The organism is Adhaeribacter aerolatus (assembly GCF_007991635.1).
Taxonomy (GTDB): domain Bacteria; phylum Bacteroidota; class Bacteroidia; order Cytophagales; family Hymenobacteraceae; genus Adhaeribacter; species Adhaeribacter aerolatus.
Genome location: NZ_BJYS01000013.1, coordinates 1 through 57,671 on the forward strand (window position 1 = coordinate 1; position 57,671 = coordinate 57,671).

Genomic DNA, 57,671 nt, shown 5'->3' on the forward strand with positions numbered 1-57,671 from the left:
TTTTTCTTGCCGATTATTTGAAAGGCCATCTAATATTTCATTTACCATCTGCTGCTAAACCCAGGCAATGATTCTAACTTTTTATCGGGTAAGAAAACGAGCAAATTCCTATTACCTAATTCCTTCTTGGAAATAGCACTTCTCATATATTCTTTAACTTTATAGCTTCTTCTTCTAATCTCCTATTTAGTTAATTGAACGTTTTACTTAAATACTGTATCCTTAAGAAATGTCCCTTGCTCTTTCTTATAAATAAATGTATTATTGGAATGAATAATATATTTAAAGGCATTTGCCTGCTTTGCCTCTTTATGTTCTTTAATCATTTAAAGATGAATATAATGGCATTATAAACTAAACAGCTATTTTATTACTATGCTTCAGAAAAACATTTACACTTCCGCTCTACTTACATTAGTGGCAGGCTTTGTGTATTTTAGCTGTTTGCGTCAGCCTGAAAGAACTATTGACTTTAATGCAGAGATTCGGCCAATTCTTAATACCAAGTGCATTTCTTGCCATGGTGGCGTAAAAGAAAAAAACGGTTTTAGCCTATTTTCCCGGTCCGACGCATTGCGTAAAACAAATTCTGGTAAACCTGCTATCATCCCGGGTGATCCGGAAAACAGTGAATTTATCCGGCGCTTGACCCTTAAAGACCCAGAGGAGCGTATGCCTTATCATGCCGAACCGCTATCGCCTGATGAAATTGATAAGCTAAAAAAATGGGTTGCAGAAGGAGCCGAATGGGCAGACCACTGGGCTTATATTCCGCCTAAATACCCTACGGTACCAGCCGATGAATCTGGAAAAGCTGTAAACCCAATAGATAATTTTGTATGGGCCCGGTTGCAGAAAGAAGGATTAAAGCCGTCGCTTAGTGCAGATAAAGCCACTTTATTACGGCGGCTCAGCCTGGATTTAATTGGCATACCTCCTACCGAAAGAGAAGTTCAGGATTTTATACAGGATAACTCCCCTGGAGCATACGAAAAGCAAGTAGATCGCTTGCTGGCTTCGCCGTATTTTGGTGAACGTTGGGCTGCGATGTGGCTGGACCTGGCCCGCTACTCCGATACGAAAGGTTATGAGAAAGACGACTACCGCAATGTATGGCGTTACCGCGATTTTGTAATAAAATCCTTTAACCAGGATAAGCCTTTCAATCAGTTTACCATAGAACAATTAGCCGGCGATTTACTGCCCAAACCCACCGAAGAACAACTTATTGCCACTGCTTACCACCGCAATACAGCTAATAACGACGAGGGTGGTACCGATGACGAAGAGTTCCGGACGGCGGCGCTGCTGGACCGGGTAAGCAATACCTGGGAGGTATGGCAGGGTACTACCATGAGCTGTGTACAATGCCATAGCCATCCCTATGATCCCTTTCGGCACGAAGATTTTTACCAATCGATGGCTTTCTTTAATAATACCCGCGACGAAGACATTCCGAATGAATCGCCTACGCTCGTTCATTTAAAGCCCGAAGATGAATTATTAGTTGGTCAACTAAAAGACTGGATTATTAAAGAACTACCCGCCGCGCAAAGAACAACTGAACTAACCCGCATCCAAAACCTGGTTAGAATTGGGGAACCGAAAATACATCCGCATGCCTTCGATAAATTAACCAATGCAGCCTTGGCCGATGGCAAATACTTAGGTGGTGGTCATAATGGCTATGCCCGTCTAAAAGGGGTAAACTTAACTGGTAAAACCGATTTAATATTGAGTATTGCCAACCGTAAAGGTGGGGGCACGCTTCAGATTCGGCAAGACCGATTGGACGGTGAAATATTAGCTGAATATAAAACGGCACCCGAGCAGGAAGGGCGGGGTTACCGGCGGGAAATAATCAGCCTAAAACCGACCACCGGCAAACACGATTTATTTGTCGTGTTTCTGAACCCGGCTTTAGCCAACCCGCAGGATTATGTTTACCAACTGGAATGGCTGTTGTTTACGGAGCCGCTACCAGGGGCCGACAAACCGGGTTACGCCGAAGCTAAAAGTAAACTGCAGGCGCTCCTGAATGCCGAAGCCGAAAAGACACCGATTATACAGGAAAACCCGCAAGATTTCCGGCGGCATACGTATGTGTTTGAGCGCGGTGATTGGAAACTAAAAGGCAAAGAAGTGCAACCCGGCACACCTAAATTCCTGAACCCTTTTGCCAAATACCCGGCAAACCGCCTGGGTTTGGCACAATGGCTGGTAAGCCCCGACAACGCTTTAACTGCCCGCGTAACGGTAAACCGATTCTGGGAACAGCTTTTTGGCTATGGGTTAGTAGAGAGCCTGGAAGATTTTGGTTCGCAGGGCACCAAGCCTTCGCACCCGGAATTGTTAGACTGGCTGGCGTTAAACTTTCAGCACGAACAAGGCTGGCAGGTTAAAAAGCTATTGAAGCTCCTGGTGCTATCTAATACTTACCGGCAAAGCTCCAAAACGACGCCTGAGCTTATCCAAAAAGACCCGGCCAACCGCTTACTGGCGCGTGGCCCGCGTGTTCGCCTGACGGCCGAACAGATACGCGATCAGGCACTGGCCGTTTCCGGCTTGCTCAGTTCAAAAATGTACGGACGCAGTGTTATGCCGCCGCAGCCCGAAGGGGTCTGGCAGGTAGTTTACAGTGGCCTGAAATGGCAAACCAGTCCTGGGGAAGATGCTTACCGGCGGGCTGTTTATACCTTTTGGCGCCGCTCCGTACCTTACCCTTCGCTGCAGACGTTTGATGCGGCTGGGCGGGAAATATGCGTTTCGAGGCGTATCCGCACCAACACGCCGTTACAAGCCTTGGTAACCCTGAACGATACCGTTTACATGCTGGCTGCGCAGGGTTTAGCCCGCAAAATGCAGGCTGCTGGTAGCGCGTCCGAAACCCAAATAAAAAATGGTTATGCGGCAGCTCTTTTTAAAACCCCAACTGCGCCCAAGTTAAAGGCGCTCACTAAATTACACCAGCAAGCCGAAACTTACTACAATCAGCACCCAAAAGAATTAAGCGCCTTTTTAGGCAAAGAAACCGCTACACAAAATTCGGCTCCGAGCCAATTGGCTGCCTTAACATTGGTTGCTAACGCTATTTTAAATTTAGATGAGTTTGTAATGAAAGAATAACTCTTTTCCGGAGAAGATTATTTATTCGGTTAAGATAAAGATAAAAGAGCATGAATATTTTTGAAGAAGCCCAGTTACGCCAGGCCGAGTACCTAACCCGCCGCCATTTCCTCTGGAAGTGTACTACAGGGTTGGGCGCCGTAGCCTTATCTTCGCTGATAGGCTGTAACTGGCAAAAAACCGGCAGCGACCTGGCTCCGGAAGCCAGCGGTATTGTGCGGGATTTAAGCAAGCCTTTTTTGCCGTTGCCCCCGCACTTTGCCCCAAAAGCCAAGTCGGTAATTTTTCTGCACATGGCAGGTGCACCCTCGCAACTGGAACTATTCGATTATAAACCAGCCTTAAATAAATTAGATGGACAGGACTGCCCGCCTTCGTTGCTGGAAGGTAAAAAGTTCGCGTTCATCAAAGGTGTTCCTAAAATGCTGGGGTCCCAGGCGCAGTTTAAACAATACGGGCAATCGGGCGCCTGGATTTCGCACCACTTACCCGAATTTGCCAAAATGGCCGATGAGGTTTCTTTTCTCAAAGCGATGCACACCGACCAGTTTAACCACGCTCCGGCGCAACTGCTCATGCAAACTGGTAGCCCACGTTTGGGTAAGCCCAGCATGGGCGCTTGGGCTACTTATGGGTTGGGTTCTCTCAACGAAAACTTGCCGGGCTTTATGGTACTGTTATCCGGAGGCAAAGCGCCGGATGCCGGAAAAGCCGGCTATGGCAGTGGCTTCCTGCCCACTGTTTACCAGGGCGTCGAGTGCCGGCAACACGGCGAACCCGTTTTGTACGTCGAAAACCCACCTGGTCTGAGCCGTGATTTGCGGAAGCAATCGATAGAAGCAATTAATGAAGTAAATAAGCTGCATTACGATGAAATGAAAGATCCCGAAACTATTTCCCGGATCTCGCAATACGAAATGGCTTTTAAAATGCAAGTTTCGGTGCCGGAGGTAATGGATATTAACAAAGAGCCGGCTTACATTCACGAACTATACGGCACGGAACCAGGTAAAGCTTCTTTTGCGAATAATTGTTTACTGGCCCGGCGCCTGGTAGAAAAAGGGGTACGGTTTGTACAGCTATTCGATTGGGGCTGGGATTCGCATGGTAATGATCCTACGAATGCACTAGATAAGGGCTTCGGCGATTTATGCAAAAAAATAGACAAACCAGTGGCGGCTCTACTCCAAGATTTAAAGATGCGTGGCTTGCTGGATGAAACCCTGGTAGTCTGGGGGGCCGAATTCGGCCGGACGCCGATGCAGGAAAACCGGGAAGGAAAGCAAATGGCTTTCAAAGGTCGCGATCACCACACCGAAGCTTTTACGGTGTGGCTGGCCGGAGGTGGCATAAAAGGTGGTTACACCCACGGCGAAACCGATGAGATTGGCTATTATGGTATTAAAGGCCGCACCGATGTCTTCGATTTACAGGCTACTATTTTAAACCAGTTGGGCATGGACCACGAGAAGCTGACTTATGCATTCCAGGGCCGCAACCACCGCCTGACTGACGTACACGGAAGGGTAATAAAAGAAATTATTGCCTGATTAGTTGGAAGCGTTGGCAGTGATAAAACTACTAATGGCAATAGATTTCGTTCAAAAACAGCAATAAGAAAAAACTTCTAAGTTAAGTGGCGCCAAATTGATAATTACCATTTGAGCAAGAGCCTTCTCAGAAGGAGTTTGCAGTATCTCTTTTCAGCCTTTGCATTAAATTTGATTGAAGGCTATAACAAATAAAAAGAGGCGCATTAAATAATGCGCCTCTTTTTATTTGTTAAACCAGTGTTAGTAAACTACCGCACCACTACCAGCCTACGGGTTTTCACATAATTACCCGCTTTCAGGGTGTACATATAAACACCACTTGCTAACTCAGCGGCATTCAGGACAATACTGTAATTACCAGCCGCCTTTTTCTCATTAACCAAAACTTTTACCTGCCGGCCTAGCTTATCGTAGAGTGTAAGCTCAACCAATACATCTTCCGGTATGGTATAATCAATAGCCGTAGAAGCCGCGAATGGATTAGGCTTGTTTTGCGCTAAAGAAAAACCACTTTCAAAAAACTGGTCGTTAAAGTTCAGCATATAAGGCTGTTGCATTTCGCCCACAATTTTATCGGTGATAAAAGCAATACCTTTATTTTCCGCCGCCATTTCCTCGCCAGTATTTATATTAAAAATTTTAAACTCGATAAGTTCGCCGGCGTCAGCGGCCTGCCCATAGATAGTCAGGAAGATGCGATTGGTTTTCTTTGCAGAAAGATATTCTGTTTGAACAAACCCACGACAAACGCCATTTATATAAGCCCCAACCGTGTACTGATTATTCGTGACGGGCAAACCATTCTGGTTCAGCATACCGGTTAGGGTCATGGTATATTCGTACTTATGTTCATCTATCTCAAAATTAGATCCATCGGTTGCTTTTTTGTGGTAACCCAAATTAGCCGGAGCCGATAATTTAAGTTTGTAGCTCTGCCCTGGGTCCAGGGTTCTTAAATCGCCCAGCCAGGCGTTTACCGCGCTGGAATAAGTAGCAAACGAGGTAAAGCTTTTTAGGAGATCATCATTTTTAGGGACGAAAGTAGCGCCCAAAGCGGTTTTAATATCAGCATTTTGCAGTTTAGGGTAACCAATCCAGTTCCAGCCACCCGGTAACGCAACCGGTGTAAAGGTAGTTGGCGTGGTACCTACCACACGCAAAGTGTCGGGCCGGTCCGATAAATACACCATATAGCCACTGGTTAAATTAACCGTTTTCAGGGTACCGCTCCAGCCAGACTGCGGCGTAAAGTCGGTAAAATCAGTCTGGCTTTTTACCGTTATTTTATTGCCCGAGGCTAACAAACTGCTGAATACTTTTTCGCGGGTCATGTCGGGTGTTTCTACATTCAGAGATACCCAATTCCAGCCTTTTTTGAGTGGTATAACCTGGAAAGTACCTTCTGAATGGAGCAGGTAAGGCGTAGCGGGAGAGCCGGTAATGCCGTCTATCACAAAAGGAGTTTTTTCCAAAGCACCATATTCTACCCCTGTTAAAGCATTCCACATGCGGAAGGTAATAATTTCTTTACCTGCCCCCGCTTCGTTGCTATAAACGGTCAGGAAAGCGGCATACTTACCCGGCATACCATCTATCTTCCGGATTTTAGCTACGCCGCGTGGTACGCCGTTAACAAAAGCCGCAATAACATCCCGTTCATCGATAGAAGTAGGACTATTGCTGGGCAGGGCACTTAAAGTGTACTGCGCCACAATATTCATAGAGTAGTTATAATCCGAGGCATTTACGCTCCAGGCAACAGGAATGGCCAGTAGTTCTAACTTGATGGGCAGTGCCTCTTTTATGCCATCAATTACAGCTTCTACTACTCCGTTGTATACGCCTGGTTTCAGCTCTTTACTGAGGGCAAATTCCAGTGGAAAGACCCCATAGGGTTGAATAACGCCTTTTTGAGCGGATGGTGTAAGCCACGACGGGTAAATGGCAAGGGTAAACGCTTTGCTGATTTCAGCCGTGTTTTTAAGTTCTGATTTTAACTTAACCCCCGAACCAATCGTAACCGATTGCTCCAGTTTATCCGGATCCCAGAATACCGGTTTTACATTTACTTTGAAAGACCAAACCGTTGGGTATTTCTGAATGTTGCCGGCATTGTCTTCAATTCCACTCACGGTAGCAGTCAACTCTACACCGGCCAGTGAAATATCGTTAATCGCAGATTCCGGGTCGGTTTTAATGATAATGGTATTGCCGGAACATTGTACCTTAATTTTCAGCGTACTACCATTATCCTTGCGGATCAGGGATACTTTGGAACTGAAATCCTGGGTACATTTAATGGTTTTATCGAAGGTTACGCTAATATTTTGTCCGGGCCTTAAGAAGTTATCTGCCGGAGACGGGGTGCCAAATGGTGCCACCGAGCCCCGGTCAATATTTCCTGTCAAAACTTCGGAATAGGTAGTTTGGCCTAAGGTTTCGCACGTTGCAAACGCCCTTATCTCGTACTTGCCATCCGCAAATTTTGCTAAATCCGATACATCCCAGATGTAATCTTTAAACTGATCGATAAGTTGCGCCTTCGGAATGGTGGTTGCTGTTTCCCAGGTTTTACCTTCGGCCCGGTACTGTAACCCAACCGAAGTGAAAGTAGGATTATTTACATCATAACCGGTAAGCGTAACCGTCATTTTATTCGCACTGCCCTGATTAATCAGCCAGTTGTCACCGGGTTTACTAATCTGTACGGTACTGCACTGGCTCTGGAAATTAACGGATATCGAAACCGTGTCGGTATTCACAAAAGAGCCCCCGTTCTGGAAGATAGCATACTCGCATTCGGGGTACATCATTAGTTGAATATCCTGGTAATTAAAAGCGTATGGCCCTCTTTCTACCGTAATGGTAATGGGAATAGATGGACCGGGTTGCAGGAAGAACACAACCGGCGTAGTATTAATAATTTGCCCCCCCATCCGGATAATAGCTCCATCCATATTGGTGGCCGGAATTACCCGTACGGCATATTCCCGGCCTTCCTCACTTTCATTTACGTTGGCAATATTTGCCACAAACACGGCGGGCTCGTTAGCGGGCACATTGCTAACGGTATAGCGGTTAAGGTCTATCTGGGGTTTATCGCGGGTTTGGGTACCAGGCTCGTTGGGGCAACTGCTGGTACCGGCATTTAGCTTAAACAATGGTGTATTGTAGCGCGGGTCATTGTATATATCCACGCTAAAAAAATCACCAATGTCATCATCATCCAGGTGATAACCAATGGTGGTGCTTTTGGCAATGCTGGTATTGGTAGTAGTCTGACTCGACCATTTAAAATTGATCAAGGCACCCAAATCGGCTGATAAGAAGCCGCCTAAGTAGGCAAATCCGCCAATGGCAATATCGCTATTGATAAAGGTAGAGAAATCATAAGTAGTAGTGTTTTCAGTAGATTTTGTAACTACTGAGGTAAAGGGCGCGCCGGCACTGAAGGAACGGTTCTCGATGAAGTGCTGCTGCGAGATTTCTTCCCGCTGCTTATCATTTTTATCGAGCACTTGCTGCCACACGTTAATAGAGCTGTTTAACATCTGTACCGTATCCTTTGCCGACTGCAAACCGGTTCGGGTAGCCCTTTTCTCGCTAATTTCCTTTAAGCGCTTTAATTGGGTAAGAATATTATACCGAATCTGATAATCGGTATAAGTATAAGTGGTAGCAATTGATTCGGGATTCCAGTAAATGGATACATCCGGCACCACCTGGCAGTTTTCTACTTTTACAATATCAATCAGCCCGTAACGGATGTTGTAAGAAGCGCCTACGAATACATCGCCCTGGGAGCCGGTAAAAACATTGGTATTGGCTGTAGAAAGTTGCTGCGTAGCGGTGATGGTAGTAGCTAAGGCATCTCCGTTAATGGCTGTTTCCCCGTTTAATAATTGGGTATCAAATTTAATACCGGCCCCAAATTCCGGAACAAATGGGAGGCCACTAACCCCGCCGCCTATTTTCAGATTTACGAATGCACCGGTTTCTTTTGAATTAGTAACTGCCGTTTGGGTAATAAAAGTATAAGAAGAGTCTTTCTGCAGATAGCTATAACTTTGATCGCCCATGGGGTCGTGCAATATTAAATGGGGCAGCTCGGGCGTACGGGTTACAAAGGTTCCTACCCGCGGTTTGCCACCCGTTACAATGGCACTAAACGAAGCAGTTACGGGCACAGCTGAGCCTATCCTGGCTGTTACTTCAAACCTTTTTCTATATGGCGCTACAATGTTTGGTAATCCGGCTTTAAGCGAATAAGTAACCGTGCCATTGCCTACCGGCAATTTAAAAACGCCTTTATCGCCAACATCATCGGTAATTTGCAGTTCGCCTTCGGCTACAAAACAACTGGTGTTTAAGTAGGTATTAATTTCTTTTACCTCAATTTTTATAGGGTACAAGAAATGCTGCTCCATCACATAATCGTTGTTGCACTTGGTAGTTGGCAAATCTTTAAAGGTTATAGACAGCCCTTCATGAAATACAAAAGGAGCTTTGCGCGTAACAGCTACATTATTTACTTTTTCCTGTTGGGTCAGGTCCAATTCAATGCGACCCAGAGCTGCCATTTGTTTTAAAATATTGCTGCTGTTATGAGAAGTTTCTACAACCTGCAGGGAGTATTTCTGGGCGGGCAATTCAATTTGCTGACTGGCGCCGTTAATTGTAATGGTTTGGTCATAACAATAAATATCGGGCTTGGCCGGATCAGCCACCGAACGGATATTCACTTTAAAAGATGCCGTAACGGCATCGCCACAGCCGGAAAGTAAACTTACCAGTACTTTCTCTGTTTGCGTATCCGTAAAATTGGCGGTGACCAATTCCGTAGTAATCGTTACATTTTCTGATGCTTTGTTAAAAGTATGATGGTAAAAGACTGGCTTCACATTGTAGGTGCCTTCATTCTCCACGTTAATCAGGTACTTACCTTCTATGTTCGTCCGGTTACCAATATCTTTTCCATCCAGCAGCATACTTACGCCTTCCACCGGACATCCGTTGGGGTCGGCTACTGTTCCGGCAATGGTATAAACCGTATTATCTTTAAAATTCACCCCATTTACTACATACAGGTTCTGATCCAAAGTTCTTTTGTGGGTAATTGGGTCGAACTCATGATCGCCTTTGGATGGTGTTAAAGTAAATTCTGCATTATCGAAATAGTAAATATTCTTAATTTCGTAATACCCGGCAGCATCGGTTACAGCCTTAAACTCAATAGTGGTACCATTGTGATTGTAGGAGGAAATAGGCGTTCCGTTTACGATGCCGGTGGCTACTACCGTTACGCCGGCCACATTGGCCCCAAATTTAGATTGTACGGTACCGCTTATTTTACCATTAGGTAAGATATAACCAGTGTTGTCGTAAGAAGGAAAGGTTCGGCCGTCCTTGATCGGGGTAAGGCGGTAAGTATAAACATATCCCGGAATGGCGGTGTTATCGTTGTAAAAGGTGGCGTTTTTGTTTAAAATTTCAACTTCCTCAAAAGCAGTGGCATTTGGTAAACTGCGCTCTATCCGGATATTATCAGCAAAGGAAGAAATATTTAACCATTCCAGCCGAACCCGGTTAGTGAAGGCTCCATCAGAAGCATTAACCGCAATAGATTTGGAATAGCCGGTTACAGGAACGCCGGAGGATTCGTGAACGCCCCACTTGGTTGAATAAGTACGTACGGAGTAGTTATGAGTCGCGCCCGGGTTTACGGAGGCGTCTTTCCAGGACCGCTGATCCCCGTTGGCCGTCTGAATCAGGTTTCCATCCCGATAGATCCGGTAAACTGAATTTGAATCCGGAATATCAGTACCCTTACTCCATTTTAGTTCTATGTAATCAAACCCCGTTTGATTGGAAGCAGTTACGCCGGTTGGGTTTTTGATGGCAGCCGTAGAGGCCGCCCCTTCCACACTGTAACCCGGCGCATTATGTTCTTCTTCATTCATAGCCCTTGGGAAACCGCTCCAAACCCAGGTTAAACAGCCGCCCGAAGGGTAGCCTTCCTGATACCTGATACTCCCGTAACCATTCTGCCCCGGGCCTACGCCCAAGACTTTTGAGCCGTTGTTTGGCAGCTTGGTGTCGGCTCTATCGACAAAATAAATCTCTTTATTTGAACCATTTGGTTTATACCTAATCTCAAGAACCGGCTCCTTTTCACTACCGCAATTTACTACATCCAATCCTTCCCAGGTATAAGTAAGGTAGTAATCCGAGCCGTTACTTTTTATAGTAGTTAACAAGTCAGGATATACCCGCTGGGCGGTAGCTGTGGAGGAAGAAGCCAGCAACAAGGTGACTAAGGAAAAGAAAAAGAACCATGCGAATTTCTTTTCTGCCAGAGAAGAACTTAAGCTGTCAATTCTTTTCTGTTTACTAAGTAAATGTAGATCCATAAGTTTTTGTTTTTATTGGGTTTATTAATTATTGGATAAAGCAAAGTGAGTACAAAGACAGCATAAGAAATAATGCTGAAAGAAGGCTTTTCAGGATTCGGCCTGATTCTGTAGGCTATGTCCAGGATTTGTTTCAGATTGTTGGGCTAAATAAAACCGCCCTTGGTATAACCTATCCGGAGCTAGTTGGCCGTAATAATTATTGCCTTATTCTAAGGTAAAAGTAGATTCTGTAGAGGTAAACCGTTAGCAGAAAATGGCCATTCTTTGCAATTAATTGGCCACAGAAGCAAAATAACAGGCTTTACAGTAAAACATAGCCGGATAAAAACAGCAAAGTGCTTTTACCGCTTTATTCTCCAGGTTAAGATCAAGCATATTGGGAGGGAGAAACAGAAAATTGCTCTTTAAAGCATTTAGAAAAGTAAGAAAGGCCTTCGAAACCGGTCAGCTCGGCAACCTCCGAAACAGAATGCCCTTCCCGCAAAAGCATGGCCGCTTTATTCAGCCGATAAGTCCGGATGAGCGTGTTGGCGTTCATATCGGTGAGGGCTGCTAATTTTCGGTGCAGGGTTCGGGTACTCACGTTCATATTATCAGCCATTTGCTCTACAGCAAAGTCAGCGTTGGCTAATTCGCGGTTTAATATTCTATATAACTCTTGTAAAAAAGGATCTTCGGCTGGTTCTACCGGTAAGTTAAGCGGCGGTTCTCCGGAGTCGGGTTGAGAAAATTGGCGGAACCAGTATTGGCGCGACGTCTGCTGATAACTGAGCCAATTGGCTACCCGCAATTGTAGTTCCTGCAAGTTAAAGGGCTTGGTTAAATAATCATTAGCACCTGCTGTCAGCCCCTGTACCCGGTTGCCGGCAGAGGTACGGGCCGTTAATAAGATAACCGGAATGTGGGTAGTAAGCGGCGTACCCTTTATCAATTGACTCAGCGTAAACCCGTCCATTTGGGGCATGGTTACATCGGCAATTATTAGATCGGGCAATTCCTGCTGCGTTAATCGCCAGCCTTCTGCCCCATCGGCAGCCATTATTACCCGGTATTCTAGGGTTAGGCCCTGGCTAACAAAAGCACGCAATTCGTCGTGGTCTTCTACTACTAATATTAAAGGGGCATCTTCAGCTACCAGAGGTAAGGGTGGGGATAAAATTTCCTCTTCCGGCATAATAACTGGCAACGCCGCCACCAGCTTGCCCGGAACCACATTATCCGCTTTCCGCATTGGCAAGGTTACCCTAAAAATTGTTCCTTTTTCTACCTGACTTTCTGCTTCAACCTGTCCGCCTAATAATTGTGTTAATTCCTTTACCAAAGACAAGCCCAAGCCTGACCCGGCCAAAAATTGTGTGCGCGGGTCATTTACCTGTTGAAACCGGTCGAATATTAAAGGCAGTTGCGCGGCCGGAATACCAATGCCGGTATCCGTAACCTGCAACTGCAACAAGTCTTCTGCTCTCACAACTCTGGTCCAAGTCAGGTCTATCTGCACGGTGCCACCGGCCGGGGTAAATTTAAGGGCATTAGAAAGCAGATTATAAATAATATTTTCCAGCTTTTCCGCGTCAAAAAGGTGTTCAGCCGGTTTTCCTTCGGCATGGAAGTCCAATCGAATGAATTTCTTTTGGGCTTGTAAGCGAAACGTTTCCACGATATTTCCAACAAACTCAACCACATTACCTTGCGACTCATTTAAATTCATGCTGCCAGCTTCCAGTTTAGCAGAATCCAATAATTGAGTTATCAGGCGCAGTAAACGTTGGGCATTCCGGTATATAATTTTATGCTGCTGTCTGATTATTTCGGGGGAAGCCAGCGCCGGCTGGGCGCGTAACTGCTCCAGCGGCCCCATAATAAGGGTTAAAGGGGTGCGGAATTCGTGGGTAATGTTGGTGAAGAACTGAGTTTTTAATTGGTTTAACTCTTGCAGTTTTTCGTTTTGTAAATGTTCTAAAGCAAATTTGTTTTGCAAACGGATACGGCTTAGCTGAACATAGAAAATGGCCCCTATAATAACTAAGGCTACCAAGGTATAAAACAGATAAGCTGCCGTAGATAGGTAAAAAGCCTGCCCCACCAAAACAGGTATGTGGAGTTCTTTACCCCAGGTACCATTGCTGCTCTTTGCTTTGATGCTTAAGGTATATTTGCCGGCAGGCAAACCAGCTAATTGTAAATAATTTACGGCGCCAATGTTTTGCCATTCATCCGAAAGACCTGCCAGCCGGTAAGCAAACTGGAGTTGGTTGTTGTGCGGTCCGAAATAATTTTTTAGCGCAAAATAAACCGAGAAGAACTTGTCCTGGTAATGGAGGTTAATGGTTTTTAAACTGTTAATGTCCAGGGTAGTTTCTTCTATTTTGTTTTTCAGGCCATTGTGCTGCACCAGTTTAGTGAGCCTGACCTGAGATACTTGGGTTGGCAGCATCAATTTATTCGGATTAAAATAAATAATGCCATCCATCGAACCAAAATATAAGTTACCATCGGTTCCGGCTAAAGCCGATCCTTGGTTAAATTCATTTGTGCGCAGGCCATCGCGGGTGTAAAAATTACGAAACAATTTATGCTGCAGGTTTAAACGGGATAAGCCGTTGAAAGTGCTTATCCATAGTTGGTTTTCTGCCCCGGGCAAAATGGCACAAACTTTATTATCTGCTAACCCGTCCTTTTCGGTATAGTGCTCCTCTACCCGGCCATTTTCCGGATTAAACACATTTATACCACCACCTTTTGTGCCCAGCCACAGCCAACCCTTTTTATCTTCGTAAATACAGTTTATAAAATTATGCGTTAATCCTGGCTTGCTAGCGCCTGGCGTGGCCGAACTGTAATGTAAGATTAAACCTTGCTTTTTGTTTATGCGGTATAGCCCGTAATCGGTACCTAACCAAATAGATTTGTCGCGGCCCTGGTGTATAGCCAGGATCTGTAAAAGCGGAAAACTTTTCTTTTCCTTTCCCCAGTTAAACAACTGCGCCTGGCCGTTCTGCGGGTTAAGGGTGTACAAATTATTATAGCCGCCCAACCAAAGTAAGCCTTCGTCATCCTTTAACAAAGAAAAATTATGCGTTGATATAATAGGAGTCTTATCCTTTACTGAAGCCTTGGGTTTATCCAGGTAAGCGGTAAGTGTATGGCTGTTTAGATTAAAATGACCTAACCCAAATGCTTCGGTAGCCATCCAAATAGTTCCGTCGTTACCGCGTACCAAGGCTCGGGCCAGCGGGTTTACCCAGGTATTATCCCTTTTAACTTTATACTCTTTAAATTTATTAAGAGCCAAGTTGTATTTAAAAAAGCCACTATAACTGCCAATAAGCAAATCGCCATCGGCCGACTGCAGCAAGCCCCGCGTGCTAAAATAAGGATAGGCCCCAATACCTTTGGGCAGGGAAATAGTTTTGAAAATACTCTCCCGGTTATTTAGCTTGTAAACGCCAAAATAAGAACCCAGCCAGAGTTGTTCGTTAGCATCCTCGTACAGGCATTCAATCTGAAAATAGCCGGCCCCGCTTTGCATAAACTGCCCGGTGAAATTTTCAATTTGCTTTGATTTCAGGTCGAAGCGAAATAATTCACTTTGGGTAACCAGCCAGAGGAAGCCTTTTTTATCCTGGTAAAAGTGCTTAATTGGATCTTTTAACAAACTAAGCTGTTCCTCATTTACCAGGAGAATAAATTTATTTAAAGCCGGCCTGTAAACATAAATCTTTCGCTGATCGGCGTAGAAGCGAATAGCTTTATTTGTAAATGAAGCCAAACAAAGTCTGTTCGCCGGAAGCGAGAAGTCATGCAGCAACTGGCCCTGCGGGTTTAATTCCCGGAAACCATGCTGCTTATCGGCAACCCATAGCTGCTGTTTATCATCTTCAGAGATTTGAAGTACAATCCGTTGCAGACCTGTATAGTCAGCGGCAAACGAGTTCGGAATACGTGAAAAAGATTCTCTATCAGTAGAACGATATAAGTAACCATCGTCGGAACTACACCAGATAGCTCCATCGTGCGTTTGGGTAATCGCATAGATGGCTTTTTTAGCTTCTGTCACAGCGCCTGCTGTAACCAGGTAAGACTTAATGGATTTCCGGTCAGCACTAAGCCTTTGTAAGCCATTACCCGTGCCAATCCACAGGTTACCTTGGTGGTCTTCATAAAGCGCCAGCACCAAATCGGCCGTTAACCGGATACCAACGGAGGACGTATTAATTAATTCGGCATGGTAGCCATCGTACCGGTATAAGCCGGTTTCGCTACCAAACCACATAAAGCCATAGGTATCTTTTAAAATACACTTAACTTTCAGGCCGTCGAGGTGGGCGATTTTAAGAATTTGCGTTTTACTAATAGCTGCTTCCTGGGCCTTTCCGGAAATATTTAAGGTGCAGCTTACTAATATCAGCATGGGCAGCCATTTTAAACTTAACACAAAATTTAAAGAATGGTGCATACCAAATTGAATTCTCCTGTTAAGTTATTGAAATATATTTATATAAAAAATTCTACTAAACGTTTAAACTTTCACCTGATTACAGACAACAGCCGCTTAATGTAATAAAAGCTTGTATTTACTGGTAGAGAACGCGCTCGTTTTTGAGGAAAGTAAAAGGCGGCAATAGCATTCTGACAATAAAAAATTAATCAAACCGCACTGACTTTGAGCCCGATTAAGTTTTAATCTGATGGAGACTTCATGTAATTGGGTATTGATTTCATTAATATTCCGTTGGCTAAGCATTGCGCAGCGGCACCTACTAAGGCACCAAAGGTACAGGCATTGGTTACAGCGAAAACGGGGATTATTACCGCGGCAGCTAGTGGCCGGCTTAAAGCTGGTTTAAATGGGCTCTACGCTACTATTAACCGGTCAGTGCAGCCCGGCAAGAAGGGTTGGTAAGAGAATTTTTATTATTTCAATTATGAACGGAGTTGCAAATGCTTGTTGAGCTACTTGGTTTTAAGCACCTTTAAAATGGTTTAACCCTAAATCAGTCAGCAACCTGACCTACCTACTGGCAACAGCAAACGAATGGTTTTCACTGGCATAAGCAACTAATTATACCGGCTATATTTATGCTGTTTACCTACTAAAAGTTCGAACCAGGTCGCTCAGAATAACTAATAACCAGACTAGCGGCAACTACTAAATTATTCGCAGATAATAAAAAGAATATTTTAACTATCAAAAAAAGCTTAAAGGTTTAAACCCAGCGGTTTATAAACTTGTTAAAGGCATCTTTGTATTGGTCACTCACCGGAATATTAGCGGCGCCAATCTGAACGCTTTGCCGGGTAACCGATTGTATTTTATCCAGGGCTACAATAAAGGACCGGTGGATGCGCATAAACTTCTTAGCGGGTAATTTTTCTTCGAGGGCTTTCAGGCTGATGAGCGATAGAATAGGTTTAGGAGCGCTTTGCAGGTGTATTTTCACGTAATCTTTTAACCCTTCAATGTAAAGAATATCGTTCAGCGCTACCCGCACCAACTGGTACTCTACTTTCAGAAAAATATATTCATCGTCCGCCGCTGCCGGGGCAGTTACTACCGGGTTGGGCTCCGTTGGTTTCTGCCGGAGTTCGGCGTAAGCCAAAGCTTTATTGGCGGCTCTAATAAATTCGGCGTAGTTAAATGGTTTTAATAAATAATCCAGCGCATCGAGCCGGTAACCTTCCAAGGCATACTGGTTAAAAGCGGTGGTAAAAATAATCCGCGGCCCTTGGCCAGGCTGGCCTTTATCTAGTACGCGCGCCAAATCCGTACCACTTAAATCCGGCATCTGAATATCCAGAAATATTAGATCTACCGGCTGCTGGTGCAGGTGGTTCAGGGCGGCCAGGGCGCTGGTATACCGGCCGGCTAGTTGCAGAAAAGGCGTTTGCTTGATAAAGGTACAAACCAACTCCAGTGCCAGGGGTTCGTCGTCAACGGCAATGCAGGTTAAAGTCATCATAAATCTAAAGCTAAGTGCACCACAAATTCGTTTTCCGGCGTTTTCTCCGTAATATTTAAACTATAATTATGCGGGTAGAGTAAGTCGAGGCGGCGGCGGGTATTTATTAAGCCAATGCCATTGCTCTCGTCTAAGGTTACCCGCTTTTGGGTAAAAAGGGTATTGCGTACCTCAATAGCCAGGTGCTTATGTTGCTGCTTTATCCCAATGTAAATCCGGCTAGGCTCCTCCGTACTCACCCCATATTTAAAGGCATTTTCGATAAACGGCAAGAGCAACATGGGGGCAATAGGTACATCGGCTAACGAAGCGGGTTGCTCAAAAATAACCTGTACCTTGTCGGTTAGCCGCAGTTTCATCAGGTCAATATAATCCTGCACAAAAGCTAGTTCTTTGCTCAACAGCGTTCTGTCGGCTTGGGTATCGTAGAGCACGTAACGCATCATCCGCGACAACGTATGCAGGGCCTTCTGGGCCAGCTCTACGTTAAACATTGTGAGCGAATAAATATTATTGAGCGTATTAAAAAAGAAGTGCGGATTAATCTGGGCTTTCAGAAAAGAAAGTTCGGAGCTAATTTTCTCCTGTTCCAGGTCCTGCCGGACTTTTGTTTCCATACGCCATTTTTGTACGGTTGCCACGCTGGTACTAATAAAAAGAATGAGCAGAATCATCCCGCTGGTAAAAAAATGACGGCCCATATCAAATCCCCCTTCCCGCCGGTGCGAGCGCATGGTATCCGGCCTGTTTGCATGCGTAGCCTGGTACATTAACTCCGATAAATTTAACCATTTGCTGGCTGTATTTAAAAGTATAAAAACACCCACGCTGGTGGCTAAAGCCAGAAACATAAACAGCCATATCTTATTTTTAAATAGAAAATGAGGTACCCAAACATTGGCATTCAGATAAAACAAGCAGATAAAGACACAAAAAATAATGCCTTGCATTATCCAGAACTGAGTAGGTAACGCAATATTCCAGCTTAAAGGCTGCAACACCAGCAGCATTACGCCCAAGGTAGTCCACACTAAAATATGAATTAGAGCAGGTAAGTAAGGCCGTAGGGAAAAAGTAATCATCTGAATATTTAGGGGTTAGAAATAAAGGCAAGCCTAACTGCTAAATTACCGCAATGGCCGCACTTGTGCTTTTTTAATCTATTAAAGTTCTGATTACATCTACCAAACCCAGCTAATTTATCTACCAACGGGAATTATATTCAAGCGCCTGCTTCTTTTATCTATCTCATCGCTTCCGTCGGCCAGGCTGTAGATGATCTTCTCAAGCCTGTCTATTCTATTTTTTACTAAACAGAAGAAGTGCCTCCTTTGTAACATCAAAACGGCTAAAAACAGCCGCTTAGTAATTTAAATCAATATTAAAACTTTATAAAAATTTAAATCATGAAAAATTTATTTGCCGCCATCATCGTTGCTTTAACCGTAAGTACCACTTCTGTTAGTTTTGCTGCTACTCCCAAAAATATTGACAAGGATCATGCAGCGCAAGCTGCTCCAGGCTCCGCAACTGTTGTGCAGGTTTTAATGTCTAAGTTAGATGTAGTAGTAGCAGAAGAAGCCAACCCCAAAACAATCATTCGTTTAATAAACGCCTCCGGAAATACTATTGCCACCAAAAAAGTATCTCATAAAGAAACGGCTACCCGGGTACGCTTTGATTTAGCCGAGTTGGCAGATGGGGTGTACTATGTAAAAGTATGGAATGGACAGAACACGCAGGTACAAAAATTTGAATTAAAAACTGCCGCCGTATCAATGACTGCTTACCAGAAGTTAGCCATTATCCAGAAACCGACCGTAATCCAAAACTTGGCCACTATATAAGGGGATGAAAACAGCAAGGTTGGGCCAGCTGCACCTGTATGGTTTAGAGCGTAAATTCAACCTTTAATCGGTATACTTCCGGAGAGTGTTAATTCCTAAAACTTCAAGAAAGCAAATCTTATAGTATTGTCATCAAGAAAGCAAATTTTGAAAATAATGAGATAAAAAAAGTACACCTTTTCAGGTGTACTTTTAAGGCTAAGTTTTATTAGCTGCTGGCCGGTATAATATTCTGGTTCACCCGAAACAAATTATCTGGGTCGTATTTATTCTTAATTTCTACCAACCGATTATAATTGTCGCCGTAAGTTGCTTTTACCCGGTCCTGGCCTTCTTCCATCATAAAATTAATATAAGAACCACCTAAGCTATACGGATGTACGGCTTGCCAATAGTCTTTGGCCCAATTGGTAATAATATCTTTATTTCCCGAGTCGGGGTCAATGCCAGCGATAACCATGGCATAAGTAGCATCGCGGTAATTCCAGGCCGTTGCTTTTTTATCTACCCGGGCTGCTGCTCCATTTATGGGGTAAAGGTGCACAGTAGAAAGCATGGTAGGTAATTGAGAACCATATTTTATATACAGGTCAATGGCCTCATCGGTAAGTTCTTTTACATAATCGCCCTTCCAGTACCATTGCATGCCGGTGGGCATTAAGGGGTCGAACATACTTTGCAACGCGGGTACCGGTAGTGGCCCCACTAAGTCAAGTGCCGGGGTTTTAAAATTGCGGATTGGCTCAAACGCTTTTTCTGCACTTTCCTGCGGACCAGTGTAACACCAAACTACCGCACACATATTTTTTAGGTGCAGGTGTTCCGGAAAAGGTGCGCCGGGCGGTACGATTAGAAAAGCAAAAAAGCCATTCATTTCATCGGGCGCATGCTGAATAAATTCATGATACCACCGCATTACCTCTTTTGCATCTTCCAGTTCCCAGAGCATAGGCCCGCCGTATACCATACTAATTGGATGGGTCCGGAATAAAAAGGAAGTAACCACCCCGAAGTTACCGCCACCACCCCGCAATGCCCAAAATAAATCAGGGTTCTCCTTTGCACTGGCTTTCACGAATTGCCCATTCGCTAAAACCACATCAGCTTCCAGCAGGTTATCAATGGTAAGTCCGCAACGGCGGGAAAGATGGCCTACACCACCACCTAAAGTTAGCCCGGCTATACCCGTAGTAGATTGAATTCCCATTGGTAGCGCCATTCCGAAGGCATGCGTAGCATGGTCTACATCGCCTAAGGTACAACCTCCCTGCACTTGCACTGTACCAGCCGCAGGATCAACGTGAGAGCCTTTCATCAAAGATAAGTCGATTACCAGACCACCATCGCACATTCCCAGGCCCGCTCCGTTATGACCGCCACCTCTTACGGCAACCAGCATGTCATTTTCCCGGGCAAAGTTCACGGCTGCTATCACATCTGCCTCATCTAAACAGCGGGCAATCATAGTAGGGTGTTTATCAATCATGCCGTTATAAACTTTACGGCAAGTTTCGTAATCCGCATCCTGCGGTTCGATGAGTTTACCCCGCAGGCTCATCTTTAGTTGAGAACTCGGTATTGCTTCTGCTAACATAATATTTAGTTAAAGGATATGTAAGGAGATAAGCTGATTGAAATATATTACCCAATCCAAATATTTGCACCTTTAAAGCTTGGATTGTTCCGGCGGGAGGTTTATTGCAAGGGATAAGTTATATAAAATATAGCCAAATTCCTAATATATAATAGTTATATACTTAAAATAGAGAGTAGCTCTTTAAATACTTCTGCCTTATAACCATATAGCATTGCACTTGTCAGCCAAATTGGCAAGTTCGCCAGCAATTCAGTTTACAGATTTAGTGCTTGTAAAGAAAGCAGGCACCAGCTGTGCGGGCATTCTATAAAAATGGATGCCTAATCAAGGAACATAAGGGGATATCATTATGCATAATTAATTTTCCTGCTTGGTAGACATTGTATGCACGGAGCCCTTAGCAACCGTGGACTCCTTACTTAATATTTATGCTCAAAATATTTATTCTTAATTACTTGACATTAAACAAACAACATTGTACACTTGTACTATACATATAGTACATTATGATACTATAACAACAGTATAATGATTGATTTTAAATTAGACCCTAAATCCGGCGCTCCTTTTTACCGGCAAATTATCGATCAGATAAAATTTGGCATTGCAGCCGGTAAACTGAAAACCGGCGAGCAACTGCCTACTGTCCGGTCTTTGGCTGTGGATTTAAAAGTAAACCTGAATACGGTGGCCAAAGCTTACAAAGAACTGGAAATTCAGAATATTTTGGCTACCCAGCAGGGTACCGGCACCTTTATCAGTGACCTAAAAATTCAGATACCAACGGAAGAAAAGAAAAATAAATTAAAAGAAATATGTAATGAGTTTTCTGCTATTGCCTTTAGCTATGGCTTCTCCATAGAGGATATTATTAATCAACTTCAAAAACAAAAATCAGATGAAAACAACTACAAATAGATGGTGGAATCCTATTTCGGCAACCGTGTTAATTATTCTGCTAGGCATTTCGGTCGGGCTCTTGCATTTGCAACTCGTTAATCCGGCCGTATTCGCGTTCTTGGTAATACTCTCTTTTTTCTGTGCCCGCGCCATAAATATTGCCGACCAATGGGAGAAAGCGGTGGTTTTAAGGATGGGTAAGTACCAGGGTCTGAAAGGGCCCGGTATATTCTTTATCATTCCGATTATAGATAAAATAGATAATTACATAGACCAGCGGGTTCGAGTGACCGACTTTAAAGCTGAACAAACTTTAACCAAAGATACCGTGCCGGTTAATGTAGATGCCGTGGTATACTGGACTGTTTGGGATGTAGAAAAAGCGGCGCTCGAAGTGCAAGCCTACGAAACTGCTATTTATTATATTGCCCAGACCGGTTTAAGAGACATGATTGGCAAACACGAATTGGCCGACTTACTGCAGGAAAGAGACAAAGTAGCCGAAGACCTGCAACAGATCATGGATCATCATACCAACCCCTGGGGAATTACCTGCCAGAGTGTGGGAATAAAAGACATTATTATTCCGCAAACTTTAGCCGATGCCATGAGCAAAGAGGCGCAAGCCGAAAGGGAACGCCGCGCCCGGGTAATTCTGGGAACTGCCGAAACCGAGATTGCCTATAAATTTGCCGAAGCCAGTGAACAGTACCGGAATAACCCAGTAGCGTTACACCTGCGAGGTATGAACATGCTGTTTGAAGGTTTAAAGGAAAAGGGTTCGATGGTGATTGTACCTAGTTCTGCTTTAGACTCGATGAATTTAGGCGCGATGGGCGGCTTGATTTCTCTGGCCAAATCGAATGAACCGGAAAAGGTAATCTAACTTCTGCAGTAGCCCGCACCCGCTATATTTGGTCTATTCATTTAACTTCACAAAGCAAAATTATGATACGCCTCTGTGCTCTTATTATATTCTTATTGGTTAGTCCGGTAGTTTTTGCCCAACAAGCTAATCCCCTACCAATTGTTCAACAAAAAATGCAGGCATTAAAATGGCTGACTGGTAAATGGCAAGGAACAGCTTATATAAACGGGCAAGACGGTCAAAAGCAGGAAGTCAAACACACCTTAGAGTTTATTGATAATTTAGATAATACGGTACTACTTCTAAATGAAAGTGCTGTCCGAGGCCAGGATAAAGTTGCTCAAAATATTGGATTGCTCGGCTATAATGTTTTACAATCAAAGTACAACTTACAAGCTTATACCAACGATGGTGCTTATATCGATGCCTATGTAGAAGTGCTGGATAAGAAGATAATCTGGCGCATTCATTTTTCAGGCCATATTATTCGGTATACGGCTAAGTTAAACGAGAAAGGGCAATGGTACCAAACTGGCGAAATGAGTTCGGATGAAGGTAAAATGTGGAATCCTTTTTTCGAGTCGACCCTTACCCGAACAAAATAATACCTTTGTAATAGAATAACAAAAAAGCCCTTACACTATTCAGGTAAGGGCTTTTTTGTTATACCAGAGAAAAGCGCAACTTATTTTGGTTGCAGCTCTTTTTTAATGATGGCCAATATTTCGTGGTTCTGATGCGAATGCTCCATTTTTTCAACCCGCTGCTGCAAGTCTTGCAGCAGCTTAACAGAAGCGCCCGATTTAATGGCACCCACCCGCTGAATGGTGTAGTTTAAGATAGCGGACACCTTTGCTTGCTGCGCCATTTCCATGGCCCGGTTCATGTCCATCGGAACAATAGGCTCAAAAGCATACCACAACATTAACGGCAGATTATGGTCGTCTTTGTCTTCGGCGTGATGCATCAGCCCGGCCAAGGTTTCCCATCTTTTCTCGGGAGCAACTCTTTGCATAGCCGAGGCCAGGTACAATCTTACCAACGCCGAATTATCTTTTTTAGCCATTTCGGCAAACTGCTTCAGCGCCACTTCCGATAACTCTTTGTCTTCGGCCATCAACTGAATAGCCCAACTCCGGATATATTCGTTTTCATGATTCAGTAACTGCAGCATTTCTTTTTCGGAGAGACCTTTGGTAACGTGCAGCGTCCAGAGGGCCCGCAGTTTACGGGTAACATCCGGATTGTTGTACAGGATTTTTTTCAAGGCTTTGTGTACCTTCTTGTTCGGTCCGCGTTCCTGCAAAACCAATCTGGCGGTACGCACATACCATTCATTTTGGTTTAAATGGTGCTTTACCAAATCCATACCGGAAGCCTTGGCTAAGTCTACCTGTACCCACTTATCGGTTTCGTGGCTGATTTTAAATATCCGGCCCATGGTTTTCTGGTGCACATCCGGATTAGGGCTGTGGCACTGGTTTTTGTCGTACCAGTCAATTGCAAACACCGAACCGCTCGGATCGTAGCGGAAGTTCAGCCACTGCGACCAGGTATCGTTAGTAAGTAAGAAATCTTCGTCATGACTCACCGAATAGCCGGAACCTTTGCGATTTAGCTGGTCCACGTTTACCCGGCTGCCATGAATGTTGTTCATGTAAATTTTATTCCGGTATTGCTGCGGCCATTTTTCGCTGCCCAGATAAATCATGGCACCGGCGTGGGCATGGCCGCCGCCTTTAGAATTAGAGCGGAAGTTACCGGCATGCGGGCCGCGGTCGCCTACCCAATGCACGTGGTCGCCGGACTCTTTAATATCGTTGTAGGTGTAAGGGTTAAAGTGCTTTCCGGCCTGCCGCAGGTAACGGGCACCTTGTACCACATGAAACATGTGCGGAATAACGCATACGGTTACAAACGAATGGCCGTAATCATTCCAGTCGATACCCCAGGGGTTACTGGTGCCTTCGGCAAAAAGCTCAAATTTTTTGGTAGTGGGGTGGTAACGCCATACGCCCGCGTTCAGTTTGGTTCGTTGGTCATCGGGGGTACCCGGCGCACCAACGTTGGAGTGGGTAAATACGCCGTGTGTTCCGTAAAGCCAGCCATCCGGGCCCCAGCGGAAGTTATTCAGGATTTCGTGCGTATCGTTAATGCCCCAGCCATCGAGTAATATTTGCGGCGGACCGGTCGGCTTATCGCCCGATTTATCTACCGGAATAAATAACAGATGCGGGGCTGAGCCCAGCCATACGCCGCCCATCCCTACTTCAATAGCACTAATCAGGTTCAGGCCCTCCATAAATACGGTGCGCTTATCCAGGGTACCGTCGCCGTCGGTATCCTCAAAAATGAGCACCCGGTCTCTACCCTGACCTTCCGGCGCCCGCACTGGGTAAGTGTGTGCCTCAGCCACCCACAACCGGCCACGGGCATCTATAGTAAAGCTGATAGGCCGGATGATTTCAGGTTCAGACGCGGCCAGTTTTACTGAAAACCCATTTTTCGTGGTCATGCTCTTAGCGGCTTCTGCACCAGACAAGCCCGAGTGGACAACCGGATCTAGCGGTGGCAGAATAATGATATCGCTGGGTTTAAGTTCATTGGTAAAGGTTGGCCGGGTAGGGTAAAATTGGAAATCATCGAAGTTAATATGGGCCCAGCGATCGTCGCCAATATAAGGGATAGTAGAGATACCGGTTTCGTTATCAACCAGCCGAATAAATATTTCCTTGTTTAACACTGGGGTTAAATCTACCACCACGGGCTGCAGGGTAGCGCGGCCAGTACCGGTTATCTGAAAGAAAACTTCGTTGTTATCGGCCCGGACCAGTTCTACGCGGGTGTCCTGCAAAGCACCACCCGAAACTTTGAAAGCGGCAAACGGCTGGGTTACGGTAAACGGCACCGAAGTAAGGGTACCGGTTTGCTTGTAATTTTTGGTGCCGCCGCTGGTTACAAAATATTTACCCGACTTGTTGATGTTCATGTCTTTTTCGTGCACCGGCGAAGGGTCCTGCGAAATTAAAGGTTGGGTAAAAGCATCGCCGGCAGCGGTCCAATCCTGCAGGTTTCCTTTTTCAAAATTCAGGTTTAGCACCTTGCCATTCTTTTTAACGGCCTGGCCCGCAACGGTTACTTCCTTGGTAATAGCGCCTTCTACTACTTCAAATTTACCCACCATACCCGCCTGACGATGTCCCGGAATAGAACAGAAATAAATATCGCTTTGCGCAGCTTTAAAAACAATACTAGCCGTATCGCCTTTTTCCACCAGCACCCGGCTTTTAAGTCCCAGTTTTTCTAAAACAATATCATGGGTCATGGCCTCGCCGTTCACAATTTTAATGCGTACGGTTTCGCCTTTACGGGCCTGTAGTACCGGATTGCGCTTGCCATCAGCCCCAAAGTAGCCCAAAATGGTCGCCTGTAAGGTATAATCCCGATCGTAGCGCGCAGCTACTTTACCCTTTGCTACGCTGCTTTTAGGCAAGGCGCTATAAGCGCTGGAATGTAGCAAAGCAGAAAGCAGCATTAAAATAAATAAGCGGGGCAAAATCATAATTTAGTTAGTCTTTGTAGTAAAAAAGATAAAGGTGCTATAGATTAAGATATTAAATTATCAATTTATAAAAGATAATTAACAGGTTGTGGAACAATTAACTACCGTTAAGCAGCAATGGAGAGTTTTCTAAAATACTGGTTAGAGATAACAGTAGCCAGTATTTGGTTTTCTGGTACAGGTCAGAGCAACGAGGCACTAATCAGAGAAAACAAAATTTAATCAATTTTTTCAGAAAAGCAACCTTATTGACGCCTGTTCTTTTGCGGCAGTTCTTCCAGCACAATATCCTTGTAATAGACTTCAACTTTGCCACCACCATGCGTCTGGAGAGCAATTAAACCCACCTGCGGAACGGTTAAATCTTCTTCGGTATAATCAACGGTCTGTTCTCCGTTTAATTTTATGCGGATGCGCCGGCCTTCGGTATGGATTTCGTAATCATTCCAGTCGTTGGGCCGGAGCAATTTCTTTATTTGAGCAGGGTTTGGGGTTGCCAGCAGCTTGTTCCGGCGAGATTCGTCGTACAAGCTGCCCCAGTATCCCTCTCCTATGTCGGCTTGGTAGCCAACCATTTCGTAAGACGGATTGGCAATGCGCCGGCTGTGAAACTGTACACCACCGTTTATAAAACCTTCGGTGCCGGTCAGCTTAAATTTAAGCCTTAAAATGTAATTAGAATAGCTTTTAGTAGTAGCAATAAATTCGTTATGGGGCACTTTCTCGGTTAGGGAGCCGCCCACCAAAACACCGTTCTGAATGCGCCAGGTCCGGAGGGTATCGCCCGTCCATCCTTTAAAAGTTTTGCCATCGAATAACCGGATTTGCTTGGGTTTCGGCGGGCTGATAAAATCAAAATTCCCTGTAATAAAAATAACTAAACAAAAAAATAAATATCTCATGGAGTGGTGATAATTGTTAGTTGCCTTGATTACATTTTAAATTTTTTAAACTGTTTAAGTTAAATATTTTTATCTGATTAAAAAGCTTCTAACCCTTTATATCTAATCGAGGTTTAGAACAGATTGTAAAGAAATCAGCTTCGACAAAAATAACAGGCCCGATCTACCCGGTCTGGTGAAGAGTAATAAGTTTGATTTATATATGCGTTTCGGGAACACGCCAGCAAGCGTTAAAGGCAGAAGGGCATTCGTTTAAATGCAGTTCTAATTTAAACTAGTATCAAATCTTTTGGACGCTCCTCCCTCCCAGAATTATGGTTAATACCGGTTGCACAAACCTCACAGGTCTTAAAAGATATGTGAGGTGTTAAGCTATGGAAGCTAGTTTATGCGAGTTGGTACAATACCTAATTTGCTTTGATTACCAGTAATATTATAGATACCTGGCACCACCATCCTGCTAAGTGGAAAACAAAAAGTTGATATTTAAGAGAAGGCAATTTCACCAGCCAATTCTATTCCTGTAACTGATAAATTATCTTATAGCTGCACCTGGGTTTCGGCAGAAATGACTGACAAGAGCGTTTTGCGCTGTTAAAAGCAGCTACTCGGCAAAGCGAATATCTTTAATGCGCAGTTGCAGGGAGGTAATCCCGCGAAATACGTTTTCCTCAACGCAGTAGCAAACATCAAACGGAATACCTTTCAGGATGCGCGGATAATAATCGGCCATACCAAAGGCAATGGCATCAATCTGGTGGCTGTCTTCCTGCATAATTTTGAGCTTCAGGTGGGTTTCGCCTACTACGCGGCACGCACCTGTATCAAACACGCACTCCGACGTAAATACCGGACCCATGTTGCCAGGGCCAAAAGGCTCCATCTGTTTAATTATTTTCAGGAAATTAGGAGTAATCTGCTTCAGCCTGATGGGCGCGTCAATTTCTATTTGCGGAATAAGTTGCTCAGCCGTAATAGTGCGACTTACCACTTCTTCGAACCGCTCCCGGAAAGCCGGAATATTTTCGACGGGCAAAGTTAAGCCGGCCGCGTACATGTGACCGCCAAACTGCTCTAATAAATCGCTGCACTCCAGAATAGCGCTGTGTACATCAAAACCATGCACCGAACGCGCCGAGCCCGAAGCTTTGCCGTTAGACTGGGTTAGAATAATAGTAGGCCGATAATATTTTTCGATGCAGCGGGAAGCCACAATGCCCACCACACCCTTGTGCCAGGTTTCCTTAAACAATACTGTAGACCGCGAGCGACGCAACACCTCATCCTGCTCAATCATCAGCAAAGCTTCTTTGGTTATGCTGGTGTCGTGGCCCCGGCGCTCGTTGTTCGTTTTATCAATAATATCGGCTTTGGTAAAGGCTTCTTCTTTGGTGGGGGCCAGCAGCATGTGGACCGAGCGTTTGGCATCGCCCATCCGGCCGGCGGCATTAATACGGGGTGCAAAACCAAACACAATGCTGTTAATATCCAGTTCGCCAGTCAGGCCGGCCAACTCTCTTAAGGCCTCTAACCCTGGCCGCAATGGAGCACCGGAGTTTAGCTGCTGCAAACCAAAATAAGCAAATATCCGGTTCTCGCCGGTAATAGGCACAATATCAGCCGCAATACTTACCACCAGTAAATCCAGTAACCCGAAAAGCGGCGTTATATCTAAATCGTTGTGTTGGCAAAAGCCTTGCATAAATTTAAAGCCTACGCCACAACCCGATAATTCTTTATAAGGATACGGACAATCGCTGCGTTTGGGGTCCAGCACGGCTACCGCATCCGGAATGGTAGTATCGGGTAAGTGGTGGTCGCAAATAATAAAATCGATGCCTTTGGATTTCGCGTAAGCTACTTTCTCCATCGATTTTATGCCGCAATCCAAGCTAATTACCAGGGTAAAGTTATGCTCGGCCGCCCAGTCTACTCCCTGTACCGATATACCATAGCCTTCCAAATCCCGGTTAGGTATATAAATATCAATTTCCTTTACATAATTCTGCAGGAAACTATAAACCAGGGCTACTGAAGTGGTACCATCTACATCGTAATCGCCGTAAACCAATACTTTTTCACCGCGATGGATGGCTTCGTTCAACCGGTCAACGGCTTTGTCCATGTCCCGGATTAGGAACGGATCGTGCAGGTCATCGAGCGAGGGGCGGAAATATTTCTTAGCCTCCTCAAAGGTGCACACGTTGCGCTGGCATAAAACACTGGCTAAAGTTTCGCTAATGAGCAGGCTCTTGGCCAAGGTGCTCACCGTGTCCTGATCAGGGGTGGTTTTTAATACCCATCGTTTCTCCATGTTGCTGCTGCGTTCGTGTGCGGGATTACAAAAGTAATTAATTAAAGAAGAATTTTGTGCTACAAGTTCCGTTTATATCCGGCAGCTTAATTAAATATTTTTTAATTTTGAGGTAATCAATTTTATATCAAAGCTTTGAGAAACCTGCGCAATTTTTATAATAAATGGAAAGATTACATCCAGACCGACCTGCTGATGTACGCATTTTTTATCGTGTTTTTGCTTATTCTATTTATATTCTTTGGCGATTAATTTGTCATTTACCTTTTTACAGGCGCATGACGCATAAAAAAGCCTTCTCTTTAACCCGGGAGAAGGCTTTAAAAAAGCGCAATTTCTTTGCCTTTTGTCTTAAGAATTATTTTCGGTAGCCGCTCCACCGCCACCTACATGCCCGTGGTAACCAGTGCCGGTTGGGGCACCTAAATTCCCACCCGATTCCTGGTCAGTGCCTAAGCCGGCGGTGCCTCCGGCCGCTCCTGCCATGGTGGCCGGGTTTATTTGGTCCTGATCAGCGTTCTGGGTCTCGGCATTGCCGCCGGGCGCGAAATTCTGCTTGCCTTCTTTATTTTTCTCCACCTCTTCCAGGCGTCGCTGCATGGCTTTCATGCTTTCGTCCATTCCTTCTACTTCTTTATCCATAATTATTTCTTCTAGATACTGTTAACCCAAATATTCCACTCACCGCACCGACAAGGTTGCGGCGAAACTCCAAAATACGATACTTTTAACAAAGCTGTTATAGCGGTTTAATCCGGATAATTAAGGGATACCCATTGTCTGGTTATCGGCACTAATATCTGCTTGCGAGTCTTTATTATTATCTTCAATTCTTGCTGTTCCGGCACTACCCGAAGCCATCTCACCCGAACTACCAGCCCGAGCACCCATTTCATTTGAGTTATTAAGTTCCATATTACCTGCTTTCTGGCCATCATCTGGTCTAATAATATTCATTCGGTTCTGCGGGGCTTTAGCGCGCTCGCCCTTTACTTTGTTCTTATCCATAGCTATTACTTAAAACCTGAAACCTATATAAATTTACTACGCGCTAGTATTGGAATGGTGTTTTGAATAAATACGGATTTTAGGTTGCGTCTTTAAACCAAAAATTGCCAGGCAGCAGAAGCAAACTTTTAGGGTAATGCCAACATTAAATATTAACCACCCGCTCATTTTTATTATTCCTCACCTTATCGGGCAAAGCGGCCATTATTTCTTCTTTCAAAACTTCTATCAGGCGTTTCTTTACATAATCGCGGTGCGTTACCAAACTTACCTCGCGTACGGGTGCCGGCGTATCGAAATACCGCACCAGCTTTTGTTGTTTGGTTGATAAATCTAAGGTGGCTAGTTCCGGAATAATGGTAATACCGTTGTCTTGCTCTACCATGCGGCGCAAGGTTTCGATACTGCCGGCTTCGTACTCAAAGGTTTTTCCTTCGGGCAAGGCACTGCGGAGTTCGCACAGGTTTAATATTTGCGATCGGAAACAATGGCCTTCTTCCAGCAACCAAAGCATCTTTAAATCAATATCGGTGGGCAGCACGTATTTTTTCCCGTACAGCGCATTGGCTTTAGATACGTAGGCTACCAGTTCTTCATAAAACAAAACGTGCTCTTTCAGGCTGTTGTCCTGGAGCGGCGTTACCAGCAACCCAGCATCTAATTTATTCTGCTTCAGGCAAGAGGAAATATTTTCGGTGGTTAGTTCGGTTATTTTTAGTTTTACCTTCGGATATTTCTGTAGGAACGCTTTTAAAAATAACGGCAATAAATACGGCGCCAAGGTAGGTATTACACCCAGCCGCAACTCGCCCGCTATTTCGCCTTTCTTGTCGCTGATAATCTGCTTTATTCCCTGCGCCTGGCTAAGCAATAACCTGGCCTGCTGAATAACTTCTACTCCTACTTCGGTGGGCACCACGGGTTGCTTACTTCGGTCGAATAATTTCACACCCATCTCCTCCTCCAGCTTCTGAATCTGCATACTCAGGGTTGGCTGCGTTACAAAAGTTTTCTCCGCCGCTGTCGCAAAATGCCGGTAAGTATCTACGGCCACCACATATTCTAACTGTACCAGGGTCATTTCTTTAAATTATGAATTAGAAATTATGAATTATGAATGGAGAAATACAACTCAATCATTAAGAATTAAGAAGAATGAAAATCAGGGTAATCCATTAATCAGCGTCAATCAGCGGTCAAAGATAGACAAAAATTATTAGATGTTAAATATTATCAATTTGATTGATAAAGCAAATTACCGGAAGTTTGTAGCACTTAAGACAACAACCCCTGCCAACTGACAAACGAACGATGGAAGAAAAAGAAAGAACCCACAAATTAACCACGGCCTCCGGTATACCCTACACCCAACACGAAAATTCTAAAACGGTTGGTCCGCGTGGTCCTATTTTGTTAGAAGATTTTATTCTGCACGAAAAACTGGCGCACTTTAACCGGGAGCGGGTGCCTGAGCGGGTAGTACACGCCAAAGGTTCCGGCGCTTACGGTAAATTCACGGTTACCCACGATATTACCCAATACACCCGCGCCAAAATATTTAACCAGATTGGCAAGGAAACGCCTTTGTTCTTACGCTTTTCTACGGTAGGCGGCGAAAACGGCTCGGCCGATACCGAACGTGACCCACGCGGTTTTGCGATTAAATTTTACACCGAAGACGGCAACTGGGATTTGGTAGGCAACAACACGCCCGTATTCTTTATTAAAGATCCGAAGAAATTTCCGGATTTTATTCATACCCAAAAACGCGACCCGCGCACGCACACCAAAAGCGCTACCATGATGTGGGATTTCTGGAGCCTGAACCCCGAGAGTTTACACCAGGTAATGATTTTAATGAGCGACCGGGGTACGCCCTACGGTTACCGCCACATGCACGGTTTTGGCAGCCACACTTTTTCGTTTATCAACGCCGAAAACGAGCGCTATTACGTGAAATTTCATTTTAAGACTTTGCAGGGCGTTAAAAACTTTACCGATGCCGAAGCTGCTGCTATGAAAGGACAAGATCCGGATTTTGCGCAACGCGATTTAGTAGAAGCTATTGACCGGGGCGACTTTCCGCAATGGGCTTTGAAAATTCAAGTAATGACCGAAGCCCAGGCTAAAACCTATAAATGGAATCCGTTTGATTTAACCAAAGTTTGGTCGCAGAAAGATTTCCCGTTGCTGGATGTGGGTATTCTGGAGCTGAACCGCGTACCGAATAATTATTTCGCCGATGTAGAGCAATCGGCTTTTGCGCCGGCGCACGTGGTTGATGGCGTTGGCTATTCGCCGGACCGGATGCTGCAAGGCCGCTTACTGGCTTACCCCGATGCACACCGCTATCGTATTGGCGCTAACTACGAACAACTGCCGGTTAACCGCTGCCCTTACGCCGTAAATAATTACCAGCGCGATGGTGCCATGCGCTACGATGGCAATGGCGGCAGCAAGCCTAATTATTTCCCGAACAGCTTCGATAATATTTACCCCGACGAGCAATACCAGGAACCGGCGCAGGATTTAGAGAACTCCATTGCCGGCTGGTTTGACCGGAACGGCGAAAACGAGAACGATCATTATACCCAACCCGGCGATTTATTCCGGCTAATGACACCGGATGAGCAAAAAGCCACCATCCGGAATATTATAGGCTCGATGAGTGGTATTACGGGCGAGAAACGGGCTTTAATTATTAACCGCCAGTTGTGTCATTTCTTCCGGGCCGATATGTCGCTGGGTATAGGCGTAGCGATGGGCTTAGGCATTAACGTGGAAAGCCAGATGATGCAACACGCTATCAGCGGAAACTAGTTTTCATACTTCATATACAAGCAAGAGGCGGGAATATTTCCCGCCTTTTCTTTTTTTCTCCTTCCAGAATGAAGTGCTTTTACACTTCGTATATATAATGCTGCAGTTGATGGGATCTTTGCAGAATAGGCCGGGCTACATTATACACCTTAACGCCGGCCGAGGTCTGTCCTTCGAGGGTGCCTACGTGCGCATGGCCGTGAAAAACAGCCTCCACTTCCCGGCGATTTATCGGCTCTACCAACCGGGAGGAGCCCATAAACGGCCAGATTTCGTGGGGTTCGCCTTCAATGGTTTCTTTTATGGGCGCATAGTGCATCACTACAAATTTTTTCAAATCTTCTTCGTAGTTGCTTTCCAGGTGTGCCAGGGCCCGGTCAAGTTTCAGCGCCTCGTCTACGGCTTCCTGCACAAACGACTTAAACATTTGCTCGCCAAACATCGAGAGCATATACCGGCCAAAACCGCCCCCAAAGCCTTTAATGCCGGCAAAACCAATATTATTAATTACCACCGCTTCGCCATCCAGAATATGAATCTGGTCGCTTTCGAGCATTTTTTTAATGGTTTTCTGCTGATCACGTTCAAAATCGTGGTTACCAAGCACGGCCACAATGGGTATAGAACAGGCTTTTAATTCTTCTTTTAATATTTCGGCTTCGTTTAAATGGCCGGTATCGGTTAGGTCGCCGGCCAGAATTAAAATATCGGCTTCGCGGCCAACGTTTTTAAAATATTCGGTCCATTTACCGTGGTCGGTTTCCTTTACGTGAATATCGCCTACGGCTGCAATTCGGGTTTTCTTTTGTGGATTTCCGCCTTCAATAATCTCCATAGTTCTAAATAGTCTTGATGGTAATTACCTTATACTCCCAATCGGTAATATCGGTGCGGTATTGCGTTTGGTCAATGATAGGTCCGAGGCAAACTTTTTCGACCGGCAGGGGCATATCGTACTGGTTTTTAGCCAATTCAATCAGTTTATCAAATAACCATTTGGGAATTAAATCGCGCTCGGTAGGGTACACAAACTGAAATATTAAAACCTGCGCCAGCAACAAATGCCAGTGCTGCTCTAACCTGGACCAGATGCGGTTCCAGTCGAGTTGATGGCCCCAGCGTACAATAATGTGGTTTACATCGGCGCCATCGTACCGCTCCCGGTTTTGCACGTAAACTTTGCACCACAACAATTCTTCGGCCGGAATAAGCTTTACCGGCACCCCGTAAGCTTCGCCTTCGGTGGCATAATCGAACCAGCTATCGTCTACGGTACAAATATTATTTACGGTGTTAAATATTAAATCAATGTACATGTCGTCGCGGTACAGCTTGGCCAGCCAGCGCACATCGGTCAGTTCGGTTTTGTAGCCGTGGTCCGAGAAAAGCTTTAATATTTTAGGATATTCCCCGGCTTTACAAAATAAATCAAGGTCTTTCAGGTCGCGAACAATGCCGGTATATTGCCGGAAAGCCCAGCCACCGCCTACTAAATATTGCAAACCATTTTGGTTCAGCAGCTCTAAAACATCACGATAATAGGTTTCAGCTTCTAATTGTTGAGCCTCAGTTTGTGCCATAAAAAAATATATAATTATAGTTTTGCCAGTTAACCGGCCGTACAAATTCAGATAAATTGGGTATTAAGTATATTCCGATCAGGCCCTTTGCCTATTAAAAACAGGTAGTTGCACGTGGAACAAAGTAGTACATTTACTTATTTCCAAAATATTTGTTGTAGTAATAAAGCGGGTTTTCTGATTAAATCAGTAGGAATATTCCTAGCTGTAAAGTATCTACTACCACAAGTAAGCCAAATACCTAAGCTTAAAGAGCTGAACTTCTACCTGGGTAAAAGTTCAGTTAATCATTGCGGTAATTAATATTTTATTCTGGCAGGGAGAAATCCACCCGAACAGCATAAAAAAAGTAAAACTCCTACTGCCTGATGGGGTATATTACCGGAGGAAATACCACAAAATTAGCTTATGTTGAACATCCAGGTTTATTCTGATTACGTTTGCCCCTATTGTTTTTTTGGTGAACAGGTTTTACTGCGGGCCATTCGCGGGCAGGAAGATAAAATAAATATAGAATGGATGCCGTTTGAATTACGGCCTTACCCCACGCCTACCCTAAAACCCAAAGGTGACTACCTGCAGCAAACCTGGCAACAATCGGTTTATCCCATGGGCGAAATGCTGGATATACCCATTGTCCTGCCAAAAATATCGCCGCAGCCCTACACGCATCTCGCCTTCGAAGGCTATCAGTTTGCCAAGAAGCATGGCTTAGCTGATGCTTATAACCACCGGATGTTCACAGCATTTTTTCAGGAAGAACAGGATATTGGTGATATAGGGGTACTTACCAAACTGGCTACCGAAATTGGCTTAGATCCAACCGCATTTAAACAGGCCTTGGAAGAACGAACTTATAAAAATCTGCATCAAGAGGCATTACGGCACGCCTACGAAGAGGTAAAAATATCGGCGGTTCCTACTTTTATTATCGGCAACCAAATATACCGCGGGTTATTACGCGAGCAGGACTTTAAACAAGTGATAGCTGCCCGATTAGTCGCTGACAGGAATATTTAAAATTAAAAGTGCAAAGCCTTTGAATAATTTGCCTAGAGGCACCACCATGAACACAAGTTTTATTATTTTGTGCAGCTAAGCGCCAAGTTCAATTAAAACATTTGTAGTAGCAAATTTTCGTAATACTGATTTTGCTGATACAGGAGCAATTAAGACCAACCAAAAATATTTACTTATGACTAAAAAAAGCATTGCCATTGATATGGACGATGTAATGACCGATGCCGTTGGCCGGTTTATAGAACTTTACCAAAAAGAATTTAACGAAGATTTACCGGATTTACGGCTGCCCGGCCGCAACCTCGACAATACCGTACCGCCCGAGCGCCTCGCCCTTGTAAAGCAGTTTCCACATCGCCACGATTTCTTTAAGGACATGGATTTACAGGAAAACTGCCAGGAGGTGGTACGCCGGTTACAGGAAAAGTACGAGGTGTATATTGCCACAGCAGCCATGGAATTTGAGCATTGCCTAACCCATAAGTATAACTGGCTAAAACAACATTTCCCGTTTATTTCCTGGACGCACATTATTTTTTGCGGCCACAAAAATATTCTGGGTACCGATTATTTACTGGATGATGCGGAACGCAACCTGAAAACCTTTAAAGGAACGCCTCTGGTATTTACCGCACCCCATAACACGCACCTTACCGCATACACCCGCCTGAACAACTGGCAGGAAGTAGCCGATTACTTTTTGAAGTAACGTGTTGCGCAACTATTCTTTGCTTAATTTTTCCGGAGGGTAATCAGAATAATACCGGCCAGCACAATTAAGGTACCTACCATCTGAATAAACGAAACCTGCTCGCCCAGGAAAATATAGGCGAGAATAATGGTAGAAATGGGGCCAATACTGGCAATAATAGAAGCATTGCCCGCGCCTACCATCCGGATACCTTCGGAGAGTAAGTATGCCGGGGCAACGGTGGCAATCATGGCCATTAGAAAACTGTAGCCATACACCGGCATAGGCAGTTGCAGCAAATGATGCTGCCCCGCTATTAAATAATGCGCAAATACGCCCAGGGCAGCCAAGGTCATGGCGTAAGAGGTAAAACGCACAGCGCCAAATTTCGGAATTAATTGGCCGCTGCCCATCAGGTAAGTAGCATAGGTAACCGCACTAATAAATATTAACAGCCCGCCTTTAATCATATTGGCCTGGCTTTCGGTGTGCACATCGCCTACCAACACCAGCAAGACGCCGGCGTACGTCAGACCCAAGGCAATAAACTGGTTCCGGCTGATGGGCTTACCCAGGAAAATGGCCGAGAGTACCACTACCAACGTGGGATAAATAAATAAAATAAGCCGCTCTAAACCCGCGGTAATGTATTGCAGTCCTAAAAAATCGAACAAACTGGAGAGGTAATAACCCACAAAACCCATTAACACCAACCAGAAATAATCTTTAGCATTTATCTCTGTGTGTTGTTCGCCTTTGTTGGCTTTAGATAAATAGCCCACGATTAAAAATACCGGCACCGAAAAAGCCATACGCAGGGTAAGCAACGAAACCGAATCGACGTGGTAACGGTAGGCCAGCTTTACCATAATAGCCTTAGAAGAAAAACAAACCGCCGATAAAAAAACCAACAAGGCCCCGCCCACTTGCCGCATATTTAAGCCGGAGTGGGTACTGATTTTTTGTAACATGCGTATTTTATGCGTAGCGTTAGGTCGGGTATCGTAAAGCAACCCGGTAAATTTAGGGCAGCAAATAACAAAGGAAGAAGCGGATTTACTAACCTACCCTCCGGAATAATTAGGCAGCGAATATTTGTTCTGAAAATCAGAAGAGATTGGGAGTAATATTCTAGCCAAACTAATAGCTCAAACTAATAACTAATTCCTAATTACTAAAACCTAGTTTACCACATCGCCACGAAGCTTCCGGAAGCGCTTGCGGGCATCGACGGTGAAGATACTGCCGGGATATTTAACCAATAAAGAATTATAAAGTTCCTGCGCTTTGGCTTTATCGTTCAGGTTCTCTTCGTAAATCTTTGCCATCAAAAACAAAGCATCATCGCTCAGAATATCGTACTGCGGATTGCCGACTATCTGGCTTAAATTAGTTATGGCGTGCTGAAAATCGCCGGCTTTGAGGTAAATATTAGCCTTTAAAAAATAAATCTCATCGGTAAGACTGTGGCCCGGATATTTACGCAGCATTTGGTCTAGCTTGGCCTGGGCATCTTCTTGTTTATTCTGAAATATTAGCAATTCAATAGCGGCATATTCGGCGAGGGCTGTGGTTGAGGAGTCGAGGCCGGTGTTATCGGTTATAAGCAAGCTTAAATCCATGGCATCGTTGGCAATTTCGCGGCTGGTGGCCAGCTTTAAAATATCCAGGTGCTCCTGGGCTAGTTCAAAATCACCTTTATAATAGTTTAATTTGGCATTCCGCAACTTCGCCTCGTGGCCCAACTGCATTTCTTTATGCGTTCTCTCTACCTGCGAATAAAGCAAGGTTGCTTCCCAAGGCTCACTTTTAAGCAAATAAATATCGCCCAACGTTATTTTGGCATCTGCTACAATGTCCGGATTAGCGCGGGGTGTATTAATTACTTCTTGCAGCATGGTTGTAGCTTTCTCTTTGTCGTCGAGGTAAAAAGCATACAGTTCGGCCATATTTTTCATTATTTCAACCGTCCGGGGTCCCTTTCCTAACTCGGTCAGGAGGCGTTCGTACTCGCCAACCAGTACCTGAATTTTAGTTAGATCTACCGGGTACGTATTACGCACCTGCTCTTCGCGGGCTTTAATGGCGCGCTCGCGGGCAATCTCGTAAAAAGGGCCGGTCTTATATTCTTTTGTGATATAGTCGTAGGCCTCTATGGCGCTTTCGTAATCTTTGTTTTTCAAGCTGATGGCCCCTAGTTCCATTACCCGGCCGCCGCCGCCTTTAGTGCGCTTGTCTAACGAGCGCGCCTGCATCAGGGCACTAAAGAAATCTTTCCGCTGAATATATAACCAGATGAGCATTTCGCTGTAAGCCACCTGGTCGGGATATTTCTGTAAGTTAGAAATAAGCGCTTTTTCCAGCGCATCAAATTCCTTTTCCTCTTTCAGGCTGTTTTGCAGCATATTTTGGGCCAGCAGCAATTGATTGGGGTTTACCTTTACCAAATTCAGTATTTCGTTAATCAGCTTCTCCGACTGCTTTTGGTAAGAATATAACTGCATCAACTGACCGGTAAATTCCGACTCATTCTTCGATAGCTTACGGCCTTGCAGATATGTTTTCTCGGCGTATTCCAACAAATTATTCTGCTCAAAGGCATTGGCCATGGCCAGTAAAGCATTGTTGTTGACGCCATCTATTAACTTATTAAAATATTTGGCGGCATTGTCTTCATTCCCGGCGGCCTGGTACACCAGCCCCAAATCTACCTGGTAATTTGCCTGCTCGGGGCTTTTTTTGATAGCTTTCTTTACGAGCTTTTCCGCGTCTTTGTATTTCCGGAGGGCCAAAGTTGTTTTCAGGTACTCGGGGTAAATCGTAGCAAAAGCCTGGTCGTTGCGGCTTAGCTTCTCAAACATACTTTCGGCTTTTTCATACTCCTGCTTCCGGAAATATTCTTTAGCCAGCGCAATATCATCGGCCTGGGCCAAAGCAACCTGGCCCATCAGGAACAGGATAGTGCCCAAAATTAGTATTCGGAGGGATAGGATAAAATTCATAACGTGGGATAGCATCAGATACCGGAACACAAACCAGAAAAATGTATGTTCAATATAACGGATTTTGCTCATTTTTAGTCACATCCAAACCGCCACTAACTGATTTTTATTTTTAGGTTTCAGGTTAAAGATTTTTTATTCAACTACCAGGAGATTAGGACCAATAACTTATCATTGTTTTCCTGATGCTCTGATGAAGGTTATTATTGTTTAAGGATCAAAACGCTTAAAAGCAAAAGAGCCGCCCAATTACCGGACAGCTCTTTCTTAAATATTACTTAACTAAATTATTAGAAGAACTTAATCCGCTCGTCTTTAATATCGGCTTTCTCCCGGATAAGCTGGTAGGTATTACCTTCGGCCCGACCGGAACGGTTCGTTTCAATATTTTTCTTAACCCCTGACATATCGCCGGAGAAGTTAACTTTTTCCATGTTTACCAACTCGGCCACTACTACTCCGTTCTGGCCTTCGAAAGGCTTAGAGCGGGCACCTTCTTTTAAGCCGAATATTTTACCGGTAGCAACCGGGTCAAAACCTAAACCTTCAATGGTGGCAGCAGCAAACGTTACATCATTGGCCGAACGAACTACAGCTTCAGAACCGTATTTAGTTGCCATCTGCTCTAGGGGGCCTTGCAGCTTGCTTAGTTTTTCTATAATCTGGTTGGCTTTTTGTTCGTTGCGCACGGCCGCCGTCAATTCTTCGCGAATGTCTGCTACTTTGGCATAGCCCTTTTCAGTTTCAGAAACCAAAGCGGCTACAACAAACTGGTCGCCGATTTCGAAAACAGGAGAAACTTCGCCGATGTTGGTTTTATCGTTAAAAGCCCAGCGTACCAGTTCACGGGCATTGGTTAAATTATTTACCGAACGGTCGGCAACCCGGATATTTTTAGCTTCGGTCCTGGCTAAAGTTTTATCCTGAATAGCGCGCTGGCGCAGATCTTCCAGGCTTTTAACAGTACTTGCCAACTCATCCGCTTTCCGGAAAGCGGCATCGCGGGTAGCATCGCTCGAAGAAATAGAATGAATAACGGTTGCAATCTGGTAGTTACGGGAAGTTTTAGGGGAAGTAACTTTCACCACGTGATAACCAAAGTCGGTTTCTACGAGGTTAGGCAATAAGCCGGCTGAAGTAGCACCAAAAACAGCTTTTTCAAAAGGAGGCACCATGGCACCTTCGGAGAAGAAACCTAAATCGCCACCCGAAGCGGCGGTACCATCCTGGCCATTCTGAGCGGCCATCTGAGCGAAATCGGCGCCGCCTTTAATTTTATTTAAAATATCCTGGGCTTTGGCTTTAGCGGCGGCTTTGGCTTCCGGGGTGTCGTTTTCTGGTTTAATCAGAATATGGCTGGCACGGGCCGAGGCTGCACCACCATCTTTTATTCCGGTTACTTTATGTATTATATAGGTGCCACCTTCGTTGTAAGGACCGTAAATTTTACCTTGTTCCAGGGTTTGGCCTTTTAACTGTTCGGGCAATGAACCGGCATTTACCCAGCTGCCATTATACGGGGCATCAGAGTTAGCTTTCACAAACAACGAATCGTTTTCGGTAGCGGCAAATTGTTCTACTATCGAATTAATATCCTGCTGCACGGCCGCACTGTCTTCGCCGGATGGCTGTACCGGAATAGTAATGTACTCGATGCTGCGGCTTTCTTCTACTTTATATTTTTCTTTATTTTCATCGAGGTAAGCCTGCAGTTGGCTATCGGTTACCTTAACCGCCGAATCAGGAATACTGAAGTAAGGCACAAATAAATATTTAACATCGGCTTTATTTGTTTGCTCTGCCTGGTAGCGTTTGGCCTCAGCCGTAGTAACGTAGTTCGACAGCTTAATCAGGTTGTTGTATTTGATTAACTGACGCTCCGGGCTTAAGTTATTTTCGAAGTTATACCAGGCAGCCTGCTGCTCTACCGGCGCCTTCGGCAAATCATCGCGAAGGTATTTTACTACCAGCGAACGATCGAACTGACCGGTTTGCTGGTTTACAAATGTTTGCTTAATAACCGGGTGAATATTATTACCTTGTACCATATCGACGAGTTCTTCGTCGGATACGGTAATACCTAAACGGTCAAATTCTTTTTGGTAAGCGGTTTTTAAAATTAGCTGTCCCCAGGTTTGCTCGCGCAACGAAGCCATTTCTTCTTCGCCGGGCTGGCGACCGGTTTGAGCGGCATAGTTTTGCTTTACGCTCTGCATAGCTTCCTCAAACTCCTGAATGGTAATTTTTTCGCCGGCAATTTCACCAACTACGTTATCATTGCCACCCAGTAAACGGGAGTTTGGACCCAGCAAATCGCCCAGCACCATAAAACTAAGCAAAGCGATTGCAATGATGCCGACTGCTAATCCGGATTTTTTTCTAATGTTATTAATTAAAGCCATTTGTATGTGTAAATAAAGAAATGCAAAATAAGGAGAATATCGCTTAAATTCAAAATTCAACCAGATGGAAATAGTTCTGTTATAAATATTTGAAGCGTATATTCACTTGGGTAGTTCCTGAGTGAGAAATTAAATCTTGTTTTAATTTATTATTTAGGTTTTAATCCCTGAAACCAGGTTACTCTTCCTCCTCCGGTTTGGCCTGTTGCTCCAGTTGTACTGTATTTATCCGGTTCTCGTCCATGGTTAAAACGGTAATGGTAAACGGCGGCACCTGAATTACAGTTCCTTCGGCCGGAATATCGCCGAGCATCTCCAGAATAAACCCTCCCAAAGTCTCATAATCGCCGTAAGGTAAATTTAGTTCATATTTATCGTTCAGATAATCAATCTCTTGCCGGGCACTAAATAAATAAATTCCGGGTTGCAGTTCCTGTTCCAGCAACGATTCCTCGTCAAATTCATCGTGAATTTCGCCAATAATTTCTTCCAGTAAATCTTCGGTAGTAACCAGGCCCGATGTGCCGCCAAATTCATCTACTACCAGGGCTATACTCCGGTGCTCAGCCACAAATTTCACAAATAATTCACTCGCCAGCATCGTTTCGGGTACAGCAATCATAGAAGTTGTAATGGAGGCAATATCGCCTGGTTTCTGAAACATGGCCAACTGGTGGCAATAACCTACCACATTATCGATGGTATCCTGGTAAACCAATATTTTGGAATGGCCGGTTTGCGTAAAAGCCTGCCGTAATGCATTAATGGGTTCCGCTATTTCGATAGCTTCTATTTCGGTGCGGGGCACCATGCATTCTCTTACTTTTACGGTTCTAAACTCCAGGGCATTATGAAATATGCGGACATCTACTTCGGGTACTTTGGTGGCTTCCTGCTGGTAAAGTCTTTTCCGGATATATTGCTCCACATCGGTTAAGCCAAAAACGGGTTTTTCTTCCGAGAACTCCATTTTCAGGATTTTAACCATTACCAGCCGGATAGCGCCTACCACCAAAAAAACTACCGGGTACAAAATGTAATAGCTGATGAGCAGGGGCACGGCCAGCACATTCAGCATGGTATTGGCCCGAATCATGAAAAGGCTGCGGGGAATAAATTCGGCTACAATTAAAGCCAGCATAGCCGCAATAATGGTTTGAATAAAAATAATGGCCACATGGTACTGCAAAAAGGACGGCAGGTACGTACTTAAAACCGGGTGCAGTATCCGGGCCATGCCAATGCAGAAGAGCACCAAAGCAAAAACATTACCAATCAGGAGGGTAGCCGTGAGCCGGGCTTTGCGCGTAGAAAAGTGCGTAATAATGCGGCCGGTAAGCGTATTTTGCTTTTCCTGCAGTTCGAGTTGCAACTTACTGGCGGCCATATAGGCCATTTCCATCCCCGAGAAAAAAGCCGAAAATAAAAGAGCGCCCAGTATAAGCGGTAATTGCGGGTGAATCATGGAACAATATAAGCGTGCGCGAAACAGCAGCCAATTAGTTTACTGCTTTTAATTTACGCATTTAAAGAGTAAAGTGTAATGCTTTTATTTTTCCCGGTTCCGGTAACGGTACAACATCAGGCAGGCCAGCACTATCATAAATATCCAGTAATTGGCGGCAATGCTGTTTTCGACAATAACCCGGTGAATACCAATTACCATGAAAGCCACTGCGACTGACATTAAAATTACGTTACTCAACTTCATCTTTATTGTTGTAATGTAAAAACCCCGGTCGGCTTGGTTATTTTCCAGTTCGTGAAATCCTGGTTGGCCGTCATGCCATATCCTTTCAGGATATCTTCTTTGGTTTGAATGGTTACAAATTTTTCGGTGAAAATTTTACGGGTTTGCCGGTCCCATTGTAATTCTTCGGTGCGCAGGGTTTCTTCTTTATTGGGGTTGTGTACAACTACATTACCCCGGATAATATACATGTCTTTTTGCCGGATGTACTTGCCGTAATTGGCCCGCACAGTATTATTGACGCCCCCCTTTTCATCGAGGAAAACCAAATTGATGCCTTTGGGATAAACCCCATCGCCCGATTCGTATTGCAATTGCAGCGGCGAGGTTAATTTAATTCTTAGTTTAGCCGAATCGCTGTATAACGTTAAAAGATCGTGGGTTTCGGCCATAGGACCTTTATAAACAACTTTCTTTTTAATATCCTCATCGGCGGGCTGACAAAAAGATAAACCGCTCAGGAATAGCAACGCCCAGCCATACAGCGCAAAACGTTTCATCCTGCTACTATTAAGAATTGAGTTAAAATTACGCCGTCCGAATTGCTGTGCATTGCATCAGGTTTAATCAATTTTAGGTTTGATAAACCAGGAACTGTTTAGAGCTAAGCCTACATTAAACCGTACATAATTTTCCCGGACCAGGTTATTATCGGTGGTGCCGTTTTTACCAAATGCCAAGCCAATATTAAGGGCGGCCTGGTTGTATTCGGGGGGACGGGGGGTAGAACCAATCGGGAAAGAAAAACCGGCGTGCAGCGCGGCATTGCTTACCTGCGCGCCTTGTAAATTAACGGGCGTTTTGGCATAGCTTAGCCCGGCCCGGTAACTTACCCGCTTTAAATAACTATCAAAAGATGCGGCATCAGGGGTATATTCGCCACCCACGGCTACCCGGTAACTATCAGCAAAACCGCCCTGGCCAGTTTCATTAGAATATTCCGACCATTTGCGCGCTGAATATTCGACCCCGGCTACCCACGACTTATTATTATCGAAACTTAAACCCAATTGCATGTAACCCGGCAGTGCTGTTTTGCTGCTGATGGTATCGCCCACCGGATTGGTATCGCCGATAACGGTACCGTTCACATCGCGCCGCTCCTGCACCGTATGGCTCTCTACGTTTAAATCGTGCTGCAACACATAAGAGCCGCCCAGGTTCAGGTTTACTTTTTTGTTTAACGATTGCCGGTAAGCCAGGCCGCCCTTAAACATTAGCCCGTTGTAGTTAGACTGAATATTATTAATTAATCTTTCGGGTTGTTGGGTAGCTTCGGTATCCAGAATAATGGAATAAGAGCTGCGGTCGATTACCCCAAATAAATAAGAGCCGGATACACCTAAGCTCAGCCCTTTATAAATTTTAAATCCGTTGGAGAAAAACACCTCCGAAATATTTCCTTCACCGGAATAGCCCGTCTGCACCGGCGTATTGTTCGGGTCGTTCTGAACGGTACCCTGGGAATAGGAGCCATAGCTAACCGCACTGTAGGGGCGCAAACCAACCGCCGACCGCCAGCCTTTGGTAATAGGCAAAGCCAACGCCAAATAGCCCAGACCGGCTGTACCTACCGTCTGCGATTTTTGCGCATTGGCAATATTGGTGAGGCGGCCATCTACGGCCATTTCGAAAGTAACCCGGCTGTTGTAAATTAAAAGCGCCGGGTTTAAAAAACTGACGCTAAAACTGTTGGGCGTACTTACTCCCAGGTTACCCATGCCGAAATTGCGGATGTTTCCGGAATTATCATTTACTTCACCCACACTCATTACCTGTGAATAAGGCAAATTACCGGCATTTTGCGCTAAGCCCAACTGCGTGCAAATCAGCACCAGTACCCCGCCCAGCAAAGAAGAAACTTTATACATTATAATTTAATATTCTATTAAGACCAATGAGCACCAGCTCCGGAACTGCAAAGATGTGTGCTTTTAAGCTAGTTTCAAAAAATGCAGCATCTCCCCCGCACAGAACTACTACTAATTTTTCAGATTTTTCGGTATAAGCCGCTATTATACCGTTTAACTCTGCAACCGTACCGTTTAATACGCCGCTTTGCATGGCTTCGGCAGTAGTACGGCCGGCCAAAGGCACTGGTAACGTGGTCATTTCAACTAACGGCAGCTTTTGGGTAAAAGTATGCATCGCCTTGAATTTCATCTGTAAGCCCGGCGAAATGCTGCCGCCCCGGAAATTCTTTTCCGCATCTACATAGTCGCAGGTAATACAGGTACCGGCATCAATCACCAGGCAATCGAAATCCGGAAATAAATAATTAGCGCCTACGGCGGCGGCCAGCCGGTCCATGCCCAAGGTTTGCGGCGTTAAATAATGGTTTTGCAGGGGCACCGGCGTGGTGTAATCTAAGGTAATAAACGTACCAGCAGCGCTTACCTTTTTTATTAAGCCAGCGCCGCCGGTACGCACCGAAGACAAAATAATATTATCGACAGCGTTTATTTCGGGTTCCTGCAGCAGTTCTTCGGGTGTGCTTACCTGGCCGGTACGCGCCAGGGCTGGTCCGTTAAAAAAAGCGTACTTTACCGCACTATTGCCCATGTCAATGGCCAGATTCCGCATTTTCGTCAGGCAACTACCCGCTAATTATTTTATAAAAAATATTTCAGCCGGATAACTTCTTTTTCCGTCAGGAAACGCCACTTGCCCCGGGGCACATCTTTTTTGGTTAAGCCTGCGTATTGCACCCGGTCCAGCGAAACTACTTCGTAGCCCAAATGTTCAAAAATGCGGCGCACAATCCGGTTCTTACCAATATGAATCTGGATACCCAAGAAATTATTCTTATCGCCAATAAGCGCTAAATCATCTACTTCGGCTTTTCCGTCTTCCAGTTCCAGGCCATTGGTTATCATTTCAAAATGTTCACGGGTAATAGGCTTATCCAGCTCTACCTGGTATATTTTCGAAATATTATTTGAGGGATGCGTTAACTTTTGGGCCAGCTCGCCATCGTTCGTAAACAACAGTAAACCGGTAGTATTCCGGTCCAGGCGGCCAACCGGGAATATGCGTTCTTTGGAAGCAGTAGCTACTAAATCCATTACGGTTTTGCGACCTTCGGGATCTTCGGTAGTAGTTATAAAATCTTTGGGTTTATTCAGCACCACGTAAACCATTTTTTCGCGATTCAGGCGCTTCTTACCGTAAGTAACCGTGTCTTCGGGTTTAACTAGGTAGCCCATTTCGGTTATGGGCTGGCCATTTACTTTTATTTCACCGGCAGCAATCAGGTTGTCGGCTTCGCGACGCGAACAAACCCCGGCATTGGCGATGTAACGGTTAAGCCTAACTAAACCATCATCTTCTGTTTTATCGGAGCGGCGTTCGCGGGACTGGTAACGCTTTAAATCGTAATTAGGCGCTTCTTTTATTTCTTCGGAGCGGGCACCAAAAGGCTTTTTATATTCTTTACCGGCATTTCGATCGTTCTCAGTACGGTTGCGGCTAAAAGGGCGCTCGGTACCGGAAGCAGCTGGCCGGAAACTGTTGCCCCGCGGCCGCTCTGCAGAACGGTGTTCATCCCGGTTTTCGTTACGGTTAAAGCCTCCAAAACGGTTACGGCTCTCCGGGCGCTCGCCGTCGTAATTAGCCGCGCGTTTAGGTCTTTCTGAATTCGAATTTTCGTCGTTGCTTCTGAATTTATTAAACCGGGGTTTATCTTCGTTGTTGTAGTCCGGACGGCGGTCGCCGTATGATTTGGCACCAGCTGGTTTCGCGCCGTATGGCTTGGCCGGATAAGCGGGCCGGCTACCCGTTGCCGGGCGGCGTTCTCCACGGGCAGCATAACCTTCCTCGTTATTCCGTTTATCGCCGTAGCGGGGGCGCTCCGGACGATCATTATTGTTTCTTGGGTATCTTTCCGATCTTTCCGGTCGGTCGCCACGCTCGGGGCGCTCTGGCCTTTCTGAACGGTCGGTTCTGTCAGTACGCTCGCGGTTAAAGCTGCCCCGCTCGCCCTGCCGCTCGTTGCCCTCACCAGAGCGGCTGGCACCTTTAAAAGAAGGCCCTTTGGTAAACTTAGGTCCTGATTTAAAAGAAGCACGCTTGTCGTCGAAAGAACGCGGGCGGTCGCCGCCGCTACGGTTACCCGTTTCATCGGTCGACCGGGTAAAACGTTCGCTGCGGTTGTATACTTTTTTGCCTTCGCTATTAAATTTGGCCATCCGGTCTTCGCGGAATGGACGGGTGCCTTCGCCCCGGGCGGGCCGGCTTTCGTTATTATCGCCAGCATTTTGGTTAGGGCCGGAACGACGCGGAGTATAATTATTAGAGTTGCCGGCAGCCGAAGCGCGGCCTTTGAATTTATTTCCGGAGGCAAACTTGCCCGAACCCGGTTTTTCTTTATTAAATGCCATGTCTTAATTATTAAGATGCAGTATCGCTACTGGATCGGGATGAAATGCTAGTTTTCAGAAATTTCGCCAATGGCGTTTTCTTCTGATACGAAATCTTTTAATTGGGGAAGGTCTTTCAGGTGATTTATGCCAAAGTAGTCCATGAACTTTTGGGTGGTGCCATAAATAATAGGCCGGCCGATGGTTTCGGCCTTACCTTTTATCTGGATGAGCTCTTTTTCCAGGAGCTTCTGGATAGCATAATCGCAGCTAACGCCCCGAATTTGCTCAATACCGGACTTGGAAATAGGTTGCTTATAGGCAATAATTGCCAGGGTCTCCAGCGAAGAAGTAGAAAGTTTTCGCTTAGACTTCTGCTTCAGAAACAGCCCGACCGCATCCTGGAAGTCGGGCTTGGTCAGGAACTGGTAACCACCGCCAATAGCGTAAATCTGGAAAGCAAAGTCGTCGGCAGCTAAACGCTCATTTATTTCTTCTATGCTTTCCAGCACATCGCTGATAGTTATCTCGCACTGCATCACCTCCGATAAACATTTCTGTAAATCTTCGATGGCTACCGGTGCCTGGGCACAAAAAATAAGTGCCTGTATATTACTTTTTAAAATATCCAACTGCTATTAATCGCGGCGTTGTAATTTAGCTTCTATCGAATGCTGGGTATGCGGTACGGCCCGTAAGCGTTCTTTCGGGATAAGTTTACCGGTAGCAATGCACACGCCGTAGCTGCCATTCCGGATCCGGATAAGGGCATTCTCTAATTGCTGAATAAATTTTAACTGACGGGAAGCTAACTGGTTCAGGCTTTCCTTTTCCGCCGTATCGGCCCCATCTTCCAAAACTTTAGCAGAAGAAGCTGTATTATCGGTTCCGGTATCGTTCCGGCGGCTCAAAGTCTCTTTGATAAAAGCTACTTCTTTCTTCGCGTTATTAAGCTTTTCCTGAATAATTTCCTGAAATTCCATCAGCTCTTCGCGGGAATAACGCATTGGTTCTTGACTCATGGCAGTAATGTTTGTATATAAATTATAATTTTTTAAGTTTTTAAATCAGGTAACACCAAGCTAACCATTTTAGTTTAAAAAGATTCATTATAGCGATACGCGGGGTCTCACCTACAACACTTCTAATAAAAATGGGTTTGGCTAAATTATGCGCAAAATTAATACAATTTTTACAATATTAACACCCCACGCTGCTTTATTCTTTCGTTAAATTCTGGCCTAATATCTGCTAAGGTAGTTTTTATAAAATTATCAACTTACCGTTCTTTTTAGGTTCTTTGTACTACTTTATAAAATATTAGTTAAATGAGAAACACTTTTTACTTATGCCAGCTTGGCCTTCTCTTACTGGTGGCGGTGGCTTCGGGTTGTTCTACGTCCCGCACCATTACTGCCTCCGGCAAAGTAACCCCCCAGGGAAAATTTAAATTAGGCTACAATTCTGCTTTTAATGTGGCTACAGCTCCTTTGGCCGAAATAGATGATGTAACCCGTGCCGCCGTTAACGCCGTTAAAAACCGCGACTCGTTATATTTAGAAGATGTACAACCTTTAACCGAGGGTTTGTTGGCTTACTCTTTAGACCCCGTAGGCACCAGTTCTGAATTTTATATCCGGTATGGCCTGGCTCCCAGGGTAGATATGGGTTATAAATATGCCTCCGGGGCCCACGTGCTGGATGCCATGTACCAGTTTTTAGGTTCTACCGGTACGCCGGCTAATCCCGGCCCGGAGGGGCTTTACGGCAGCATTGGATTACAGTACTCGGGACAGAATGCCAGTTTGCCCTCTAAACTTGGCTTGCGTACCTTGAGTTCTATTTTAAATTATGAATTATCGCGCAAAGACATTCTGATTCCGTTGGTTTTCAGCTATTCTTTAGGTCCCGAAGAAGAAGTAGGTAATATTTCGTGGGGCCTGGTTTACAGCCATAGCTTTATTAAATACGGGTTTGCCCCCGGCAAATTATTCCGGAAGTATGCCGGTAACATGGTAGAGAAAGTAAATCCTTTCACAAACAAAGAAAACTATGCCTCATACGGGGCTTTCCTCAACGCCAAACTAGGCTACAAATATGCGTATGTAGTACCCGCCATTAGCATCTACTACCAGAACTACGGCAACTATGAAATTTTTGGCCTTCAGAGCCGCAATTACAAAGGCGTAACGATTGTTCCTTCACTGGGCTTACAGTTTAATTTAGGCTACGACAAGAGAAGGTAAGCCAGGCCCAAACCACTACCTTTTTTTATAGCCGGCAGATTAAAGCTTAACAACCTTTAGCCTGCCAGCTATATTTTTTTGTTTGGGTGCTAATGTAGTTTGGTAAAATAAGCTATTCCTTCCGGTTTCAACTATGCATTTTAGTCATTCAACCGGTTGCTTCGGGCTTTCAAATACATTTTAGTGCATTACACTACATCATTCTGCATTTTTGCATTGTTCCTGGCTGGTAATAACCAGAGTTGGTTCCTTAACATTGGAGCAACCGAATTATAATAATTTTTAGCCAGAGACAAAATAAATTAGGTTTGAAACAACAATAATGTTGCTTTTTAAATATTAATTAAATTTATTTAAGCTATATTTTGATATACTATATTCTAAACACTTAATAAAATTCATCTAATAAATTAAACACTAACTATTTACATTATCTAAAAACTAAAAACCCTATGAAAACAAAAATTTCTACCCTATTTGTGGCTGTTACATTGTTACTGTCGTCGTGCGCGAAAGAATCTTTCTATTTCACAAATACCGGTACCAGCTACGGTTCTAAAAAAGTAAAATCAGAAACGCCGGCTGCCGTAGCAGACGAGCAGGTTGCCGCAACTGACTTAGTTACTGCTACCGAAACAGAAGTAACCGCTCCCGAAAACCTAACTGCCAGTACCGAAAAAACAGCTGCTATCAATACCAAAGATTTTACCAAAGCAAAACCATTATACCAGGCTAAAGTTACCGCACCGGTAAAAGCCGAAAAAGTTTCTAAAGTAGCACAAGCCAAAGCTGCTATTAAAGTAAACAAGCAAGTAAAAGCTATTGTTAAAGAAGCCAAGAAAAACGATATTGCGGGTACTGCGGCCGAAGGTAAAAGCCAAATGATTGCGGCTATTCTGGCCTTTGTGGTAGGTGTATTAGGAGTTCACCGCTTTTACTTAGGTTATACCGGTATTGGTATTGCCCAGCTTTTAACGTTAGGTGGTTGCGGTATTTGGTCGTTAATTGACTTAGTAAGAATTATTATTGGTGATTTGAAACCAAAAGGCGGTGATTACGCCGAGAAATTTTAAGTAAATTGAAAAAAGGTAATTATTTACTTGGAGTAAAAATTAGCGGCTACTTACTGGTGCCGCTAATTTTACTTTGCTTACCCGCCGACTTTTTTGATAAAGGACAGTCGCTGTGTTTAAGCAAGTTGCTGGCCGGGGTCGAATGCTATGGCTGTGGCATGACCCGGGCCATTATGCACCTGATTCATCTGGATTTTAAAGGCGCTTATGAATTTAACAAACTGGCGTTTGTTTCTTTTCCGGTACTAAGCTTTTTGTGGCTGCAAGGTTTCCGGAAAGATTTTAATCAATTCAGGGCATATAAAAGCACCAAAAACCAAGTCGCTGCCGGCTAAATAATTACCTGCATACTTATAAAGAATAAGCCCTAACCAATAATCTGGTTAGGGCTTGTTCTTTTATAACCCAGGCTTTAGAGCAGCCCCGACTTCTCTTTTTTCTTTTAAATTTCTACGCTTAATCAATAAACTGCACACCCAGCATCTGAATGGCGGCGGCGGCGGCTTCTACGCCTTTATTGCCGTGCTTACCGCCGGCTCGGTCCCAGGCTTGCTGCTCGTCGTTGGTGGTTACCAGGCCAAAAATAACGGGTTTGTTAAACTTCAGACCTACTTTAGTAATACCGTGGGCTACGGCGTGGCAAATATAATCATCGTGCTTGGTTTCGCCTTTTATAACTACCCCTAAACATATAACGGCATCAATATCGTTGCTTTGGGCCAAAAATTGCGCGCCTAAGGTAAGCTCAAAAGAACCGGGTACTGTTATGCGTTGAATATTTTCGGGTTTAGCGCCGTGTTTCAGCAGGGTTTCGTAAGCGCCCTGGCAAAGCACATCGGTTATGGCTTTGTTCCATTCGGCTACTACCAGGCCAAATCGTTTTCCAACAATTTCTATCAGGTTATCAGAGTTATATTCACTAAGATTTTTTAATGCTGTAGCCATATGCTTTATTTCTATTTCCGGGGCGACTTACTCCAGAAAGTTTTTAAATATTTAAAAGGTTTTGCGCCTAAAATAAACAACAAACTTCTATAAATAAAACAGCGGCATCTTTATCATCGGGCTGATGACAAAGATGCCGCTGATTTTATGTAATCTTTTATCTATTACTTACCAGCCAGCAGTTCGGCGCGAGCCTTGTACTTCTTCGCATCGGTCACTTCGGCTGCATTCGGGTAACTGTTAATAATTTTATCGTAAGCTTCTACAGCCCCATTATAGTTATTGCTTTCTTCGTAAGCCATACCGGCTTTGAGTAAATATTGCGGGGAGAAAAATTCGTTGGCTTTGTAGTTAGCTGCTTTCATATATAATTCAGCGGCTTCCTGCTTCTTGCCTAACTCCATTTGGGCATCGCCCTGTAAAGAAAGCGCCCGCCCCTGCAAAATCAGGTCATCCGATTTATAATCTTCTAAATAATTAAGAGCTTCCTGGTATTTACCTTGTTTTAAGTAAGCTACCCCGGCATAAAATTTAGCCAGATTACCCGCTTTGGTACTGCCGTATTCGTCGGCAATGGCTACAAAGCCTTCGTGCTGGCCATCACCTTTTAAAGCAACGTTTAAAGAATCGGCTTCGAAATAATGTACCGCCTGAAACATGGCCGCCTGGGCTTCTTCATTCTGGCTACTACGGAAGTTGTAGAACAAAAGTCCGCCTACAACCGCCGCTGCAATAACGGCAAATAAACCAAGCAACACATTTCGGTTTTTCTTCACGAAGTCTTCCGACCCGTGCGTTAAGCGATCGGCTAATACATCCGGATTTTCCAGAATTTCTAAATCGCTTTCTTTTTTAAGGGTATTCTTTGCCATTTTATTATTAATTGTTAATCGTTATTCGTAAATGGTTGCTCGTGGTGGTAACAGAAATAATTTGTAATTTATTCAAAAAATATTTAAATATTTATAATCGAATAACGAATAACCAACAACGAACAACAATATTAGTCCTGTATGTAAGGGTAATCCTGCTGCGCGTAGATGTCTTTGTACAACTCGTCAGGGGTTGGGTAAGGCGATTTCTCCGCAAATTCAACCGATTCGAGCACCTGTTCTTTAATGCGGGCGTCAATTTGTTCTAAATCCTGTTCAGTAGCAAAGTTGTTGTCCAGAATGGTCTGGCGCACTACTTCAACGGGGTCCTGGTTGCGGTAAGTCTCCAACTCATCTTTGGTCCGGTATTTAGCCGGGTCCGACATAGAGTGGCCTTTGTAGCGGTAAGTTCTGAATTCCAGCAAGGTTGGGCCTTCGCCGGCACGGGCGCGTTCAGCGGCTCTAGCTACGGCTTCGTGCACATCTTCGCAACGCATGGCGTTAACCGGCTCCGATGGCATTTCGTAAGCACTGCCCAATTTATATAATTCGGTTACGTTAGAAGTCCGTTTTACCGAAGTTCCCATGGCGTAACCATTATTTTCAATTACAAATATTACTGGCAGTTTCCACAACATAGCCATGTTTAAAGCCTCGTGGAAAGCACCTTGCCGCACGGCGCCATCGCCCATGTAGCAGATACACAAATTGCCGGTTTTGTTATACTTCTCGGCAAAAGCAATACCGGCTCCCAGCGGCACCTGTGCGCCCACAATACCGTGGCCACCCACAAAGTTTACTTCTTTGTCGAAAATGTGCATAGAACCGCCTTTGCCTTTAGAGCAGCCAGTCGCTTTGGCAAATAATTCGGCCATAACGGCGTTTGGCGAAGTACCTAATCCCAGCGGATGCGCGTGATCGCGGTAAGCGGTAATCCATTTATCATCTTTATTAAGCGCGGTAATAGCGCCGGCGGCACAAGCCTCCTGGCCAATATATAAGTGGCAAAAGCCTTTTATTTTTTGTTGTCCGTATAACTGCCCGGCTTTCTCCTCGAACTTACGCATCAACTGCATCATCTCGTACCAACGCAGGTAAGTTTCCTTGGAGAATTTAAGGTCCGAATTTACCTTTGTTTCGGGCATTTGTTTCGTAATTGCCATAACTTATGTTCCCAATTCTGTTTAGAGTGCGAAATTAATTAAAAAATATCTATCAAAGAAATTAATGATCCTCGAAAATATAAGTTTACTTTATTTTAAAAACTATGAAGAAGCGGATCTTACTTTCTCTCCTCATATAAATTGCTTTATCGGCGACAACGGCAGCGGCAAAACCAACCTGCTCGATGCTATCTATTATTTATCGATAAGCAAGAGCGCTTTCACCGCCTCCGACCTGCAGAATATTAAACAGGGCGAAGATTATTTCATGATCCGGGGTAAATTTGATACCTTACAAGCCCACAAAGATGTCATTCAGTGCACTTTCCGGACGGGTCAGAAAAAAATAATCACCCACAACAAAACACCTTACGAAAAAGTAAGCGAGCATATTGGCCGCTACCCGGTGGTGCTTATATCTCCCTATGATACGGATTTGATCCGCGAAGGAAGCGAAGAGCGCCGGAAATATTTCGACAGTTTGCTCTCGCAACTCAATCACGAGTACCTCGAAACGCTCATCCGTTATAACTATTTATTAAAGCAGCGCAACTCTTTATTAAAGCAGTTTGCCGACCGTAATTATTTCGACCGCGATTATTTGCAGATTTTAGATGAGCAGTTGGTACCGGCCGGTGAGCAGATTTCAACTATTCGGGAGGCCTTTTTGGCGGAGTTTGTACCAGTATTTCAGAAACACTACGAGCATCTCTCCGACAGCCACGAATACGTAAGCCTGCAATATAAAAGCCATTTACCCGGCGCCAACTTCTCCTTATTACTAGCCGAAGCCCAGCGCAAAGATTTGTTGTTGCAACGCACTACGGTTGGTACGCACAAAGATGATTTTGTTTTTTTAATTGATGGCTGGCCCATAAAAAACTATGGTTCGCAGGGGCAGCAGAAATCTTACGTAATTGCTTTAAAGCTCGCCCACTTCGAGATTGTAGCCCGCTACAAAGGCCAGAAACCCCTGCTCCTGCTCGACGATATTTTTGACCGGCTAGATGAAAAACGCATTACTAAACTGATGCAACTGGTAGCCAACCAAACGTTTGGGCAACTGTTTATCACCGATTCGCATTTGGAACGTACCAATGCAATTTTGGCCGGATTATCCGAAAATATTGTGCGTTATGGAGTGGCAAATGGCACGGTTGCCCCTTTCTAATGCGAGTAAGATTAACCCGACGATTGTAATTAATATTGCCTAAATTTAGCTTTGAAATACAGCGCTTACTAAATATTAAACTTGTGGCTTATTACAAAAGACCCAACAAAAATAATTACCTGGATAAAAACATTCATGCCCGTAAGGCAGACATCCAACCTTTAAAAGATACTATTCAGGAGCTACTCAAAGCTTACCGTATTCAGGGTAAGGTTACCCAGGCACAAATTATTGGCAGTTGGGAAAAAATAATGGGCAAAGGCATTTCGCTTAAAACAAAAGAGTTGTATTTTCAGGATCGCAAGCTTTTTGTTGCCTTAACCTCCGCCTCTTTAAAACACGAGTTAATTATGTCTAAGACGCGGGTTATTCAATTAATAAACGAAGAAATCGGACAGGATTTCATTCAGGAAATTGTATTCTTATAATATCTTAAATCAATTTTTAAACAAGTTGGTATTTTGCAATTTATTACCGAACTAATTAGTTGCAGAATTCATTCAAAGGCACTTAACTTTGAGTATGCCTTTGAAAAATTACATTTACCCAATCTCTCTGATTTTTCTTTTTTGTTTTGATTTAAGGGCGCAATCGGGCAGTTGGCTGCCAGTTGGGGCCGACTTAAGTTATCCCCGCACGCTTTTAAAAGCCAGTCAAGTTGCTTCTGTTCGGAATTCTTTAAGCAATGGCATAAATTTTTCGCTATACAGTGGGTTGTACAACAGCATCAACGGCTCCATTCCCGGAGATAATACAGCTAATGATGGGCGCCGGGCCCGGGCCACTTTTGCTAAAAATACTGCTTTCGTAGTTTTAATCGACCGCAAGCCGGCCGGTTCTACCCTCACCATTTTAGCGCCGGAAGAAAGAGCTAACTTCATTAACAATTTAAAAGCGGCGCTTGAAAACATAAATACTAACGTAGAGGCTTTTCCTTCTTACACCAACTGGCAGTGGCGCTCTAAAGAGCTTATTGATTACATGATAGCCTATGATCTATTGCGGGGTGTTGGTGAAGACGAAACTTCCATGGTGACCAGCAAGGCCAAATTGCAGCAATTTGCCGGGAACTTATACACCCAATCCGTTGCCAATATATTCGGATATAACTTTTACAACAGCGTTAAAAACAACCACGCCCTCATGACGGCCGCAGCTTTAGGTTTATCGGCGGTGGTATTAAACGATGCTACCAGCACAACTGCTGCCCAACAGCCTGTCAACTGGATTAATAACGGCCTGTATAACATTGATAACGTGTTATGGCGCGATGCCAAACGGCAGTCCGATTCAACGGCAGTAGCGGGCTATGCCGAAGGTCCTTATTATTTTAAATACGCTTTTTTAAACGTGCTACCTTTTGTGCGGGCTATGGGTAATTTTTTGCCCGATGGCAGAAACCGCTATACCTATAATGGGGCCAGCCGTAGCATCCGAAACCCTTATTATGACCACAAGTTTGATTTGCTTTATGAATGGATGTCGGCGATACTGATGCCCGACGGCCGCTACCCGGCCCTGGAAGATTCGTATGTAGACATGGGAATGCCGGAATTGGCCTTAACCGGTAAAAGCCGCTATGTACAACCGCTCGCTCTGAAAAACTTAGCCCCCAATCAGCTAAACAGCCTAACCGCACAACTCCGCGATTTAACGGTAGATATGCGGGCCGCCTACCTGGCAGCCAATATTACTCCGGCCGAAGCGGCTAACAGCACCTTAACGGTATTACCTAAAAGCGGCAACCTGGTCTTCCGGTCGGGCAACGACTCACTAGCGAATTACCTGCACCTGTACGGCAAAAATGGCTTGGCTCAATCGGTAACGGGCGGCCACAACCACGGCGATGCCAGCAGTTTTATTTTACACGCCAAAGGTCAATTGTTGGCTTTAGATGCCGGCTATCTCAGTTCCAGCTACCGCGACTCGGTAGGCAAAGCCACCAACCACAACTTAATATTAGTAGATGGCGCCGGACCGGCTATTGGTACCGACGGCACTACCAACGACGCGGAAGCTTTTATTCAGAACACCTTTAACACCCGGCAACTGGCTTACGGCGAAGTTCGTACTGCTTATTTAGGTACCAATATTACCCGCAAAACCCTGCAGGTCCGCAAAAATTATTACTTACTGGCTGATTTTGTAAATGCCCCGGCCGCGCATAACTACACCTGGCAACTACATGGCTACGGCCTGGAAAACGGCACTGCCGCCACCGGCACCTTTACCGATAATTTAGCTACCCAACAGGAAGGAATCTGGCAGAAAAACGGGGTAAATTTAAAAGCCCACGTTACGGCTACCGGCTCCGCTGACGCTTATACCAAAGGCACTAATATACACGAAGTAACCTATAACAAATCGGAAAAACATACTACCTTACTTGTGCAAAAGAACGGCGTTACCCAAACGCAGTTTTTAGCACTTCTACACCCCTATACTACTAACGCTGCAACGGTAACCACCACCAGCACAAATAATACCGCCGGCCTCGCCGCTACCAATGCCGCTTACCAGGATATTGC

At 44.7% G+C, this 57,671-nt stretch carries 42 protein-coding genes (1 of these 42 running past the window's edge); 15 read left to right on the top strand and 27 right to left on the bottom strand.

The window, feature by feature from the left end; all coding sequences use genetic code 11:
* Positions 1 to 375 precede the first annotated feature (375 nt).
* Both AAE02nite_RS09420 and AAE02nite_RS09425 read left to right on the top strand, forming a co-directional pair.
* Entirely contained in the window at positions 376 to 3,126 is a 2,751-nt protein-coding gene (locus AAE02nite_RS09420; protein WP_146897475.1) for a DUF1553 domain-containing protein, read from the top strand.
* 50 nt (positions 3,127 to 3,176) lie between these two features.
* Entirely contained in the window at positions 3,177 to 4,676 is a 1,500-nt protein-coding gene (locus tag AAE02nite_RS09425) for a DUF1501 domain-containing protein (protein WP_146897476.1), read from the top strand.
* A gap of 251 nt (positions 4,677 to 4,927) precedes the next feature.
* Here AAE02nite_RS09425 and AAE02nite_RS09430 read toward each other — a convergent pair whose 3' ends face one another.
* From AAE02nite_RS09430 to AAE02nite_RS09445, 4 genes are all read right to left on the bottom strand, one after another.
* Complete coding sequence (locus AAE02nite_RS09430) at positions 4,928 to 11,089, bottom strand: T9SS type A sorting domain-containing protein (RefSeq protein WP_146897477.1); 6,162 nt, start codon at positions 11,087 to 11,089, stop codon at positions 4,928 to 4,930.
* Positions 11,090 to 11,459: 370 nt separating this feature from the next.
* On the bottom strand, positions 11,460 to 15,503 hold the full coding sequence (locus tag AAE02nite_RS09435) for a hybrid sensor histidine kinase/response regulator transcription factor (RefSeq protein WP_170252563.1): 4,044 nt from the start codon (positions 15,501 to 15,503) through the stop codon (positions 11,460 to 11,462).
* 796 nt (positions 15,504 to 16,299) lie between these two features.
* A complete protein-coding gene (locus AAE02nite_RS09440) occupies positions 16,300 to 17,049 on the bottom strand; it encodes a LytR/AlgR family response regulator transcription factor (RefSeq protein ID WP_146897605.1) in 750 nt (249 codons plus the stop codon).
* Entirely contained in the window at positions 17,049 to 18,134 is a 1,086-nt protein-coding gene (locus AAE02nite_RS09445) for a sensor histidine kinase (protein WP_146897479.1), read from the bottom strand. The genes AAE02nite_RS09440 and AAE02nite_RS09445 overlap by 1 nt, the downstream gene beginning before the upstream one ends.
* 324 nt (positions 18,135 to 18,458) lie before the next feature.
* Here AAE02nite_RS09445 and AAE02nite_RS09450 point away from each other — a divergent pair, with 324 nt between their 5' ends.
* Positions 18,459 to 18,899, top strand: a complete 441-nt coding sequence (locus AAE02nite_RS09450) for a T9SS type A sorting domain-containing protein (protein WP_146897480.1) — start codon at positions 18,459 to 18,461, stop codon at positions 18,897 to 18,899.
* A 208-nt stretch (positions 18,900 to 19,107) separates the two neighbouring features.
* On the opposite strand, the gene AAE02nite_RS09455 is transcribed toward AAE02nite_RS09450, so the two are convergent.
* Positions 19,108 to 20,493, bottom strand: a complete 1,386-nt coding sequence (locus AAE02nite_RS09455) for an FAD-binding oxidoreductase (protein WP_146897481.1) — start codon at positions 20,491 to 20,493, stop codon at positions 19,108 to 19,110.
* Between the two features lie 531 nt (positions 20,494 to 21,024).
* Between AAE02nite_RS09455 and AAE02nite_RS09460 the strand changes: the two genes are divergently transcribed.
* From AAE02nite_RS09460 to AAE02nite_RS09470, 3 genes are all read left to right on the top strand, one after another.
* Positions 21,025 to 21,414 carry a GntR family transcriptional regulator gene (locus AAE02nite_RS09460; protein ID WP_146897482.1) on the top strand — a complete coding sequence of 130 codons (390 nt, stop codon included), beginning with the start codon at positions 21,025 to 21,027 and terminating at the stop codon, positions 21,412 to 21,414.
* Positions 21,395 to 22,282 (top strand): slipin family protein, encoded by an 888-nt coding sequence (locus AAE02nite_RS09465; RefSeq protein WP_146897483.1) that lies wholly within the window; start codon positions 21,395 to 21,397, stop codon positions 22,280 to 22,282. The genes AAE02nite_RS09460 and AAE02nite_RS09465 overlap by 20 nt, the downstream gene beginning before the upstream one ends.
* Positions 22,283 to 22,344: 62 nt before the next feature.
* Positions 22,345 to 22,869 (top strand): hypothetical protein, encoded by a 525-nt coding sequence (locus AAE02nite_RS09470; RefSeq protein ID WP_146897484.1) that lies wholly within the window; start codon positions 22,345 to 22,347, stop codon positions 22,867 to 22,869.
* A gap of 80 nt (positions 22,870 to 22,949) precedes the next feature.
* Here AAE02nite_RS09470 and AAE02nite_RS09475 read toward each other — a convergent pair whose 3' ends face one another.
* The 6 genes from AAE02nite_RS09475 to AAE02nite_RS09500 form a co-directional block, all read right to left on the bottom strand.
* Positions 22,950 to 25,826 carry a PVC-type heme-binding CxxCH protein gene (locus AAE02nite_RS09475; protein WP_146897485.1) on the bottom strand — a complete coding sequence of 959 codons (2,877 nt, stop codon included), beginning with the start codon at positions 25,824 to 25,826 and terminating at the stop codon, positions 22,950 to 22,952.
* A 245-nt stretch (positions 25,827 to 26,071) separates the two neighbouring features.
* Positions 26,072 to 26,728 (bottom strand): 3-keto-disaccharide hydrolase, encoded by a 657-nt coding sequence (locus tag AAE02nite_RS09480; protein ID WP_146897486.1) that lies wholly within the window; start codon positions 26,726 to 26,728, stop codon positions 26,072 to 26,074.
* Between the two features lie 604 nt (positions 26,729 to 27,332).
* Positions 27,333 to 29,042 (bottom strand): single-stranded-DNA-specific exonuclease RecJ, encoded by a 1,710-nt coding sequence (recJ, locus tag AAE02nite_RS09485; protein ID WP_146897487.1) that lies wholly within the window; start codon positions 29,040 to 29,042, stop codon positions 27,333 to 27,335.
* A 351-nt stretch (positions 29,043 to 29,393) separates the two neighbouring features.
* Entirely contained in the window at positions 29,394 to 29,684 is a 291-nt protein-coding gene (locus AAE02nite_RS09490) for a hypothetical protein (RefSeq protein ID WP_146897488.1), read from the bottom strand.
* A gap of 120 nt (positions 29,685 to 29,804) precedes the next feature.
* Positions 29,805 to 30,050: a hypothetical protein gene (locus AAE02nite_RS09495; protein WP_146897489.1), complete on the bottom strand. Its 246-nt coding sequence runs from the start codon at positions 30,048 to 30,050 to the stop codon at positions 29,805 to 29,807.
* A gap of 145 nt (positions 30,051 to 30,195) precedes the next feature.
* A complete protein-coding gene (locus AAE02nite_RS09500) occupies positions 30,196 to 31,131 on the bottom strand; it encodes a hydrogen peroxide-inducible genes activator (RefSeq protein ID WP_146897490.1) in 936 nt (311 codons plus the stop codon).
* A gap of 230 nt (positions 31,132 to 31,361) precedes the next feature.
* Here AAE02nite_RS09500 and AAE02nite_RS09505 point away from each other — a divergent pair, with 230 nt between their 5' ends.
* The gene (locus AAE02nite_RS09505; RefSeq protein ID WP_146897491.1) at positions 31,362 to 32,870 is read left to right on the top strand and encodes a catalase; all 1,509 of its coding nucleotides are present in this window, start codon (positions 31,362 to 31,364) and stop codon (positions 32,868 to 32,870) included.
* A 79-nt stretch (positions 32,871 to 32,949) separates the two neighbouring features.
* Here AAE02nite_RS09505 and AAE02nite_RS09510 read toward each other — a convergent pair whose 3' ends face one another.
* Positions 32,950 to 33,705: a metallophosphoesterase family protein gene (locus AAE02nite_RS09510; RefSeq protein ID WP_146897492.1), complete on the bottom strand. Its 756-nt coding sequence runs from the start codon at positions 33,703 to 33,705 to the stop codon at positions 32,950 to 32,952.
* A 4-nt stretch (positions 33,706 to 33,709) separates the two neighbouring features.
* Positions 33,710 to 34,450, bottom strand: a complete 741-nt coding sequence (locus AAE02nite_RS09515) for a nucleotidyltransferase (RefSeq protein ID WP_146897493.1) — start codon at positions 34,448 to 34,450, stop codon at positions 33,710 to 33,712.
* Between the two features lie 408 nt (positions 34,451 to 34,858).
* Here AAE02nite_RS09515 and AAE02nite_RS09520 point away from each other — a divergent pair, with 408 nt between their 5' ends.
* Both AAE02nite_RS09520 and AAE02nite_RS09525 read left to right on the top strand, forming a co-directional pair.
* A complete protein-coding gene (locus AAE02nite_RS09520; protein ID WP_146897494.1) occupies positions 34,859 to 35,470 on the top strand; it encodes a DsbA family oxidoreductase in 612 nt (203 codons plus the stop codon).
* A 175-nt stretch (positions 35,471 to 35,645) separates the two neighbouring features.
* Positions 35,646 to 36,179, top strand: a complete 534-nt coding sequence (locus tag AAE02nite_RS09525; RefSeq protein WP_146897495.1) for a 5' nucleotidase, NT5C type — start codon at positions 35,646 to 35,648, stop codon at positions 36,177 to 36,179.
* A 23-nt stretch (positions 36,180 to 36,202) separates the two neighbouring features.
* On the opposite strand, the gene AAE02nite_RS09530 is transcribed toward AAE02nite_RS09525, so the two are convergent.
* The 11 genes from AAE02nite_RS09530 to AAE02nite_RS09575 form a co-directional block, all read right to left on the bottom strand.
* On the bottom strand, positions 36,203 to 37,132 hold the full coding sequence (locus AAE02nite_RS09530) for a DMT family transporter (RefSeq protein WP_146897496.1): 930 nt from the start codon (positions 37,130 to 37,132) through the stop codon (positions 36,203 to 36,205).
* Between the two features lie 210 nt (positions 37,133 to 37,342).
* Positions 37,343 to 39,235 carry a tetratricopeptide repeat protein gene (locus tag AAE02nite_RS09535; protein ID WP_246150913.1) on the bottom strand — a complete coding sequence of 631 codons (1,893 nt, stop codon included), beginning with the start codon at positions 39,233 to 39,235 and terminating at the stop codon, positions 37,343 to 37,345.
* Positions 39,236 to 39,453: 218 nt separating this feature from the next.
* A complete protein-coding gene (locus tag AAE02nite_RS09540; protein ID WP_146897497.1) occupies positions 39,454 to 41,565 on the bottom strand; it encodes a peptidylprolyl isomerase in 2,112 nt (703 codons plus the stop codon).
* Between the two features lie 178 nt (positions 41,566 to 41,743).
* The gene (locus tag AAE02nite_RS09545) at positions 41,744 to 43,030 is read right to left on the bottom strand and encodes a hemolysin family protein (protein WP_146897498.1); all 1,287 of its coding nucleotides are present in this window, start codon (positions 43,028 to 43,030) and stop codon (positions 41,744 to 41,746) included.
* Positions 43,031 to 43,114: 84 nt separating this feature from the next.
* Positions 43,115 to 43,252 carry a hypothetical protein gene (locus AAE02nite_RS26265; RefSeq protein WP_170252564.1) on the bottom strand — a complete coding sequence of 46 codons (138 nt, stop codon included), beginning with the start codon at positions 43,250 to 43,252 and terminating at the stop codon, positions 43,115 to 43,117.
* Between the two features lie 26 nt (positions 43,253 to 43,278).
* On the bottom strand, positions 43,279 to 43,815 hold the full coding sequence (gene lptC, locus AAE02nite_RS09550; RefSeq protein WP_146897499.1) for an LPS export ABC transporter periplasmic protein LptC: 537 nt from the start codon (positions 43,813 to 43,815) through the stop codon (positions 43,279 to 43,281).
* Between the two features lie 63 nt (positions 43,816 to 43,878).
* Entirely contained in the window at positions 43,879 to 45,186 is a 1,308-nt protein-coding gene (bamG, locus tag AAE02nite_RS09555) for a BamG family beta-barrel-assembly machinery protein (RefSeq protein ID WP_146897500.1), read from the bottom strand.
* Positions 45,179 to 45,898: a type III pantothenate kinase gene (locus AAE02nite_RS09560; protein WP_146897501.1), complete on the bottom strand. Its 720-nt coding sequence runs from the start codon at positions 45,896 to 45,898 to the stop codon at positions 45,179 to 45,181. The genes bamG and AAE02nite_RS09560 overlap by 8 nt, the downstream gene beginning before the upstream one ends.
* A 29-nt stretch (positions 45,899 to 45,927) precedes the next feature.
* Complete coding sequence (locus AAE02nite_RS09565) at positions 45,928 to 47,694, bottom strand: pseudouridine synthase (protein WP_146897502.1); 1,767 nt, start codon at positions 47,692 to 47,694, stop codon at positions 45,928 to 45,930.
* A gap of 47 nt (positions 47,695 to 47,741) precedes the next feature.
* Complete coding sequence (scpB, locus tag AAE02nite_RS09570; RefSeq protein ID WP_146897503.1) at positions 47,742 to 48,305, bottom strand: SMC-Scp complex subunit ScpB; 564 nt, start codon at positions 48,303 to 48,305, stop codon at positions 47,742 to 47,744.
* Positions 48,306 to 48,311: 6 nt separating this feature from the next.
* Positions 48,312 to 48,695: a TraR/DksA family transcriptional regulator gene (locus AAE02nite_RS09575; protein ID WP_146897504.1), complete on the bottom strand. Its 384-nt coding sequence runs from the start codon at positions 48,693 to 48,695 to the stop codon at positions 48,312 to 48,314.
* 306 nt (positions 48,696 to 49,001) lie between these two features.
* Here AAE02nite_RS09575 and AAE02nite_RS09580 point away from each other — a divergent pair, with 306 nt between their 5' ends.
* The 3 genes from AAE02nite_RS09580 (at position 49,002) to AAE02nite_RS09590 (ending at position 51,327) form a co-directional block, all read left to right on the top strand.
* A complete protein-coding gene (locus tag AAE02nite_RS09580; RefSeq protein WP_146897505.1) occupies positions 49,002 to 49,919 on the top strand; it encodes a hypothetical protein in 918 nt (305 codons plus the stop codon).
* 452 nt (positions 49,920 to 50,371) lie between these two features.
* Positions 50,372 to 50,992: a TM2 domain-containing protein gene (locus AAE02nite_RS26535; RefSeq protein ID WP_218033460.1), complete on the top strand. Its 621-nt coding sequence runs from the start codon at positions 50,372 to 50,374 to the stop codon at positions 50,990 to 50,992.
* Between the two features lie 5 nt (positions 50,993 to 50,997).
* A complete protein-coding gene (locus AAE02nite_RS09590; protein WP_146897506.1) occupies positions 50,998 to 51,327 on the top strand; it encodes a DUF2752 domain-containing protein in 330 nt (109 codons plus the stop codon).
* Between the two features lie 121 nt (positions 51,328 to 51,448).
* On the opposite strand, the gene ribH is transcribed toward AAE02nite_RS09590, so the two are convergent.
* The 3 genes from ribH to pdhA all read right to left on the bottom strand — a co-directional run bounded on the left by ribH (position 51,449) and on the right by pdhA (position 53,972).
* Complete coding sequence (ribH, locus tag AAE02nite_RS09595) at positions 51,449 to 51,937, bottom strand: 6,7-dimethyl-8-ribityllumazine synthase (protein WP_146897507.1); 489 nt, start codon at positions 51,935 to 51,937, stop codon at positions 51,449 to 51,451.
* A 164-nt stretch (positions 51,938 to 52,101) separates the two neighbouring features.
* The gene (locus tag AAE02nite_RS09600; protein WP_146897508.1) at positions 52,102 to 52,809 is read right to left on the bottom strand and encodes a tetratricopeptide repeat protein; all 708 of its coding nucleotides are present in this window, start codon (positions 52,807 to 52,809) and stop codon (positions 52,102 to 52,104) included.
* 131 nt (positions 52,810 to 52,940) lie between these two features.
* The gene (gene pdhA / locus AAE02nite_RS09605) at positions 52,941 to 53,972 is read right to left on the bottom strand and encodes a pyruvate dehydrogenase (acetyl-transferring) E1 component subunit alpha (protein ID WP_146897509.1); all 1,032 of its coding nucleotides are present in this window, start codon (positions 53,970 to 53,972) and stop codon (positions 52,941 to 52,943) included.
* 64 nt (positions 53,973 to 54,036) lie between these two features.
* Between pdhA and recF the strand changes: the two genes are divergently transcribed.
* The 3 genes from recF to AAE02nite_RS09620 all read left to right on the top strand — a co-directional run.
* Entirely contained in the window at positions 54,037 to 55,143 is a 1,107-nt protein-coding gene (gene recF / locus AAE02nite_RS09610; RefSeq protein ID WP_146897510.1) for a DNA replication/repair protein RecF, read from the top strand.
* Between the two features lie 83 nt (positions 55,144 to 55,226).
* A complete protein-coding gene (locus AAE02nite_RS09615; protein WP_246150915.1) occupies positions 55,227 to 55,571 on the top strand; it encodes a DciA family protein in 345 nt (114 codons plus the stop codon).
* A 100-nt stretch (positions 55,572 to 55,671) separates the two neighbouring features.
* Positions 55,672 to 57,671, top strand: the 5' portion of a protein-coding gene (locus AAE02nite_RS09620) for a T9SS type A sorting domain-containing protein (RefSeq protein ID WP_170252565.1). 946 nt of this gene lie beyond the right edge of the window; the window shows 2,000 of its 2,946 coding nt (coding positions 1–2,000); it begins with the start codon at positions 55,672 to 55,674; the stop codon falls past the right edge of the window.

What these genes read in the sequence shown, in the direction of transcription:
- AAE02nite_RS09475 (WP_146897485.1), bottom strand. Translation starts at nt 25,826, where the DNA reads ATGATTTTGCCCCGCTTATTTATTTTAATGCTGCTTTCTGCTTTGCTA.
- AAE02nite_RS09480 (WP_146897486.1), bottom strand. Translation starts at nt 26,728, where the DNA reads ATGAGATATTTATTTTTTTGTTTAGTTATTTTTATTACAGGGAATTTT.
- AAE02nite_RS09525 (WP_146897495.1), top strand. Translation starts at nt 35,646, where the DNA reads ATGACTAAAAAAAGCATTGCCATTGATATGGACGATGTAATGACCGAT.
- bamG (WP_146897500.1), bottom strand. Translation starts at nt 45,186, where the DNA reads ATGTATAAAGTTTCTTCTTTGCTGGGCGGGGTACTGGTGCTGATTTGC.
- AAE02nite_RS09490 (WP_146897488.1), bottom strand. Translation starts at nt 29,684, where the DNA reads ATGGATAAAGAAGTAGAAGGAATGGACGAAAGCATGAAAGCCATGCAG.
- AAE02nite_RS09565 (WP_146897502.1), bottom strand. Translation starts at nt 47,694, where the DNA reads ATGGCATTTAATAAAGAAAAACCGGGTTCGGGCAAGTTTGCCTCCGGA.
- AAE02nite_RS09530 (WP_146897496.1), bottom strand. Translation starts at nt 37,132, where the DNA reads ATGTTACAAAAAATCAGTACCCACTCCGGCTTAAATATGCGGCAAGTG.
- AAE02nite_RS09535 (WP_246150913.1), bottom strand. Translation starts at nt 39,235, where the DNA reads ATGAGCAAAATCCGTTATATTGAACATACATTTTTCTGGTTTGTGTTC.
- AAE02nite_RS09545 (WP_146897498.1), bottom strand. Translation starts at nt 43,030, where the DNA reads ATGATTCACCCGCAATTACCGCTTATACTGGGCGCTCTTTTATTTTCG.
- AAE02nite_RS09540 (WP_146897497.1), bottom strand. Translation starts at nt 41,565, where the DNA reads ATGGCTTTAATTAATAACATTAGAAAAAAATCCGGATTAGCAGTCGGC.
- AAE02nite_RS09435 (WP_170252563.1), bottom strand. Translation starts at nt 15,503, where the DNA reads ATGCTGATATTAGTAAGCTGCACCTTAAATATTTCCGGAAAGGCCCAG.
- AAE02nite_RS26535 (WP_218033460.1), top strand. Translation starts at nt 50,372, where the DNA reads ATGAAAACAAAAATTTCTACCCTATTTGTGGCTGTTACATTGTTACTG.
- AAE02nite_RS09460 (WP_146897482.1), top strand. Translation starts at nt 21,025, where the DNA reads ATGATTGATTTTAAATTAGACCCTAAATCCGGCGCTCCTTTTTACCGG.
- AAE02nite_RS09450 (WP_146897480.1), top strand. Translation starts at nt 18,459, where the DNA reads ATGAAAAATTTATTTGCCGCCATCATCGTTGCTTTAACCGTAAGTACC.
- AAE02nite_RS09500 (WP_146897490.1), bottom strand. Translation starts at nt 31,131, where the DNA reads ATGACCCTGGTACAGTTAGAATATGTGGTGGCCGTAGATACTTACCGG.
- AAE02nite_RS09575 (WP_146897504.1), bottom strand. Translation starts at nt 48,695, where the DNA reads ATGAGTCAAGAACCAATGCGTTATTCCCGCGAAGAGCTGATGGAATTT.
- AAE02nite_RS09495 (WP_146897489.1), bottom strand. Translation starts at nt 30,050, where the DNA reads ATGGATAAGAACAAAGTAAAGGGCGAGCGCGCTAAAGCCCCGCAGAAC.
- AAE02nite_RS09505 (WP_146897491.1), top strand. Translation starts at nt 31,362, where the DNA reads ATGGAAGAAAAAGAAAGAACCCACAAATTAACCACGGCCTCCGGTATA.
- AAE02nite_RS09440 (WP_146897605.1), bottom strand. Translation starts at nt 17,049, where the DNA reads ATGACTTTAACCTGCATTGCCGTTGACGACGAACCCCTGGCACTGGAG.
- AAE02nite_RS09425 (WP_146897476.1), top strand. Translation starts at nt 3,177, where the DNA reads ATGAATATTTTTGAAGAAGCCCAGTTACGCCAGGCCGAGTACCTAACC.
- recF (WP_146897510.1), top strand. Translation starts at nt 54,037, where the DNA reads ATGATCCTCGAAAATATAAGTTTACTTTATTTTAAAAACTATGAAGAA.
- AAE02nite_RS09430 (WP_146897477.1), bottom strand. Translation starts at nt 11,089, where the DNA reads ATGGATCTACATTTACTTAGTAAACAGAAAAGAATTGACAGCTTAAGT.
- AAE02nite_RS09510 (WP_146897492.1), bottom strand. Translation starts at nt 33,705, where the DNA reads ATGGAGATTATTGAAGGCGGAAATCCACAAAAGAAAACCCGAATTGCA.
- AAE02nite_RS09515 (WP_146897493.1), bottom strand. Translation starts at nt 34,450, where the DNA reads ATGGCACAAACTGAGGCTCAACAATTAGAAGCTGAAACCTATTATCGT.
- pdhA (WP_146897509.1), bottom strand. Translation starts at nt 53,972, where the DNA reads ATGGCAATTACGAAACAAATGCCCGAAACAAAGGTAAATTCGGACCTT.
- AAE02nite_RS09470 (WP_146897484.1), top strand. Translation starts at nt 22,345, where the DNA reads ATGATACGCCTCTGTGCTCTTATTATATTCTTATTGGTTAGTCCGGTA.
- AAE02nite_RS09600 (WP_146897508.1), bottom strand. Translation starts at nt 52,809, where the DNA reads ATGGCAAAGAATACCCTTAAAAAAGAAAGCGATTTAGAAATTCTGGAA.
- AAE02nite_RS09445 (WP_146897479.1), bottom strand. Translation starts at nt 18,134, where the DNA reads ATGATTACTTTTTCCCTACGGCCTTACTTACCTGCTCTAATTCATATT.
- AAE02nite_RS09420 (WP_146897475.1), top strand. Translation starts at nt 376, where the DNA reads ATGCTTCAGAAAAACATTTACACTTCCGCTCTACTTACATTAGTGGCA.
- AAE02nite_RS09465 (WP_146897483.1), top strand. Translation starts at nt 21,395, where the DNA reads ATGAAAACAACTACAAATAGATGGTGGAATCCTATTTCGGCAACCGTG.
- lptC (WP_146897499.1), bottom strand. Translation starts at nt 43,815, where the DNA reads ATGAAACGTTTTGCGCTGTATGGCTGGGCGTTGCTATTCCTGAGCGGT.
- AAE02nite_RS09520 (WP_146897494.1), top strand. Translation starts at nt 34,859, where the DNA reads ATGTTGAACATCCAGGTTTATTCTGATTACGTTTGCCCCTATTGTTTT.
- recJ (WP_146897487.1), bottom strand. Translation starts at nt 29,042, where the DNA reads ATGGAGAAACGATGGGTATTAAAAACCACCCCTGATCAGGACACGGTG.
- AAE02nite_RS09560 (WP_146897501.1), bottom strand. Translation starts at nt 45,898, where the DNA reads ATGCGGAATCTGGCCATTGACATGGGCAATAGTGCGGTAAAGTACGCT.
- AAE02nite_RS26265 (WP_170252564.1), bottom strand. Translation starts at nt 43,252, where the DNA reads ATGTCAGTCGCAGTGGCTTTCATGGTAATTGGTATTCACCGGGTTATT.
- ribH (WP_146897507.1), bottom strand. Translation starts at nt 51,937, where the DNA reads ATGGCTACAGCATTAAAAAATCTTAGTGAATATAACTCTGATAACCTG.
- AAE02nite_RS09580 (WP_146897505.1), top strand. Translation starts at nt 49,002, where the DNA reads ATGAGAAACACTTTTTACTTATGCCAGCTTGGCCTTCTCTTACTGGTG.
- AAE02nite_RS09455 (WP_146897481.1), bottom strand. Translation starts at nt 20,493, where the DNA reads ATGTTAGCAGAAGCAATACCGAGTTCTCAACTAAAGATGAGCCTGCGG.